The sequence below is a fragment of the Streptomyces sp. A1136 genome (assembly GCF_004795055.1).
Lineage (GTDB): Bacteria > Actinomycetota > Actinomycetes > Streptomycetales > Streptomycetaceae > Streptomyces.
On sequence record NZ_SSBJ01000013.1, the window covers coordinates 1 to 56861 of the forward strand.

Sequence of the window (56861 nt, forward strand, 5' to 3'; positions counted from 1 at the left end):
GGATGCCACCCACAACGCCGTCGCCTCCCTCACGGCCGGCCTCGACATGGAGATGCCCGGCGGCACCCACTTCGGCCCGCCCCTGCGCGAGGCCGTACGCGCCGGCGCCGTCCCCCGCAGCGCCGTCCAGGGCGCCCACGGACGCCCCGTCGGCGGCCGGACGGCCGCCCCCGCCCCCGCCCCGGGGCCGGGGCAGTTCGGCGGACCGGCCGGGCGCGCGGGCGCCGTCCGGATCACCTGCCGCGTTCTGCGCATGCGTGCGCACGGCCTCGGCGGCCACGATCGGGGCCTTGCCGTGGCCGGCGTCATCCGTACCTCCGCCGGAGGCGACGGGCTGCGGGCCCTCCTGGGAGGTGGGGTACTCCGTCACGCGTGGATTTCCGTCCGTTTGCGCTCGATGTGCGCTGCACTCAACTCGGTTCAGTCGCGGTATACCCGCTCAGCGGCAGGGGCACCACCACCCCGTGGTTCCGCGTCCCGCTCGTTACCTCACCTCGCGTCGGTCTGCACCCAAGTCCCCTGTGCGGCACGTCGATTAAGGATGGCTGGCCCGGCGGGGGACGATCCTACGGTCGCACCCCGGGGGCGCATCAAGGGTCTCATGAGGTCATATGCGCAGGGGTGCGGTCCCAGTCCTCGGGCAGAACCGGAACCGGCCATCCTGGATCGGGGCGCCAGTCCTCCCAGCCGTCACGGAACGGCGGACCCCACTCCTTGACCACCTCCACGGCCGCACGGCCCGCCTCCCGCACCCGGCGTGCCAACGGGGGATCCACCCATCCGACCCGACGCGCCTGCGCGAACTCGTCCTCGTCGAGCCATACCCAACTGCGGTCGGGGTGGACGGCGATGTCGAGGAAGTGGTCCACGGAGTCCACGCCGCCGGACCACCGGGTCCGGGGTTCCTCGAGGTTCACGTACCAGTTCTTGAACCGCCAGCCCGGCTCCCAGAACAGCCACACCGACCACGGTTCCCCGGGCCGGGCCAGCTTCAGCACCCCCGTGCCGAACCAGCGCGAGCGTACGGTGGTCCGGGGCGCGGTGTAGCGGGTGGCGAGGGGTTCGGCGTGCACCGGGGTGCCGTCGGCGAGCACCGGCTTGACGCACTCGGTGCCGGGCGCCATCCACACCGCGAGCAACTCGTCCGTGTCGCGCACCACCGTCACCGGTCGGCAGATGTGGACCGGGCCGCCGCGGTCCGGTGCGCAGTCGCGGTATCGCCAGAGGATCTGCTCCCCGGGCGCCCAGCGCGTGAGCGGCTCCCCGTCCGCGGCGCCGAGCGCCACGTCGCGTGCGACGCCGTCCCCGCGGCCTCCGGTACCTGTCATGCGCAGATCTTAGGGCGGAGGCCCCTCCTTGTGCTGCGGTGCAGGTCACGGACCTGTCCGGGGACGGGAAACGACCGAAACCGGACCCCGCCCCCGGTCCTGTCAGGGCCGGGTCATCCGGAGCACGTCCAGCGCCTCGTCCAACTGCGCGAGGGTGAGTGCGCCTTGGTCGACGTAGCCGGATTCGAGCACGACTTCCCTGATCGTCTTGCGTTCCGCGAGGGCCCGCTTGGCCACCTTGGCGGCCTCTTCGTAGCCGATGTAGCGGTTCAGCGGGGTCACCACGGACGGCGAGGACTCCGCGTACTCCCTGGCCCGCTCGGAGTTCGCGGTGATCCCGTCCACGGTCCGGTCGGCCAGCAACCGGCTCGCGTTGCCCAGCAGCCGGATCGATTCGAGCAGGTTCCGGGCCATCAGCGGGATCATCACGTTGAGCTCGAAGTTGCCGGACGCGCCCGCCACGGCGACGGCCGTGTCGTTGCCCGTCACCTGCGCGGCCACCATCAGGACGGCCTCCGGGATGACCGGATTGACCTTCCCGGGCATGATCGAGGACCCGGGCTGGAGATCCGGGAGATTGATTTCGGCCAATCCGGTGCGCGGACCCGAGGCCATCCAGCGCAGGTCGTTGCAGATCTTCGTGAGCGAGACGGCGATCGTACGGAGCATCCCCGAGGTCTCCACGAGCGCGTCCCGGGCGCCCTGGGCCTCGAAGTGGTCCCGCGCCTCGGTCAGCGGCAGTCCCGTCGCCGCGGCCACCTCGGCGATCACGGCGGCGGAGAACCCGGGCGGGGTGTTGATCCCGGTGCCCACGGCCGTTCCGCCCAGGGGCAGTTCGGCGAGCCGGGGAAGGGCCGCGCGCAACCGCTCGACGCCGTAGCGCACCTGGGCCGCGTACCCGCCGAACTCCTGGCCGAGGGTGACGGGGGTGGCGTCCATGAGGTGCGTGCGCCCGGCCTTGACCACCTTCGCGAACTCGGCGGACTTGCGCTCCAGCGCGGCGGCGAGGTGTTCCAGCGCCGGGATCAGCTCACCGGTGACGGCGGCGGTCGCCGCGATGTGCACGGAGGAGGGGAAGACGTCGTTGGAGCTCTGCGAGGCGTTGACGTGGTCGTTGGGGTGCACCGGGCGGCCGAGCCGTTCGCTCGCCAGCGTGGCGATCACCTCGTTGGTGTTCATGTTCGACGAGGTCCCGGACCCGGTCTGGAACACGTCCACGGGGAAGTGCTCGTCCCAGCGGCCGTCGGCCACCTCCTCGGCGGCGGAGCGGATCGCCTCGGCGACGTCGTCGTCCAACACCCCGAGCCGGGCGTTCACCACCGCGGCCGCGGCCTTCACGCGGCCCAGGGCGGCGATGTGGGCCCGTTCCAACCGGTGGCCGGAGACGGGGAAGTTCTCCACGGCGCGCTGGGTCTGGGCCCGCCACTTGGCGTGCGCGGGGACCCGCACCTCGCCCATGGAGTCGTGCTCGATGCGGAACTCTTCGGGGCCGCTCGTGGCCCGCCGGTCGTCTGTCATGTCGATGGCCTCCTCAAAAAGTTGAGCAATTGTCTTGTTCGAAGTGTTCCCAACTCCCCTACCGGCCAGTAAATACCGGGGGTAACACCGATACCGGGGAGGCGTTCATGGCACGTGCGCGTACGAAACCCAGGCTCAGATCTACCTTCGCGGCCGTCGCGGCGATCGCGGCGGCCCTCGGGGGCGTCACCGCCATCACCCCCATGGCCCAGGCGGCACCCGTCACCGGACCGACGGTCACCCCCCTGTCGCCCGAACTGGAAGCCATCCGGGCGGCGGAGGCCACCAAGATCTACGGGGACCCGGCCGTGCGCCCGCTCGCCGACCGCAAAACCGGCTTGATCTCGCTCGGTGACAGCGAGATTTCGGGCGAGGGAGTCGGCAACTACGACCCCGCCACCAACACGTCCGCCAACCAGTGCCACCGCTCGCCCGACTCGGCGATCCACCGCACCGGCATCCCGGCCGACCTCACCTTCAACGTGGCCTGCTCCGGCGGGTACACCGGCAACATCCGCATCGGCGGCAGCAAGCAGTACCCCGACGAGCTGGTGCAGAGCGACAACCTGGCCATCAAGGCCCGCAACACCCGGATCAAGATGGTGCTGCTGGTCGCCGGAGCCAACGACGACCTCCAGTTCGGCCCCGTCATGACGGACTGCGTCACCCGCTGGGTCCTCAGCCAGGGCACCTGCGAACCCAAGTACGGCCCCGGCTGGCAGGCCCGCGTGGACGGCCTCAAGCCCAAGGTGGAGGCGACCGTCGCGGACCTCAAGACCGTCATGCGCGACGCCGGCTACGCCGACTCCGACTACAAACTGGTCGTGATGGGCTACCCGAGCCCCATCGGCCCCGACTTCAACGACAACCCCGATTTCCCCGGCAAGCTCCCCGGAGGCTGTGCCGGCTACGACTCCGACGCAGCGTGGGGCCGCAACTACGCGGTGCCCACTTTCGAGAAGGGCATGCGCGAGGCGGCCCTCGCCTCCGGCGCCACCTACCTGGACAACTCCCGGCTGTTCCACGGCCACGAGGTGTGCATGGAGGACGCCTGGGCCCGCGGCCTCTACCTCGACCTCGGGGACCACTTCCCGTGGGACGAGAACACCGCCCGGCAGTCCTTCCACCCCAACTACCGGGGCCACGGCGCCTTCGCCTCCTGCCTGACCCAGCTCTACGACTCCGGTCTGCGCGAGGCCTCCTGCGCCGACCCGGCGAGCACCGGCACCCCCGTCCTGACCGCCGGCGCCTGGGACTCCCTCTACCGGCCCCTGAAGAACGAGGCGACCGGCAACTGCCTCGACACCTTCGGCGGCTCCAGCGCCGACGAGACCAAGGTGGTCGCCTGGGACTGCCACGGTGGACGCAACCAGGGCTGGTGGTACGACGCCACCCGCAAGGCCCTGCACACCGAACTGACCCAGGACCGCTGCCTGGACGTCCCGGGAGCCGTCTACGGCAGCGGCACCGCCCTGATCATCTACAACTGCCACGGCGGTGCCAACCAGCAGTTCGTCCGCGACGGCGCCACCCTGCGTCCCGCGGCCGCCTCCGGCATGTGCCTGACCGTCGCCGCCCCGCACGAGCCGCTGCGCCTGCAGACCTGCAACGGCTCGCCCGGCCAGCGCTTCGTCTGACCGTCCCGGTACACCCCCACACCCGGCCCGGTCCCCGGCCGGGTGTGGGCCCGGCGCCCGCGGCCTCAACGCCCCAGGCGCGCCTCCACCTGCTCCCGCACCTGCCGGGGCCGGTTGGTGATCAGTGTGTCCACGCCCAGGCGCAGACACAGCTCCACGTCCTCGGGCTCGTCCACGGTCCACACCCTCACCCCGAGCCCCTTGGCCTTCAACCGGCCCACCAGACCCGGGTCCTCGCGTACGAGGTCGATACCGGGTCCGGCGTGCCCCGCGAACGGCGGGCGCGCGGGGCGCAGCCGGCGCTCGATCAGGTACACGGCGGGCAGCCCGGGCGCGAGCCGGTGCAACCGGGTCAGGGCGCTCCGAGAGAAGCTCATCACCTCGACGAGGCCGTCGGCGCCGCCGGCGAGTCCGTGCTCCCGCAGCACCCGCACCAGCTCGGCCTCCAGCCGGCCGCCCGCGCGGGTGGGGTGCTTGGTCTCCACGGCCAGCCCGACGGGCCGGCCGGCGGCCAGCGTCTCCTTGAGCAGGTCCTCGAAGAGCAGTACCCGGGCCCCGCGGTGCTCTTGGCCCTTCCACCGGCCGAAGTCGAGCGCGGCCAGTTCCTCGTAGGTCATGGCGGAGACCACCCCGCGGCCGTCCGAGGTCCGCTCCACCCGCCGGTCGTGTACGCACACCAGCCGCCCGTCGGCACTGAGCCGCACGTCGCACTCCAACGCGTCGGCCCCGTCCTCGACGGCCTGCCGGTACGCGGCCAAGGTGTGCTCGGGGTGCTCGTACGACGCCCCACGGTGGGCGATGACACGTACGTCGCGGGCGGTGGGAGGCAGCTCAGTCATGCCGCAGACGTTATCGGGACGACGGGGGACGTCCGATTACCGCGTGCCGCACGGACGGCCGAACAACGGATGACGGCGGCCTCGCACCGCGGCCCGTGCGAGGAGTGCGCGTCGGGCGTCGCCGAGGTCGTCGCCGCGCGGGCGGACGGGTGGCGGGCCGCACCCGTCGGGGCCCGCCGGCCGGCGGTGCGCCGGTAGCGGGCCCCGACGCCGGGGCCTAGGCCAGGCCGGGGCCGCGGACCGGGATGTGGGTGAAAGTGGGTTCCGGGGCGGGGTTCTGGAAGAAGTCGTTGCCCTTGTCGTCGACGACGATGAAGGCGGGGAAGTCCTCGACCTCGATCTTCCAGACGGCCTCCATGCCGAGCTCCTCGTACTCCAGGACCTCGACCTTCTTGATGCAGTCCTGCGCCAGGCGGGCCGCCGGGCCGCCGATCGAGCCCAGGTAGAAGCCGCCGTGCGTACCGCAGGCGTCGGTCACCTGCTGGGAGCGGTTGCCCTTGGCCAGCATGACCTTCGAGCCGCCCGCCGCCTGGAACTGCTCGACGTAGGAGTCCATGCGGCCGGCCGTGGTGGGGCCGAAGGAGCCGGAGGCGTAGCCCTGGGGGGTCTTGGCGGGGCCGGCGTAGTACACCGGGTGGTCCTTGAGGTACTGCGGCATGTCCTCGCCCGCGTCCAGCCGCTCCTTGATCTTGGCGTGCGCGATGTCGCGCGCCACGACGAGGGGGCCGGTCAGGGACAGGCGGGTCTTCACCGGGTGCTTGGTCAGCGTCGCGAGGATCGTCTCCATCGGCTGGTTCAGGTCGATGGAGACGACGTCCGAGGACTCCGACAGGTGCTCGTCCGTGGTCTCCGGCAGGAAGCGGGCCGGGTCGCGCTCCAGCTGCTCCAGGAAGACGCCCTCGGCGGTGATCTTCGCGACCGCCTGGCGGTCGGCCGAGCAGGAGACGGCGATGGCCACCGGCAGCGACGCGCCGTGGCGAGGCAGGCGGACCACGCGCACGTCGTGGCAGAAGTACTTGCCGCCGAACTGCGCGCCGATGCCGATCTTCTGCGTCAGCTCGAAGACCTGCTGTTCGAGGTCGAGGTCACGGAAGCCGTGTCCCAGCGCGGAGCCCTCGGTCGGCAGTTCGTCCAGGTAGTGGGCGGAGGCGTACTTGGCGGTCTTGAGGGCGTGCTCCGCCGAGGTGCCGCCGACCACGATCGCCAGGTGGTAGGGCGGGCAGGCCGCCGTGCCGAGCGAGCGGATCTTCTCTTCCAGGAACTTCATCATGGAGCCCTCGTTGAGGACCGCCTTGGTCTCCTGGTAGAGGAAGGACTTGTTGGCGCTGCCGCCGCCCTTGGCCATGAAGAGGAACTTGTACGCGCCGCCGTCGGTGGCGTACAGCTCGATCTGCGCGGGCAGGTTCGAGCCGGTGTTCTTCTCCTCCCACATGGTGAGCGGGGCCATCTGCGAGTAGCGCAGGTTCAGCCGCGTGTACGCGTCGTAGATGCCGCGCGAGAGGGCCGCCTCGTCGGCGCCCTCCGTCAGCACGTTCTGGCCGCGCTTGCCCATCACGATCGCGGTGCCCGTGTCCTGGCACATGGGGAGCACGCCGGCGGCCGCGATGTTGGCGTTCTTCAGCAGGTCGAGGGCGACGAACTTGTCGTTCGAGGAGGCCTCGGGGTCGTCGATGATCCGCCGCAACTGCGCGAGGTGGGCGGGGCGCAGGAAGTGCTGGATGTCGTGGATGGCCTCCTCGGCGAGCTTGCGCAGCGCCTCGGGCTCGACCTTGAGGAACGTACGGCCGTCGGCCTCGAAGGTGGAGACGCCTTCGGAGGTCACCAGCCGGTAGGGGGTGGTGTCCTCGCCCAGGGGCAGCAGGTCGGTGTACGCGAACTCCGGCATCGTGGCCATTCCTCACTCGGCAGACAGCGCTGACGACCAATTGGCAGCGCAGTCCTCAAGCGTAGGACCTCGCCGGACGGCTGTGTCTGTGAGGTAAGGCTCACTGCCGGGAACCGGGGCCGCGCAGCACCCGACCTCCGGGGAGTATCGCGATCTATCGTGTTTGGCTATGCTGGCGGTGTGGACCTGGAAAAGCACCCCGCCGCCCCTGCCGCACCCGCCGTCCCGCCGGTCGCCGAGCTGCGCGCCTCCGACGCCGACCGGGACCGGATAGCGCAACTCCTCGCCGACGCCCTGGCCGAAGGCCGGCTGACCGCCGAGGAGCACTCCGAACGCCTGGACACCCTCTACGCGGTGAAGACGGTCGGGGAGTTGGGCGTGCTCGTACGCGACCTCCCCGCGGCCCACGCCGCCGCCTGGCCCCCCGGGGCGGGCGCCCCACCGCCCGTCCCCGCAGTCGGGCCCGCGGGCGGCGAGGTCGAGACGGTCCTGGCGGTCTGCAGCTCCGCCTCGCGCAAGGGCCGCTGGCGCCCGGGCGCCCTCATCCGCGTCGTCTCCGTCCTCGGGGACGTCTCCCTGGACCTCACCCAGGCCGTGTTCGAACAGCGGGTCACGGAGATCAACGTGAACTGCGTCCTCGGCAACGTCGACATCGTCGTCCCGGAGAACGTGACCCTCCGCGGCTACGGCGGCGGCGTGCTCGGAAACTTCGAAGTGACCGACGAAGGTGTCGCGGCGGCCGACCCGCAGGCACCGGTGGTGATCGTGCGCGGTTTCGCGCTGCTGGGCAACGTCGAGGGCCGACCCAAGCGCGGCGCACGGGTGACCGACCTCGCGAGCCGGCGGCACGACCGGCCCGGCGGCTGAACGGCGCCCCGGCCGCGACACGGGTGGGAGCGGAGGGACGCGTTTCGGTCGAAGTTGGCCGGAGCGGCCGACGCGCGGCACGCGGTGCTTAGGGGCACGTACAGCGGGTAAGGACAGACGCATCGTCTCTCGCTCGCGTATACGTCGTCAGGAGTAGACCGTGCCGCATCCGCCGCATCAGTCCCTGCAGGTAGCCGCCGTCAAGACTCTTCAGGCGCGTCCGGCCGCCGTGCCGAAGCCGCGGGTGCCGGCGAGGGAAGAGGACGGCCCATGGCATGCGGAGGCGGTGTGCCGCAGGGACGAGGCGGGGCTGTTCTTCGCCCCCTCCAAGGAGCCCACCGCGGCGCGGCTCGCCCGCGAGGAGGCCGCCAAGCGGGTCTGCGCGCGATGCCCCGTGATGGTCGCCTGTCGCGAACACGCGCTGCTCCAGCCCGAGCCCTACGGGGTCTGGGGCGGCCTGACCGCCGCCGAGCGGCGCGTCGTACTGGCTCGGCGCCGCCGCCGGGCCGCGGAGCTGCGCCAGGGCAGCGGGGCGGGCCCGGTCGCGGCCGCGGGGTGAGCCGGGCCCACCGAGGCGGTGGGGCCCGTCGTCACGAGGGAACGTGAGCGGACAGCACGCGAGAGGGGCGGTCCTCCACCGGGAGGACCGCCCCTCTCGCGTTGCCCGCCGGCCGCACGCTCCTATCGGGCGTGGTGGAAGTCGATCGCGCTGTACGCGCGCAGCTTGGACAGGCGGTGGGTGGAGTCGATCTGTCGGATCGTGCCCGACTTCGAGCGCATGACCAGCGAGGACGTGGTCGCGGTCTCGGAGCGGTAGTGGACGCCGCGCAGCAGCTCGCCGTCGGTGATGCCGGTGGCGACGAAGAACACGTTCTCGCCGGACACCAGGTCGTTGGTGTGCAGGACGCGGTCGAGGTCGTGGCCGGCGTCGATCGCCTTCTGGCGCTCGGCGTCGTCCTTCGGCCACAGCTTGCCTTGGATGGTTCCGCCCAGGCACTTGATGGCGCAGGCCGAGATGATGCCCTCGGGCGTGCCGCCGATGCCGAGGAGCAGGTCGACGCCGGTGCCCTCGCGCACCGCCATGACCGAGCCCGCGACGTCGCCGTCCGAGATGAACTTGATGCGGGCGCCGGTCTCGCGGATCTCCTTGACGATGCCCTCGTGGCGGGGGCGGTCCAGGATGACCACGGTGACGTCCTCGACGGCCATGTTCTTGGCCTTGGCGACGCGACGGATGTTGACCGAGACGGGCGCGTTGATGTCGACGAAGTCGGCGGCCTCGGGACCGGTGACCAACTTCTCCATGTAGAAGACCGCCGACGGGTCGAACATGGTGCCGCGGTCGGCGGCGGCCAGGACGGCGATGGCGTTCGGCATGCCCTTGGCGTTCAGGGTGGTGCCGTCGATCGGGTCCACGGCGATGTCGACCTCGGCGCCCGTGCCGTCGCCGACCCGTTCGCCGTTGAAGAGCATCGGCGCTTCGTCCTTCTCGCCCTCGCCGATGACGACGACGCCGTTCATCGAGACGGTGGAGATCAGGGTGCGCATGGCGTTGACCGCCGCGCCGTCCGCGCCGAGCTTGTCGCCGCGGCCCACCCAGCGGCCGGCGGCCATGGCGGCGGCTTCGGTGACCCGGACGAGTTCCAGGGCGAGGTTGCGGTCGGGGGCCTCCGGGGAGACTTCGAGCTGGGGCGGCAGGTTGTGCTCGGTCATCGGAGCGCACCTTTCTGTACGACGACGGCCGGGATGTGAGGGTGCTGAAACTCTATCGGTACGTCGACATATTGAGCAGAGCGGGTCACGTATGAGCGGAATATCGGTCAGGGTGTTGGCCTGAGCGGACATCTTGCGCCCCGGCCAGTGGCTTCGTCCGCTCGCCGCGCCCTACCCCGGCGGTGATCGCTCCCGCGCGTACGGGACTATGGAGCCGTGGCAGGTATGAAGGGCAAGCAGACGGTCTGGGACATGGTCCGGTCGCTGGCGGTGATCGGCGTCGTCGTGGCGGGCATTTACATTTTCGTCCCGCATGACGAGAACGCCGACCCGACGCGCGTGGTCGACTACCGGGTGGAGACGGCGACGGCCCGGCGCGCGGCGCCGTATCCGGTCGCCGCGCCCGTGGGCCTGCCGGCCGAGTGGCGGGCGACCTCCGTGTCCTACGAGCGCAAGAACGCCGACGCGTGGCACCTGGGCTTCCTCGACCCGGACAAGCAGTACGTGGCGGTGGAGCAGTCCAGCGACGCCTCGGCCAAGAACATCGGCAAGGTGACGCAGCAGGCCAAGCCCACCGGTCGGTCGCAGCGGATCGGCGACGGGGAATGGGAGCGCTGGGACGGCGACAAGTACGACGCGCTGGTGCGCCAGGAGCAGGGCCACGTCACGGTGGTGACGGGGACGGCCCCCTTCGAGCGGTTGAGCGCGATGGCGGCGGCGCTGGAGTTCAAGCAGGGTCGATAGCGCCCCACCGCGGACGCGCACCCCGGAGGCCCCACCGCGGACGCCCACCATGGACGGCCGCCGCGGACGGGACCCTGTCCCGGATACACGAAGAGGCCGCCCTCCCCGGATCGGGGAGGGCGGCCTCTTCGTGTATCCGCGGAGCGGGACCGGGCGCCGGCTCGGGCGCCGGCCCGGACGCTCGGGTGCCGACTCAGACGGTGGTGACGACCTCGTCGAACGACAGGCGCGGGGAGCGCGGGAACCAGGCGTCCTCGCCCGGCTTGCCGATGTTGACGACCATCAGCGGGGTGTGGTCGTCGTCCAGGAACTCCTTCTGGACACCGACGAAGTCCAGACCGGTCATCGGGCCGGCGGCCAGACCGGCGGCGCGGACGCCGATGATGAAGTAGGCGGCCTGCAGCGCGGCGTTCAGCAGGGCGGCCTGCTCGCGGACCGGGCGCTCGGAGAAGAAGGCGTCCTTGGCCTGCGGGAAGTGCGGCAGCAGCTGCGGCAGCTCCTCGTGGAACTCGTTGTCCGCGGAGAGGATCGCGACCAGCGGGGCGGCGGCGGTCTTGGCCTGGTTGCCCTCGGCCAGGTGCTTCACGAGGCGCTCGCGGGCCTCGGGGGAGCGGACGAGGGTGATGCGCAGCGGCGACTGGTTGTAGGCGGTGGGGCCGAACTTCACCAGCTCGTAGATCGCCTGGACCTGCTCGTCGGTCACAGGCTCGTCGGAGAAGGAGTTGGCGGTACGGGCCTCGCGGAACAGCAGGTCCTGAGCGGCGGCGTCGAGAACGAGAGACATCGGAAAGCCTTCTTCTGTACGGGTGTGAAGACGGGTGTGGAGCGCTATGGCCAGGACTCTACGACAGGAATAGATGAATTTTCAACTAAATTCTGTTCCGTGTGACGCGGATCACGACCATCGGGCTTCGGTTCGAGCCGCCCGCCTCCGCCGCCGGGGTCATTCCCCCCGGTCGCCGGAGCCGCCGCCCTCGTCGCCGCCGTCCCGCTCGGCCAAAGCCGAGTCGAGCCGCGCCCGTGCGCCCTCCAGCCAGTGCCGGCAGACCTTCGCCAGCTCCTCGCCGCGCTCCCAGAGCGCGAGGGAGTCCTCCAGCGAGGTCCCGCCCGCCTCCAGTTTGCGGACGACCTCGATGAGCTCGTCCCGGGCCTGTTCGTACCCCAGCGCCGTATCGGCCTCGGTCATTCCCATCTCACTCTCATGCACTCGATTCGCGGTTGATCCGCGGTCGGACGAATGGCGCGGCGAGCCGACGCGCCGTCAGTCGGCGGCGCGGGCCGCCTCCTGCCCTGCCTGGCCGGCCCCCTTGGTGTCTCCGGCCGGTCCTGCCCCCTCCGCGGCCCGCCGGGTCTCCTCGGGCCCGCCCGTCTCTTCGGTCCTGTCCGTCTCCTCGGGTCCGCCCGTCTCTTCGGGCCCGTGCGCCTCCTCGGGCCGGCCCCGCTCCGGGGGGCGTCCGGCTCCGTCCACGCGCACCGCGAACTCCCCGGCCGCCACCCTCGCGCGCAGCACGTCCCCCGCGCCGACCTCGGCCGGCGAGCGCACCACGTGGCCGTCGGCCCGCTGGAGCACCGCGTACCCGCGCTCCAAGGTGGCCGCCGGGGACAAGGCCAGAACCCGCGCCCGGGTGTGCGTCAACTCCGAGTCCGCCCGGTCCAGCAGGTGACCGAGCGTCCGCCGGCTGCGCGCCAACAGGGCGTCCACCTCCGCCTCGCGGGTCTCCACCATCCGCCGCGGGTGGACGAACACCGGCCGCCCGAGGGCGTGGGCCAGCCCGCGCTCCTCCCGGTCGAGCAGCCCGCGCACCGCGCGCAGCCCCCGGCCTTGGAGCTGGCGTACCCGCTCCAGCTCCTCGCCGACGTCCGGGACCACCTTCTTCGCCGCGTCCGTGGGCGTGGAGGCCCGCAGGTCCGCGACCAGGTCGAGCAGCGGGGAGTCCGGCTCGTGGCCGATCGCCGATACGACGGGGGTCCGGGCTGCCGCGACCGCCCGTACGACCTCCTCGTCCGAGAAGGGCAGCAGGTCCTCGACGCTGCCGCCGCCGCGCGCCACGATGATCACGTCGACCTCGTCCAGCGCGTCGAGCTCCCGCACGGCCCGGATCACCTGCGGCACCGCGTTCACGCCCTGCACGGCGACGTTGCGCACCTCGAAGCGGACCGCGGGCCACCGGCGCCGGGCGTTCTCCAGCACGTCCCGCTCGGCCGCCGACGCACGCCCCACCACCAGCCCGATCAGCTGCGGCAGGAACGGCAGCGGCCGCTTGCGGTCCAGGGCGAACAGGCCCTCGGAGGCGAGCGAGCGCTTGAGCCTCTCCAGGCGCGCCAGCAGCTCGCCGATGCCGACGGGCCGTATCTCCGTGGCCCGCAGCGACAGCTGCCCGCGCGGGGCGTACCACTCCGGCTTGGCCCGGACAACGACGCGCGCGCCCTCCGACACCGCGTCCGCGACATCGTCGTAGACCTGGCGGAAGCAGGTGACGCTGAGCGAGATGTCGTGCGACGGGTCGCGCAGCGTCAGGAAGACCACCCCCGCGCCCGGTCGCCGGGACAACTGGGTGATCTGCCCCTCCACCCACACCTGCCCGAGCTTGTCGATCCAGCCCCCGATGAGCCGGGACACCTGACCGACCGGCAGCGGCGCCTCGGCCGATGTATTCAGACCCATGCAGGCAGGCTAGCCGCCCGGACCGACACCGGTGCGGGGCCCGGCCCCCCGATCCGGCTCGCGTCGGCCCCGCTGCGCCACCAACACCCCCAGCCCCACCGCCAGCCACACCGCCCCCACGACCTGCGCCGTCCGGGCCGCCTCGACGATCACCGCGACCGTCACCGCCGCCCCCAGCACGGGAACCACCAGGTGCAGCCACCAGTTCGGGGCCCCGGCCCCGCGCCGTACGACGAACCAGCCCACCACCGAGGCGTGCAGCAGCGTGAAGGCCACCAGCGCCCCGACGTCCACCACCGACACCAGGTGGTCCAGGCCGTCGTCCCGCCGGGCCGCCCACACCGCCGCGACCAGCGTCAGCGTCGCAGCCACCAACAGGGCGGGTCGGGGAGTGCCGTCCGAGGTCCCCGCCAGGACCCGCGGCAGCCGCCGCTCCCGGGCCATCGCGAAGACCAGCCGACCGGCCGCGGCCTGCCCCGCCAGCGCCGCGAAGGCCGCCCCGATCGCCTTGCTCGCCGCGACCAGGTCGTGCAGCCAGGTACCGGCCGCCGACTCCACCGCCGTGTAGAAGGCCGGCCCCTGTAGCGCCGGGTCGGCCGCCAGCTCCGCGGAAGACGCCGGCATCAGCAGCGCCGCCAGGTAGCCCTGCGCGACGAACAGCACCCCGGCCAGCGCCAGACAGGACAACACCGCCCGCGCCACCCGCTCGGAACCCCCGGTCACCTCCTCCGCGAAGGAGGCGATTGCGTCGAAGCCCAGGTACGACAGGACCGCGACCGACACCGCGCCCAGCACGGCGGCCGTCGAGAAGCCCAGCGAGCCGTCCCCGGTCAGCGGGGAAAGCCAGCCGCGCCGCGCACCGCCCCGGGCCAGCACGGTCACCGCCGTCACCACGAACACCAGCAGCACCAGGATCTCCATGGCGAGCACGGCGAGGCCCACGCGCGCGGCCACCCGCACGCCCCACAGGTTCAGCAGGGTCGTGACCACCACCGCCAGCGCCGTCCACACCCAACGGGAGACCTCGGGGACCAGGGCGTTCATCGCGATGCCCGAGAAGAGGTAGGCGACCGCCGGGATCAGCAGGTAGTCGAGCATCGCCATCCACCCCGCGATCAGCCCCGGCCCCTCGCCCAGGCCTTGGCGGGCGTAGGTGAACACCGACCCGGCGCGCGGGGCCACCCGCACCATCTGGGCGTAGGAGGAGGCGGTGAAGGCCATCGCGACGGTCGCGGCGAGGTAGACCAGGGCGACCGCGCCGTGCGATTTCGCGTCGAGCGTGCCGAAGACCCCGACCGGGGCCATGGGGGCGATGAAGAGCAACCCGTAGACGACCAGGTCCCGGAAGCCGAGCGTGCGCCGCAGCGTGGTGGGCGCCGTGGGGGTGTCCGTCGCGGACGCCATCGATCCTCCGGGGGGATAGCCGGTACGTACGTGCGACCCAGTCTGTGCCGAACGGGCGATCTCCGGCCTGCCGGAGACCCCCGTACGATGGAGACCATGACTGCTCCCGCCCCTGCTCCCGCTTCCCGCCGCGTCCTGCTCGCCGCCCCGCGCGGTTATTGCGCGGGTGTCGACCGAGCCGTGATCGCCGTCGAGAAAGCCCTAGAGCAGTACGGCGCGCCGGTCTACGTACGCCACGAGATCGTGCACAACAAGTACGTGGTGCAGACGCTGGAGAAGAAGGGCGCGATCTTCGTCGAGCGGACGGAGGAGGTCCCCGAGGGCTCCATCGTCATGTTCTCCGCCCACGGCGTGGCCCCCGTGGTCCACGAGGAGGCGGCGCGCGGCAGGCTGGCGACGATCGACGCGACCTGCCCGCTGGTCACGAAGGTGCACAAGGAAGCCATCCGCTACGCGAACGAGGACTTCGACATCCTCCTCATCGGCCACGAGGGCCACGAGGAGGTCATCGGCACCTCCGGCGAGGCCCCCGACCACATCACCATCGTGGACGGCCCGCACGACGTGGAGAAGGTGACCGTCCGCGACGAGTCGAAGGTCGTCTGGCTGTCGCAGACCACGCTCTCCGTGGACGAGACGATGGAGACCGTCGACGCGCTCAAGACCAAGTTCCCGCTGCTGGTCTCGCCGCCGAGCGACGACATCTGCTACGCCACCTCCAACCGGCAGGCCGCCGTCAAGCAGATGGGCGCGGACTCCGACCTGGTCATCGTCGTCGGCTCGAAGAACTCCTCGAACTCCATCCGCCTGGTCGAGGTCGCCCTGGACGCGGGCGCGGGCGCGGCCCACCTCGTGGACTTCGCGAGCGAGATCGACGAGGCCTGGCTGGACGGGGTCACCACGGTCGGCCTGACCTCGGGCGCCTCGGTTCCGGAGGTGCTGGTCGAAGAGGTACTGGAGTGGCTGGCGCAGCGCGGCTACGGGGACGTGGAGATCGTCAAGACGGCCGAGGAGTCGATCGTCTTCTCGCTGCCGAAGGAGCTGCGCCGCGACCTGCGCGCCGAGGCCGCCGAACTGCTCGCCGGGCGCGGCGGGGCCGCCGGGAACACGGACACCGCCGACGAGTAGGCCGCGGGCCGCGCCGTTCTCTACGGTGGTCCCATGGAGATCTTCGGTGTGGACATCGGCGGAACCGGCATCAAGGGCGCTCCCGTGGACCTGGACCGCGGCGAGCCGACGCACGAACGCCTGAAACTGGCGACACCGCATCCGGCCACCCCCGAGGGGGTGGCCGACGTCGTCGTCGAGGTGGTCCGCCACTTCGACTGGGAGGGTCCGGTCGGCGTCACCTTCCCCGGCGTCGTCACGGACGGCGTCACCCGCACCGCGGCCAACATGGACCCCGCCTGGGTCGGCGTGGACACGCAATCGCTGCTCACGAGCCGGCTGGGCGGGCGCCCCGTCACGGTCCTGAACGACGCGGACGCGGCCGGGGTCGCGGAGATGACGTACGGGGCCGGCCGCGGCCGCGCCGGCACGGTCATCCTGCTGACGCTGGGCACGGGCATCGGGAGCGCCCTGTTCACCGACGGCCGGCTGGTGGCCAACACCGAGCTCGGGCACCTGGAGCTGCACGGTCACGACGCGGAGAAGCGGGCCTCGGTGAAGGCCAAGGAGGACGCGGAGATGACGTGGGAGCGCTGGGCGCGGCGCGTACAGAAGTACCTGGAGCACGTGGAGATGCTGTTCTCTCCTCAGCTCTTCATCATCGGCGGCGGCGTCAGCCGCAAGCCCGAGAAGTTCCTCCCGCTGATCGAGGGCATCCGGGCCGAGATCGTCCCGGCGCAGCTCCGGAACAACGCGGGCATCGTCGGCGCGGCGATGGCGGCCCGACCGGCGACGACGGCGTAGCGGCGCCCGCGAGGCGCCCCGCCCCCGGGCCGTCTCGCGGACGGCGGCCGCCCGGCGCGTGCCCCGAACACGCCCTGCCGGTCGATACGCCCGGTCGATACGCCCGGTCGATACGCCCGGTCGATACGCCCGGTCGGTCAGTGCACCTAGGCCACGCGCCTGGGCAGCCGCCGCTTCCCGATCAGCACGGCCTTGCGCACCAGCACGATCAACGCGGCGATCACGGTCCCCGCGTACAGCCAGCCGGCGTGCAGGGACAGGGCCGACACGATCCCCATCAGCTCGCCGCCGAATCCGCCGGAGCCCCCGGAGACCGGCCAGACCCCGACCGCGAACGCGATCGGCACGGACACCGGTGCGGTGATCAGGTCCGCCGGGCGGACCCAGAGCGCGGTGGCGGCGGCGACGGGGAGGAAGAGCAGCCCGTACGCGAACAGCGAGGAGCCGAACAGCAGCCAGTCGACCCCGGCGACCAGCACCATCGCGGCGCACGCGAACAGCCCTCCGCCGAGCCCGGTCAGCCGGGGTCTGGGCAGCCGGCGGACGGACGCCGGCCGCGCCGGCCGCGGCGCCCGGGCCGGCGGGACCGTCGGGGGCCGACGTACGGGGCGCTTCGTCCCGTATCGCTCCACGCTGCTGTACTCCTCCACCCGGTGCTCCACCCTGTATGGCTCCACCGAACCAAACTAGGCGGGAGGGGCCCTGTGGGGCGGCCCGGACACGCATACATCGAGCGCCGCTCAGCGGAAAGTAAACTGACAGTCGGCCCACCCCCGGGCCGCCGCCCCTCCAGCTACGGGAAGTCGCCAACGTGTCGCTCACGATCGGAATCGTCGGCCTGCCGAATGTCGGCAAGTCGACCCTTTTCAACGCCCTGACCAAGAACGACGTGCTGGCGGCCAACTACCCGTTCGCCACCATCGAGCCGAACGTCGGCGTCGTCGGTGTCCCGGACCGGCGTCTGGCCGTCCTCGCCGGCATCTTCGGCTCGCAGAAGGTCCTCCCGGCGACGGTCGACTTCGTCGACATCGCCGGCATCGTGCGCGGCGCGTCGGAGGGCGAGGGCCTCGGCAACAAGTTCCTCGCGAACATCCGCGAGTCCGACGCGATCTGCCAGGTCATCCGCGCCTTCAAGGACGAGAACGTCGTCCACGTCGACGGCAAGGTCTCGCCCAAGGACGACATCGAGACGATCAACACCGAGCTGATCCTCGCCGACCTCCAGTCGATCGAGAAGGCGGTGCCGCGCCTGACGAAGGAGTCCCGTCTCCAGAAGGAGAAGGTCGCCGTCCTGGGCGCCGTCACCGAGGCGCAGAAGATCCTCGAAGCCGGCGACACGCTCTTCTCGAAGGGCATCACCAAGGGCACGGAGAAGGGCGACCTCCTCCACGAGCTGCACCTGCTGACCACGAAGCCGTTCCTGTACGTCTTCAACGTCGACGAGGACGAGCTGACGGACGAGGCCTTCAAGGACGAGCAGCGTGCCCTGGTCGCCCCGGCCGAGGCGATCTTCCTCAACGCCAAGCTGGAGCAGGAGCTCATCGAGCTCGACGACGACGAGGCCCTCGAACTCCTCCAGTCGGTCGGCCAGGAGGAGCCGGGCATGGCCACCCTGGGCCGCGTCGGCTTCGCCACCCTGGGCCTCCAGACCTACCTGACGGCCGGCCCGAAGGAAACCCGCGCCTGGACGATCAAGAAGGGCGCCACCGCCCCGGAGGCGGCCGGCGTCATCCACACCGACTTCCAGCGCGGCTTCATCAAGGCGGAGATCATCTCCTTCGCCGACCTGGTCGAGTGCGGCTCGGTCGCGGAGGCCCGCGCGAAGGGCAAGGCCCGCATGGAGGGCAAGGACTACGTCATGCAGGACGGCGACGTGGTGGAGTTCCGCTTCAACGTGTAGTCGCGTCGTTACTGCATGCTAGGTAATTCGTCAAGCATGCAGGTCAGGAGGGGTCGGGCTTCGGTGAGCCCGACCCCTTCGTCGTCCCCGTGCTGGATAGGTGCTGGATATTCTGACGTCGCGTCAGTGGTGATCAGGCCCGGCCCTCGCCCCCGGCGTAGCGCGACGGGGCGCTGACTCAGTCGGGTGGGGTCGGCCCTACTCGGCAGACAGTTCGAGCATCGGCTGGAAGCCGGAGGACTCCTCGTCTGGAACGTGCGGGAGGTATCCGTCGGGGACGGTGCGGGCGGCGGTGGTGAGTAGGCGGTCCAGGACTTCCCGGTCGCTGGCCGGGGGGAGCCGAAGTGCGGCGAGGAGGCGGTCGCAGACGGTGGGGTGGTCCGGGTGATCGTCGAGGTAGTCGGAGTTGAGGGCAGGAGGACGGGAGCCGGCCAGGGCGTCGTGCCAGGACGGGAGGACGATGGCGAGCGTCAAGGCCTCGGCGAGAGACTCGGCGATGAGGGAGGCCCGGCCCTCGGAGTCGGTGTAGAGGACGGGGCGGGGGCCATCGGGCACGGCCGGGCCGCAGGAGTAGTGGGTGCCGCCCGCGTTGCAGCCGGCGATGGGCTCCACCGGGAGGCCGTTGGGCAGGGCGATCGACTCGATCGGGTCCGTGCGCGCAAGGTCGAACTCGCCGTCGCAGGCCAGATAGGAGGCGACCTCGGGATGCGCGGCGATCCTGCGGATCAGTGCGTCGTCCGAGAGGACGGCCGGGTTGAGGGCTGCGGTGATCGCAGGGGTGAGGGGGTGCCCGGCGAGGACGTGGCGCACGGCGTCGAGAGGGACGGGGCGCTCGTAGTAGTCCTCGAAGTGGGCCTGGACGGCCTCGGGGGATCGGTCGATGAGGAGCGGGAAGAGGAAGCCGGACCCGTCCGGGTCCTTGCTGCCGGCGGGGAAGCGATGGACGAGCCGGTGCGCCAGGCCGTGTCGTTAGTCTTCCGCCACAGGCAGGCGGTGACGCGAGGGGCGTCGATGCCCTCGTCGCGGAAGGCGGGTGCGTCCAGGAGTGGGCGCAGCGCTGCGGGCACTTCGTCGATGACACCGGGCCAGACCTGCTCGTCGTCCGTTCCGTACGGACTCATCTCCGACTCGTGGTCGAAACCGCGTATGAGCACGCCGTCCGGGGTGAAGAGGACGGAGAAGTCGTCCCCAGAGCCATTCTCCATCAGGGCAGCCTCTGTGCCGGGGCCCCAGGCGGCGTCGAAGGTGTAGCAGCAGAACCGCGGATCGTCCCCGATCGTGGCGTCCAGGACGGCCAGTGCACGCAGATGGGCGCGGAGTTGAGCGGGGTCGGGGAGGAGGGCGGCGGTCTCGTGCACAGTGCTCATGGCGCCATGGAAGCAGCCGGCACTGACAGTCTGGCGCGGCCCCCCGGACAATGGTGACGCTCCCTCCAGCGGATTCTGACCGATCGCAGCTGTTCCTGGCGCGGGATCAGGTGCCATAAACGGTGGAGCGATGCCCGACGTGCACGACCCACACCACCAGCTCACCATTGTCGATCGTGTAGACGACGCGATAGTCACCCACACGTAGGCGGCGGCGTTCGGGCTGGGACACGAGCGCGGTGGTGTTGAAGCCGAGAGGGTCGGTCTCCAGCTCGGTCAGCTTGGCCAGGATGCGCAGCGCCATGTCGCGGGGGATCTTGCGCAGCTCTGCCTGAGCTTCGGGTCGGAAGACGGTCCGGTACTCACTCACTGCGCGCCAGCGTCTCCCTCATGATGTCCTCGATCGGGATGCCGGGTACCGGGTTGGTCATGCGCTCGTCGATGATCCGGTTGATCTCGCGCTCTTCCCATTCCTGGTACTTGCGCAGTATCTCGATGGACACCACAGCAGCGACTTCCTTGCCTCGACGTGTGATCACAGTGGGCACGTCGTCGCGGTCTGCGCGCTCCACGACTTCTGCCAGGTGAGCGCGCACGTCGCGGATGGACTCTATGGGCAGTGGCTGCGTCATGCGCCCAAGGGTACCGAGTGTCCTATGTGTACACAACGCGCGCGACGGGTTGGTGGCGCTCCATCGCTCGTGCTGGATGTGCTGGATGTGCTGGATGTACTCGCACGGTGCTGGATTGGTGCTGGATAAGATCGCCAGAAACCGTGTTTCCGCAGGTGAGAGCTCCGTGCTGAACATTCCGCTTCAACGTCTGAGCGTGTGAATTAGCACCACGTCGCTCACTGGGCAAACTTGCAGGTCAGAAGGGCCCGCCTCCTCGGAGACGGGCCCTTGGCTTTTTCCCGTGCTGGGATGGCGCTGAGAGTGGTACGTTATTAAGTACCACTTGAGGGAAGAGGTAAGGGCATGTCCATAACTGCGAGCGAAGCCCGCAAGGAACTCTTTCCGCTGATCAAGAAGGTCAACGAGAACCACGAGGCCATCGAGATCGTCTCGAAGCACGGTAACGCCGTGCTCGTCTCGGCCGAGGACTACGCGGCGCTGCGCGAGGGCTCGTACCTGCTGCGCTCGCCGGCGAACGCGCGCCGGTTGCTCAAGGCGTACGAGAACGCCCTGGCCCACGTCAATGTGTCGGAGCGGGAGCTGATCGATCCGGATTCGGCGGACGCGGGTGCGGGTGCCGCGTGAGGCTTGTCTTTGAGGATCAGGGCTGGGAGGACTACACGTCCTGGCTCAAGAACGACCGCAAGATGCTCGCCCGGATCAACAAGCTCCTCGAGGACGTCAGGCGCGACCCGTTCACGGGTATCGGCAAGCCTGAGCCGTTGAACTACCACTTGCCCGGGGTGTGGTCGCGGCGGATCGACGACGAGCACCGCCTCGTGTACCTGGTGACAGACAAGGAAATCGTCGTCCTCGCGGCTCGGTACCACTACTGACCGCCCGTGCTGGGGCTATCGAGTCGGCCCCCTGCGTCTTCACCGGGCCGGACGGGAGCGTGAAGCGGATCGTCGCCCGTCGTGGTGTCCGGCACGGCCGGCGCGCGCAGAGGGGAGCACGGCGGCGGTGTCGTGCACGGTGGTCACGGCGGCATGGAAGCAGTCGTCACCGACAGGCCGGCGGCGTCTCGGGCGTGCGGGTTCGCGCAATGCGGGTTTACCACCCCCGGGGGATCTTGATCCCGAGGTAGGTGTTGCTTGAACATAAATGGGCGCTACCTCCTCGGCGCAGCAGTCGGTACGACCTGACACCCCATGAGAGAGAACCCATGCACCGCTTCGCCACCACCCTTCTCCTCTCCGCCACGGCCCTGATCGCCCTGCCCGGCATGTCCGCCCACGCGGCGACCCCCGGCGACGTGTCGGTGGCCGCCGTGGCGGGTGTGGCCCGTGACATCGGCTGGGACTCCGCCAAGCCGGCCCCCTCGCCGCTACCGGGCGCCTGAGGCGCGGCCCGCGGTGCGGCCCGCGGCGCCCGGGGGCCGTCTGATCACACGCGGGCGCCCGGGGTCGCCTCCTCGGAAGCGTTGTCGAGCAGACCCGACTTGGCGATGAGATAGCCCAACTGGGCCCGGCTGCGGCTGCCCAGGCGCGAGGACAGCTTCGCGACGTACTCCTGGCACCGCCGCACGCTGATGCCGAGCTGCCCGGCCGTCACCGAGTCGGTGTCGCCGGCGACGATGTGCCGCATGATCGCCAGCTCCAGGTCGTCGGTGATGCGGGTCGCGGCCCGGCCGCCGCCGGGCGGGGTGAAGGCGACCGCCCTGAGCCACGAGCGTTCGAAGAGGGCGACGAGGAACGAGACCACGGCCGGAGCGCGGATCTCCGCCGCGGCCCGGCGGTCGTCGTCGGCGGGGATGAACGCCACCGTCCGGTCGAAGATGATCAGACGGTCGAAGCTCTCGTCCAGCGTCGCCACCTGGGCGCCGCGCTCCTGGATCGCCCGGACGAAGTCGCGGGTCGCCGAACCGGACCGCGCGCTGTGCTGGTAGATCGTCTTCATCGTCACCCCGCGCTCCAGCATCTCCAGCGTGGGCGCCAGCGACTCCTTCAGGACGGCCGCGGACCTGGCGCCACCGGGCTGCGAGGTCAGCACTTCGTCACGGCATTCGCGGGCCGCGAGCCGGATGGCGGCATTGATGTTCGCGAAGCCGGTGTGCGTCACGTATCCGCGGGCATCGCGAACGTGATTGTTCCGGTACTCGGCCACGACCTGGCCCAATTCCTCCTGCACCCGCAACAGGTTGATCGCCGAGCGTGCGGAGCTTTCCAGGATCTCCGCCACCACGTAACTGCCGACCGTTTCGGGATTCACAGGAGTGAAGCCTGTTTCGCTCTGCTCGTCCGGAACCGCGAGGCCGGACGAGAGCAATCGACCCAGCGAATCCTCCCGGATGTCGACCCCCTGCCCGCCGGGGACGGAGTCAGGGTCCTCCGACAGGCCCGGCGCCGAATCCCGGGCGAGTAACTCCCGGTAGAGCTGTATGTCTTGCGATTGTAGAGATTCGAGACGTGTACCGAAGTCAGGCCTCACGCTGCATTCCCCCATGCCGGCAACCCGTACTTCGGGACAGGCTAGTTGACGGCGCTCCTACCAGCATGTTCGCAGTTGGGAGACTTTGGTCACGTCACGCGCCCCGCTGTCCGAGGGCGCCTCGGGGGAAAACTCGCCCGACCGTCGACCCGGTTATCCGACGCGTTCCCGCCATTGACGGCTGTTTTCGGACCCTTTTCGGGCCCGTCGCACACTCGGGGAATATTCGGAACAGACCTGCTCGGCGACGGTGCGACAGCAGTCCGGCCGTCCAGCCTCAGTTCCCTCGCGTGTTCCTGCGGCGCAGGTTCCCGCAGCCGTTCCGGCCTTGTCCGGTGCACTGCTTCAGGCCAGGATCGGTGATGCCTCATTCGCTGAGGCAACGTCGTGAACAATCCATGAATGGAGTGTGTAGTGACGACCGAGGCAATACGGTCACAGGGCACGACCGGTAATGTGAGCGCTCCGTACCGGTACTTCTCGGAGGGGGATCTGAAGCGGGCGCTGGAATCCCACTCAGAGGGCCAGATCAAGCTGTTCCTGGAATCCTGGGAGGATCTGCCGGTCGATGCGTACATGAAGGACGGCGCGGACTACCGCCGCCGCCGGCACGGTTCCTTCCGCTTCTCCGGCGGGGACCTGGACGGGGACCTCGTAGCGGAACCCCCGCGGGCCTTCCACCAGAGCGCCGAGGTGAATTCCCTCCATGGCGGTGTCGACCGGCACTTCCCGCCGCTGGCCGACGAGGTGGCCGCCGAAGGGGTGCTCCACACCCTCATCCGGTTCTTCGCCGGGCGGGTGCCCGGTGACTTCGACCCGGCCACCAGCGGTGTCGGCGTCCACCAGATCCGCATCACCGCGACCCGCGACGCGAAGGGCCTTCCGGCCCCCGAAGGCGTCCACGAGGACGGGCACCACTACGTGGCGCAGGTCCTGATGCGCCGGACCGACGTCCGGGGAGGCGAGTCGCAGCTGTACGACCGCGACCACCGGCCGATCTACAGCACCACGCTGCTCCGGCCGTTCGAGTCGATCGTGATCGACGACCGCCGCGTCTTCCACGGCGTCTCCGCCATCGAGCCGGCGGACGGAGTCCGCCAGGGCGTGCGCGACATGCTGCTGATCGACTACTTCCCGCTCGCCCCCGGTGGCGCGCGCGGCTGACCGGACCGCCCCAGACCGCCGCCGCCCCACCCGCCCACCCGGGAAAGACGCCATGAACGACGACTTCACCAGGCACCTGCAGTCACGCCTGCCCGCCGCCCGCACGGACGTGCGGACCCGAACCGCCTACACGTCCGACGCCTCGATCTACCGCGTCATGCCGACCGCGGTGTTCGAGCCGCGCGACGCGGAAGAGGCGGCCATCGCCGTGGGCACCGCCATCGAGCACGGCGTCCCCGTCACCTGCCGGGGCGGCGGCACCTCCATCGCCGGCAACTCCATCGGCACCGGACTGATCCTCGACTTCTCCCGGTACATGAACCGCATCGAGGAACTCGACCCCGAGGCCGGCACCGCCACCGTCCAGCCCGGTGTGGTCCTCGGCACCCTGCGGGACCGGGCCGCCGAGCACGGCCTCACCGTCGGCCCCGACCCCTCCACGTACTCCCGCTGCACCATCGGCGGGATGATCGGCAACCACGCCTGCGGCGCCCACTCGGTGGCCTGGGGCACGACCGCCGACATCACCGAACAGGTGGACCTGCTGCTCGCCGACGGCCGCCGAATCCGCGCCGACCAGGGCTCCAGCGGTGACGCGGACATCGACCGCCGGCTGAAGCGGCTGAGGGACGGGCACCTCGCGCCGCTGCGCACCGAACTCGGCCGGTTCGGCCGACAGGTGTCGGGCTACGGACTGAACGCCCTGCTGCCCGAGAAGGGCTTCCACGTCGCCCGTTCGCTGGTGGGCACCGAGGGCACCTGTGGCGTCCTGCTCGGTGCCAGGATCAGGCTCACCCCGATCCCCGCCGCCAGGGTGCTCCTCGTGCTCGGCCTCCCCGACGTCTATGCCGCCGCCGACTGCGCGCCCTCGCTGGCGAAGGCCGGCGCGCTGACCGTGGAGGGGCTGGACGCCCCGCTGGTCGAGGCGCTGCGCTCGCGGGGCGGTCGCGCCCCGGGCATCGACCTGCTGCCGCGCGGCGAGGCCTGGCTGTACTGCGAGATCGAGGGCGTCGACGAGGCCGACGCCCTCGCCAACGCCGAGCGCCTGGCCCGTGCGACCGACGCCACCAGCTTCATCACCGCCGACGCCGAGCAGACGGCGGCGATCTGGTCGATCCGCCGCAACGGCGCCGGCATCGCCACCCGAATGGCCGACGGACGGCAGGCGTGGCCCGGCTGGGAGGACTCCGCCGTCCCGCCGGAGCGCCTGTCGGGCTACCTGCGGGACCTGCACGCCCTCATGGCCGAACACCGGCGGACCGGGACCATCACGGGCCACTTCGGCGAGGGCTGCCTGCACGTCCGCGTCGACTGGGAGTTGGGCACCGAACAGGGCATCGCCGGCTACCGGGAGTTCATCACGGCCGCCGGCGACCTCGTGGTCGAGCACGGCGGCTGCGCCTCCGGCGAGCACGGGGACGGCCGCGCCCGCTCCGAGCTCCTGGCCCGTACCTACTCGCCGGAACTCATCGGCGCCTTCGCCGCGTTCAAGGACATCTGGGACCCGGGCAACATGCTCAACCCCGGCATCATCGTGGACCCCGTCCCCTTCGACGAGCAGGTCCGCCCCGGCCCGGGCCGCGACCGCAGGCAGTTGCCGACGATCCAGCGCTTCGGCGAAGACCAGGGCTCGCTCACCAACGCCGTGCACCGCTGCACGGGCGTCGGCACCTGCCGCAACGACACCGGACACATGTGTCCCTCGTACCAGGTCACCCGCGACGAGGTGCACTCCACGCGGGGGCGCGCCCGGGTGCTGAGCGAGATGCTGCGCGGCGAGACGATCACCGACGGCTACCGTTCCACCGAGGTCCGGGACGCACTCGACCTGTGCTTCTCCTGCAAGGCGTGCAAGAGCGACTGTTCGGTCAACGTCGACATCGCCGCGTACAAGTCGGAGTTCCTGCACCGGCACTACGAGGGCCGGCTCAGACCGCGGGCCCACTACACCCTGGGATGGCTGCCGGCGCTGGCCCGGCTGGCGTCGGTGGCCCCGCTCACGCTCAACCGGCTGACCCGCCGCTCGCCGCTCGCGACCCGGCTGAGTTCCCTGGCCGGGCTGGAGACGCGCAGGCCGCTGGTGGAACTGCCCGCGCAGACGTTCCGGCAGTGGTTCCGCTACCGCAAGCCGGTCCCCGCGGGCGCGGCGGCCGGTACGGGGGCGGGCGTCCCGGCGGGCTCCGCCGGCACCGTCGTGCTGTGGCCGGACACCTTCAGCAACCTCCTCGACCCCCGCGGTGCCCAGGCCGCCACCCGCGTCCTGGAAGCCCTCGGGTACGAGGTGGTCCTGCCCGACGGACCGGTCTGCTGCGGCCTGACCTGGCACTCGACCGGCCAACTGGGGACGGCGCGGGCGGTGCTGGGCCGTTCGGTGGGCGCCCTGCGGGGGCACCTGGAGGCCGGCCGCGTCATCGTCGGCCTGGAACCCTCCTGCACCCAGACCCTGCGTGAGGAGGCCGCCGAACAACTGCCCGACTCGCCGGTCGTGCGCCGGTTGTCCCGGCAGGTGCGCACGCTCGCCGAAGTGGTCGCCGACCACCGCGGTCCCTGGCCGTTCGGAAAGCTCGACCAGGACGCCGTGTTCCAGCCGCACTGCCATCAGGAGGCCGGCCACGGCCACGGCCCCGAGGCCGAGGTGTTGCGCCGGCTCGGCGTCACCGCGGACGTGGTCTCCGCCGGCTGCTGCGGCATGGCGGGCAACTTCGGCTACGAGCCCGGTCACTGGGACGTCTCCCAGGGCGCGGCCGAACGGGAGCTCTACCCGAAGCTGCGGGCCGCCGGGCCGGACACCGCCGTGGTGGCCGACGGCTTCTCCTGCCGGACGCAGATCTCCCAGGAGGGCTCCCACCGTCCCCGGCACCTGGCGGAGCTGCTGCTGCGCGCCCTGCCGCGACACACCACCCCCGCCGAGAACGAGTACGAGATCGAGAACGGAAGCGGCACATGCGCATCGTGAGGTTCGAGAAGGCGGGCACGATCCGCCACGGCATCCTGGCCGACGACGAGGTGGTCCCGCTCATCGGCGGCCCCTTCGGCCCCCTGGACGCGCCCCCGGACGCCCCCCGGTTCCCCCTGCGCGAGGTGCGGCTGCTCGCCCCGGTCACCCCGGGGAAGGTCCTGGCCATCGGCCGGAACTACGCCGAGCACGCCGCGGAACTCGGCAACGAGGTGCCCGAGGAGCCACTCGTGTTCCTCATGCCGGGCAGCGCGGTCATCGGGCCGGGCGAGGCCATCGTCAAACCGTCCTACACCGACGAGCTCCACCACGAGGCCGAGCTCGCCGCGGTGATCGGCCGGACCTGCCGCGATCTGACACCGGAGCAGGTGCCGGCGCACGTCCTCGGCTACACCTGCGCCAACGACGTCACCGCCCGCGACCTCCAGGGACCGGACCGACAGTGGTGGCGCGCCAAGGGGTCGGACACCTTCTGCCCGATCGGCCCCTGGGTGGAGACCGAACTCGACGTCAGCGCGGTCGGGGTACGGGCCCGCGTGAACGGCGAGACCCGACAGGACGGCAACAGCTCCCACATGGTGCACACCGTCGACCGCCTGATCAGTCACATCAGTTCGGCCATGACACTGCACCCTGGTGACGTGATACTCACCGGTACCCCCGCGGGTGTCGGACCGCTGCGGCGCGGCGACCGGGTGACGGTCTCCGTCGAGGGGATCGGCGAACTCACCAACCACGTCGTCTGAACCACGCCGCCCAACCTGGAGACCCGTTCCCCATGATGATCCTCCTCGGCGCCTTCCTGGTGCTGGCCGTCGCCTCCGTCGTACGCACCACGGCGGGATTCGGCTTCTCCCTGGTGGCCGTCCCACCCCTGGCGCTGCTCATCGACCCGGCGAGCGCGGTGGTCGTGGCCGGCATCATGGCCGCCCCGCTCAGCCTGTGGATAGCCGTCCGCGACCGGCGCCACGTGGACCGCCGGCTGATGACGGCCACCTTGCTGTCGGGGCTCGCCGGAGTGCCGATCGGGGTGTGGCTGTTGACCACCCTCTCCTCGCGGGTGCTGTTGTTCGTCATCGCGGCGGTGGTCCTGCTGGGCACGTTCATCGTGTGGCGGAAGATCACGCTGGGCGGTGGTCTGGGCGCGGTGATGGCGGTGGGGATGTTCTCCGGGGCCTCCTTCGCGGCCACGGGCATCGACGGTCCGCCCATGGTCGCCGCGTTCCAGAGCATGAAGCTGGAGCCCAGGGTCCAGCGGGCCACGCTCGGCGTCGTGTTCTCCGGCACCAGCCTGGCCGCGCTGGTCGGCTTCGGGATCAGCGGCCAGCTCACCGCGACCGTCGGACGGATGCTCCTCGTCGGGATACCCGCGCTGCTCATCGGGATCTTCGTCGGCGAGAAGGCCTTCAGCCGCCTGAACGCCGCGCGCTTCCGCCGGGTGATCCTCGGCCTGTTGGTCGTCAGCTCGCTGTCGGTGGTCCTGCGCGTGGCCACCGCCTGACACCCCGCCGGGCCGCCCCCGCCGGCGGTACCGGCGGAGGGCGGGGACCGAGGCGGCGGCAGGGGCCGACCCCGGTGGGGGTCGGCCCCTTTTCGTGGTTCCGGGTCAGAGACCGCGGACCGAGGCGACCGTGAAGGTGGTCGGGGTGCCGGTGGAGGGGGTCATGGGACCGCCCTTGTCGAACTGGGAGCGGACCACCAGGGTGCGGCCGGGCGTGTGGGTCAGGGTCGTGGGGATCTGGAGATCCGGGTCCGTGAGGGTCCGGGTCAGACGGGCGCGCGTGCCATCCGGGGTGAGCTGCCAGCGGGTCAGGGTGTCCGTGGCGTTGTGGGCCACGCGCAGGACGCCGCCGGGGGAGAGCTGGAGGCCGTCGCCGTGCTTGAGGTCCCCGCCGCTCAGGGTCACGCGGGACAGGGCGCCCGTGCGCAGGTCGATCCGGTGGAGGTCGCCCGCGGTCATGTCGACGGTCAGCAGGAAGCGGCCGGCCGGGTCGGCGACGATGCCGTTCAACGTGACGCTGCCCGGCGGGCCGGGGGCGACCCGGCCGCTCAGGTCGTAGGCCGGCTCCAGGGGGCCGGAGCCGGCGGCGAGCCGGGCCGGGGTGACGCGGTAGACCACCGCGCGGAGGCTGTCGGTGAGGTAGGCGGTGCCGTCCGGGGTGAGGGCCAGGTCGTTGACGAAGGACGGGGCGTCGCCCGGGGTGTCGAAGTGGGCGAGGCGCGCGCCGCTGTGGGTGTCGTACACGGCGACGCCCTTGGTCGAGTCGGTGACCCACAGTCGGCCGTGGGCGTCGACGGACAGGCCGTTCGCGGTGTGGCGGCCGTCGGTCCCGGCCGGGAGGAAGACCTCGGCCGCGCCCTGGCCCGGGCGGGCGCGGTAGACGGAGCCGTCGGCGTACGAGCCGACGTAGACCGTGCCGGTACGGGCGTCCTCGGCGATGCCCTCCGGATAGACCTTCCCGCCGGGCAGCGTGAAGGCGGTGGAGACCCGCGGGGCGGACGCCGCGGGTGCCGCGGCCAGGGCCGGCGTGGCGGCCGACGTCAGGATCGTGGCCAGGGCGGCGGCCAAGGGCAGGGCCTTCGAGCTGAGGCGCATGTGAGGGCGTCCCGTTCTGTGTGATCTTCTGGTCGGGTGAGCACGAATGTGCGTTAGGGCTCTAATGCTTGCAAGGGTCGTAGGATGCCCGCATGACTTCCCTGCCCGCCGAGGAGCGCATCGGCTCGCACATCAAGCGCGCCGAGCAGGCGCTGCTCGCGGCGAAGAACACGGCCCTCAAGCCGGCCGCCGTAACTGTCCCGCAGTACGCCGCCCTGCTCTGGCTCTCCGAGAAGCCGGGCATCTCCGCCGCGGCGCTCTCCCGCCTGTGCGGGGTGACCCCGCCGACCATGAACACCGTGCTGAAGAACCTCCAGGAGCGCGGGCTCATCGAGCGGACGCCGCACGAATGGCACCGCAACGTGCTGGAGACCCGGCTCACCGAGCAGGGGCACGCGGTGATGGAGCTGGCGGACACGGCGGCGGTGCGCGTGGAGCGACAGCTGGCGGCCGAGTTCGGCGCGGAGGAGCGGGAGCGGCTCATCGAGCTGCTGGGGCGGTGCGCGCGGGTGCTCGACGACCTGAGGTGAGACGCGCCGGATGCTCGTTCCGCCGGTGGGATTTTTGTCCCGTCCCGGAACTCCCGGCAGGATTCGCACATCAGACCAGCAGATGCCCCACCCGGTTCAGCGTTCGGAGCGACGTCCGTGCCCCAGTCCCCGCAGAGCCCGCGGCCCCGCGAAACGACCGCCGGCCCCACCCCCGGGCGGTCCCGTCACGCGATATGGATCAGCGCCGGCCTCGTGGTCGCGCTGCTCGTCGGGGGCGGCGGTTTCGCCGCCTGGAAGCACGAGTGGTTCTCCGGCGACGGCCGGGCCGTCACCTCCGGCAGGACGCCCTCGCCCGCCGCGCACGGTGACGACAAGGCCGCGCGGACCCCGTCCCCCTCGGCCGCGCCCACGCCGAGCGGTGACCCGGACGTGCTGATGGAGACCGGCCCGCGGTCCGACTTCACCCAGACCGCCAAGCTGGAGGACGGCACGGTCATCGCCAGGACGCGGCTCGCGGGCGCCAAGTCCGGCTTCGAGGGCGACGTCTGGGTCTGGACGCCCAAGGAGTACGGCGACCCGAAGTACGCCAAGAGCGCCTTCCCGGTCCTGATCTCGCTGCCAGGCGGCAACGGCTTCCCGGCCAACTACTGGTCCGACCGCAGCCTCGGCCTCCAGAAGGCCGTCGAGGAGGGCGTCGAAGCCGGCACCAGCCTGCCCTTCATCCTGATCATGCCGGTGCTCAACCCGGACAACAAGTACTACTACGACGGCTCCGACATCCCCGGCCGCCCCAAGATGGGCACCTGGCTCGCCGAGGACGTCCCGGACTTCACCCGCGCCAACTTCCGCACGTACAAGTCCCGCGACGGGTGGGCCTTCATGGGCTCCTCCTCGGGCGGCTTCGTCGGCATGAAGCAGGTCCTCCAGCACCCGGACCGGTTCAAGGCGGTGATCACCAGTGGTGGGGAGATCGTGCCCGACTCGCCGCTCTGGAAGGGCCACCAGACGGAGATGGACGAGAACAACCCGGAGAAGCTCGCCCGGAAGCTGATCGACGGCAACGGACCGGACGTCTACATCAACTTCCAGGTCGGCACGAGGGAGACCGGCAAGGACCGGATGCTCGCGTTCCAGCGCGACTACGGCAAGGGCCCCGTCAAGACGACCATCCACGACATCCAGAACGGCGAACACAACGGCTGGCATTACGTCCGAGGGATGAAGGAAAGCTCCCTGGAATGGATCAGCAAGGTGATGAAGGGCCCGCGGCCGGCAGCCGGCTGACGAACGCCCCGGATTCCGCAGCACCGGGCGTGACCTGCGCAAACGTCGGCCGCGCCGTTTCCCGGACCGGTCCCGAGCCCGTGCACCGCTCCCCCGGGCCGAGTCGCCGGCCCGCCGGGGGAGTCCGTCCCCCGCGTGGCTCCCGCCACGTCGCACCCGTCCCAGGCAACCCATAGCGTCGTTCACACCTCTGTCAGGGGTGTAAGGGGGACCAATCGGTCCGACCCGTGCTCGCCATGAGCGCCGGAGAAGGAACGGGAACAATCCGTGCAGCAAGACCAGCAAGGCGACGGCGGCCCGACGACCGGCCCGACCACCGGTCCCACGACCGGCCCGACCACCGGCACGATGACCGGCATCACGGCGGCCGCGACGCCCCGCGTTGCGGCGGGCACGGCGACCGGCCCGAAGAGCAGGACGACCACGGGCGCCGGCACGACCGGCGCGACCGCGGAGGGCGCGACCAGGGCCACCCCGGACGGCGCGACCGGGGCGAAGGGCAAGGCCCGCGGCCGCCGGCGTCTGCTCCTCCTCGGCGGCGGCCTCGCCCTCGCCCTCGTCGCCGGGGGCGGTGTGGCGGCGTACAGGACCGGCTTCTTCTCGGGCGTGGGCGAGCCGGTCGCCTTCGGCAAGACCCAGGAGACCGCCGCGGCCGCCGTGGACATGCCCAAGGGGGTCCGCATGCCCACCGGCCCGAGGGCCGCGTTCGTGCGGGCCGCCCGGCTGCCCGACGGCACCCAGATCGCGAAGACCACCCTGAGCGGGCCGAAGTCCGGCTTCACCGGCGACGTGTGGGTGTGGGTCCCCAAGGAGTACGACGAGCCGAGGTACGCCAAGAGCGCCTTCCCGGTCCTGATCTCGTTGCCCGGCGGCCGCGGCTACCCCACCAACTACTGGGGGACCGGCCCCGGCCTCGGGCTCCAGCAGGCCGTCGCCGACGGCGTCAAGGCCGGCACCAGCCTGCCGTTCATCCTCGTCATGCCGGTGATCAACGCCGACACCAAGCACCACTTCGACGGCTCGGACATCCCCGGGCAGCCCAAGATGGGCACCTGGATGGCCGATGACGTCCCCGACTTCACCAGGGCCAATTTCCGTACCTTCACCTCCCGCGACGGGTGGGCCTTCATGGGCTCCTCCTCGGGCGGCTTCGGCGCCTTCAAGCACGTTCTCAAGTACCCCGACCGCTTCAAGGCCGTCATCGCGAGCGGCGTGGACATCGTCCCCGACTCCCCTCTGTGGAAGGGGAACCGGAAGGCCATGGACGAGAACAATCCCGAGAAGCTCGCCGCCGAACTGGTCAGGGCGGGCGGCCCGGACGTCTACGTCAACTTCCAGATCGGCACCAAGGAGAGCGGCCGCGAGCAGGTCGAGAAGTTCATGCGGGAGTACGGGAAGGGTCCCGTGCACACCCGGCTCCAGGTGATCCAGGATGGCGAGCACAATGGGAAGTCCTACGTGCGGGGCATGAGGGAGGGTTCCTTGGAGTGGATCAGCAAGGTGATGCTCGCGCCGACCCCCGACCCAGACGTGCCGTGAGCCCGGTGGTGAGGGGACGCGCCGTCATCGCCGCGTTGGCCGCCGCCGGGATCGCGGCGGTCTTCGGCGTCGCGTTCGTCGAGGGGACGGGCGACCGGACGGTGCACCCGTTCCCCACCGTGGGAGTCCTGATGGCGGGCGGCGAGCACTGGTGCACGGCCAGCGTCGTCGACAGCCCGAAGGGCAACGTGGTCGCGACCGCCGCGCACTGCGTGGCGCCCGCGGGTGAGGACGGGCAACCGGCCGAGCCCCCGCACGACGGTCCCGCACTCGGCGGCCTCGCCTTCGCGCCCGGCTTCTCCGGGGCGGGCTCGGGCACCCGGCCCTTCGGGCTGTGGAAGGTCCGCTCCGTCCACGTGGACGACCGCTGGACGAAGTGGGGCGACGAGACCGCCGACTTCGCCTTCCTCACCGTCGAGCCCGACGAGGAGGGCCGGAGCCTCCAGGACCGCGTCGGCCGCGACGAGGCGCCGAAGCCCGACTGGACCTCCGGGTACGAGCGGGAGGTCACCGTCGTCGGCTACCCGGAGTCGGACCGCAACCCGCAGAACAAGCCGGTGTCCTGCACCACGCAGACGCGGCACGACGAGGACGACCCCGCCATGCTGTACATCAGCTGCTCGGGCTTCTGGACGGGCACCAGCGGAAGTCCGTGGATCGCCGACCGGGGCGGCCCGGGCCGGCCGGGCCGGCTCATCGGGGTACTCAGCGGCGGCGACACGGACGTGGACTCCACCGCCGCGTTGTACGACGAACGGGCGAAGGCCCTGTACGAACGGGCCGCACGCGGCTGACCCGGGAACTCAGCCGCGTTCGGTGCTCACGATCAGCCCCACCCCCGCCACGACGATCGCCCCACCGGCCACGATCGGCCAGGTCAGCGGCTCGTCCAGGATCAGCGAGCCCAGCGCGACGGCGACGACCGGGTTGACGTAGGCGTACGTGGACACCAGCGACAGTGGCGCGGAACGCAGCAGCCACACGTACGAGGTGAAGGCGACGAGCGAACCGAAGAGCACGAGGTAGCCGAGCGCCAGCCAGGAGGCGGTGGAGAACTCCGCCGGGCGCAAAGCGTGCTGCTCGCCCCGGGCCAGACCGGTGAGGATGCCGCCGATCCCGCCCGCGAGCATCTGGTACGCGCTGCCCGCGAACGGGTTGGCGGGCAGCGGCAGCTTCGAGGCCGAGAACGAACCGAGCGCCCACAGCACCGAGGCGGCCAGTACCAGCAACACCCCGGACAGGCGCACCTCGCCCCCGATCCCCGGACTTGTCAGCACCGCCAGACCGATCAGGCCCAGGAGAACCCCGGCGACGGTGCGCGGCGGCGGCCGGTCGCCGGTGGCCGCCCGCAGCATCACGAGCCACATCGGCACGGCGGCGATGAGCAGGGCGGCGAGGCCGGAGGGGACGGAGGTCTCGCCGAGCACCACCAGGCCGTTGCCGCCCAGGATCAGCAGGAGGCCCACCAGTACCGCCGAGCCGAACCGGGCTCGGGTGACGCGGAGCGCGGACGGGCCGAAGCGCCAGGCGACGATCCCGGCCAGCAGGAGCCCGGCCGTGATGAACCGGGCCCCGGCGGAGAGGAACGGCGGCATCGTCCGCACGACGACGCGGATGCCGAGATAGGTCGAACCCCACAGGACGTACACGAGGGCGAGGGCGACCCAGACGGAACCGGAGATCTTGGATGTGCGCACCTCGGGAGCCTACGGGCAGGGACGCCCGGACCGAGCCGGGTCGAAGCCCGGCCGAAGGCGTGCGCGAGGGACCGCCCGGAGCGGCCGTCGCCGAGCGGACCGGGCGGTCGGGGCCCGCCGGATCAGCCCTTGAGCAGGCTGTTCAACTCCCCGTACGGGAGGCCGTCCCGGAGGGCGCCGTACGTGCCGGTGGTGAGCAGCTCCTCGGTGGCGCGGCGCACGACGGCGTACGCGGCCCCGGCCACCGCCGACCCGAGGCTGACGCGGGACGCGCCGAGGGCGCCGAGCTCGGCGACGGTCGGGGCGCCGGGGCCGACGAGGACGTTGAGCGGGGCGTCGATTCCCTTGGCGAGTTCCGCGACGGTGGCGGGGTCGGTGACGCCGGGCACGAAGACGCCGGAGGCCCCGGCCCGCAGGTAGGTCGCGGCGCGGGCGAGGGTGGCGTCGAGGCGGGTGTCGGGGTCGCCGAGGCCGAAGAGGTACGTGTCCACGCGGGCGTTGATGTACAGGGGGACACCGGCGGCGTCGGCGGCGGCGCGGGCGGCGGCGATGCGGTCGGCGTGGTCGGCGGGGACGCGGTTGCCGTCCTCGATGTTGATGCCGACCGCGCCGGCTGCCAGGACACCGGCGACGGTCTCGCCGACACCGGCGGGGTCGGCGGCGAAACCGCCCTCGATGTCGGCGGTGACGGGTACCGAGACGGCGGCGGCGACGCGGGCGACGAGGTCGAGCGCGCGTTCACGGGCGAGGGCGTCGCCGTCGGGCGAGCCGAGCGACCAGGCGACACCGGCGCTGGTGGTGGCGACGGCCGCGGCGCCGGCCGCCTCGACGATGCGGGCCCCGGCGACGTCCCAGGCGTTGGCGAGGGCGAGCGGGGAGGCGGGGGTGTGGAGCGCGGCGAAGGCGCGGGCGCGGTCGGCGGTGGTCTCGGTGGCTGTCATACGGTCAGTCCACCAGAGGTGGGGGCGGGGAGCCGGCCGTTTTCGGACGGGGACGCGGGTGGGCGCCGCGCCCCCGCGCCTCCCGGCGTCAGACGGCGGCCGGATCGGACGGGGCGGCGCCGCAGAGCGGGATGACCGCCGTGCGGTTCCCCAACGGGGAGTCGGGGGAGTCGGGGTGGACGGCGGCCCAGCAGGCGGCGGCCGTCGGTTCGACCGACAGGCCGCGTCGGGCCAGGTCCGCGCGGGCCGCGCGGAGGCGGTCGTCGGGCACCGACACGATGGCGCCGCCCGACTTGCGGACCGCCGCCAGGATCTGCCGGGCCCGCGGCGGGGCCGCGATGGCGATGCCCTCCGCCAGGGTCGGGCGCTGCGCCACCGGCTCCGCGTCGTCCGCGCCCGCCGCGAACGCCTCCGCCAGCGGGGCCACCGCCCGTGCCTGCACCCCGATCAGCGCGGGCGGTCGGACACCGCGCAGGGCCAGCTCCTCCACCGCCAGAGCCGCGCCCAGCAGCAGCGTGCCGTTGCCCACCGGGACCACCAGCGCCTCGGGGAGCCGTCCCCTGAGGCGCTCCCAGATCTCGTACACGTACGTCTTCGTCCCGTGCAGGAAGTACGGGTTGAAGACATGACTGGCGTAGAAGACCCCCGGCGCGTCGGCGGCGGCCCGCGCCGCCTCCGCCGCCGCCTCTCGACCGCCGGGGACCACCCGGACCGCCGCCCCGTGCGCGCGCATCCGCCCGGTCTTCTTCTCCGAGGTGCCCTCCGGCACGAAGACCTCGCAGTCCAGCCCCGCCCGCGCGCAGTACGCCGCGAAAGCCGTCCCCGCGTTGCCGCTGCTGTCCGCGACCACCCGTTCCGGTCCCAGCCGCCGGGCCAGCTCCGCCAACATCACCGCGCCCCGGTCCTTGAAGGACAGCGTCGGCATCAGGAAGTCGAGCTTGGCGTCGATCCGCTGCGTCAGCGGCACCAGCGGGGTGTGCCCCTCGCCGAGCGAGACCGGGACCTCCCCGGGCATCGGCAGTACGGGCGCGTACCGCCAGAGCGACCAGGGGCCGGCCGCCGGTTCCAGAGGTGCGGACGGGTCCGGCGTGAAGTCGAGGTCCCATGGGCCGCCGCACGCCGGGCAGCACCACCGTGCGGTCACCACGTCCGCCCGCGTGTCGTCTCGGGAGCAGACGTAACCGGGGAGTGCGTACGTCATGAGGATCGCCTTCGCTCGTCCACGAGGTCGTACGGCGCGGATGTTACCCGTCCGTCCGCCTCCCGCGGCGTGCCGAAGGGCCAACCTGCCGGGAACCGCGGCAGGTTGGGGTCACGCCCCGGCGGCCGAACGGCCTCCGCGCGGCCACCGCGTCACCCCGCCCGCGCGGCCGGGCAGTGAGGGCGGGGGCGACCGGCGGACCGGCCGCCCCCGCCTCGTACTATGCGCGCAATCGTCCGCGCCCCGCGCCCCCGCGCCCCGGCGCGCCCTTGTGATGGAGCACCTCCGCCTCGTGACCACTTCGCCCCCACCGCCTCCCTCCGCCGGACCGGGCCACTCCTGGCCCCCGCCGCCTCCCGCCGGACCGGGTCACTCGTGGCCGCGGCCCGTGCCGTCGGTGTGGGGCTCGCCCGTGACCCCGCTGCCGCCCGCCCTCAACGGCTTCGCCGTCGCCTCGCTGCCGGTCGGGCTGCTGTGCCTGCCGCCCCTCGGCCTGGTCTTCGCCGTCGTCGCGCTGGTGCGGATCTCACGCAGGGGCGACCGCGGAAGGGCGTTGGCCGTGGTGGGCCTGGTGGTGTCCCTGGCGATGAGCGCGGCCCTGGTGTACGCCACGGGCCGGTACGCGGACCCCTTCCTCCAGCGCCTCGGCTCCGCGCCCGCCGGCCGGCACGTCGAGGGCCAGCTGACCGACCTGGACCAACTGCAGTCCGGCGACTGCTTCAACGTCCCCGGCGGTGACCTCCTGGCCGAGCGCACCCACGTCTACGCGACGAAGTGCGCGGACGCGCACCACGCGGAGGTGACGTTCGTGGAAATCATGGACGACGGCGTGTTCCCGGGAGCCGAGCGCCTCAACAGGGAGGCGACGGACACGTGCTGGAAGTGGCAGGACGAGTTCGCCATGGACAGCTGGGCCCTGCCCGACCACGCGGACATGTACTACTTCGCGCCGTCGCCGGACGCGTGGCACGTCGGGGACCGGCGGCTGGTGTGCGTCATAGGCACCCCCGGCGAGGGGCACCGGGGCACCCTGCGCAACGACGAGGGGAACCTGAGGCCGGATCAGGTGACGTTCCTGCGGGCGATGAACGGGGCCGACCGGGCGGTGGGGCGGGAGCCCGAGGCGGACGTCGACGGCGCGCCGGCGGAGCACCGGACGTGGGCGCGGGAGGTCGAGGTGGCACTCGGCGCCGAGGCGCGGATGCTGGAGGCCGCCTCCACGGCGTCCGCGCAGACGGCCGCTCCGGCGGCGGCGCGGCTCAAGGAGGTCGAGGCGGCGCGCGAGGAATGGCGGCGGGCCGGGCAGGCGTCGACGCCGGACCGGTTCGAGCAGGCGCGGGAGCGGGCGCTGGGAGCGGTCTCGGTCGCCACGCAGAAGGCGCTGCGCGGGGCGTACGGGCTGTCGACGGACGTCCCCGACTGGCTGCGGACGGGCCCGGGGGACGCGGGCGGCGGTTCCGGGAACGGTCCGTCGTCCGAGCGGGTGTGAAGGCGGGCCACGAGGGGCTGTCCGCGGCAGGGCGGTAGGTAACGCGCGGTAACGGGTTTGAGTGACCAGGCTTCATCACATCGGGTGAAACTCTGGCCTCTGCTTGCGGCGCACAACCATGGGTTGCCAGGGTGTAGCTGTCTGTCAACCTGATGGGAGTGGCCAGTGACTTTCGGTGAGCAGCCGGCCTATCTGCGCGTCGCCGGGGATCTGCGACAGAAGATCGTCGATGGGTCCCTGCCCCCGCACGCCCGGCTCCCCTCGCAGGCCCGCATCCGCGAGGAGTACGGGGTGTCCGACACCGTGGCGCTGGAGGCGCGCAAGGTCCTCATGGCGGAGGGCCTCGTGGAGGGCCGTTCCGGCTCGGGTACGTACGTGCGCGAACAACCCGTGCCCCGGAGGGTGGCCCGCTCCGGGTACCGGACCGGGGGGCCGTCCACACCGTTCCGCCAGGAACAGGCGGACGCGGCAGCGCGCGGCACCTGGGAGTCGAACAGCGAACAGGCGGACGCGTCACCGGAGATCGCCGAGCGACTGGGCGTCGCGCCGGGGGACAGGGTCATGCGGACGCGGTACGTCTTCCGCGACGCGGGCGAGGCCATGATGCTCTCGACGTCCTGGGAGCCGCTGGCCGTGACCGGCCGGACCCCGGTGATGCTGCCGGAGGAAGGCCCGCTGGGCGGCTCCGGCGTGGTGGAACGGATGGCCGCGATCGACGTCGTGGTGGACAACGTCGTGGAGGAGGTCGGCGCGCGGCCGGGGCTCGCGGAGGAGATCGCGCTGCTGGGCGGCGTCCCGGGACATGTGGTCCTGGTGGTGAGCCGTACCTACTACGCCTCCGGAATGGCCGTGGAGACCGCCGATGTGGTCGTGCCGGCGGACCGCTACCGATTGGCGTACCACCTGCCGGTGCGGTGACCCGCGGCGAGCGGAGCCCCGCTCGCCCGCCCGGGCGCCCCTTCCCCGGTACCCCGCTTCCCCGGCCCGCGGCCCCCGGCGCGTGATCCCCGCCGGGTCGTGCGCCGTGTGACCGCGCGGTACTGGATGTGCGCCGGTGTACGCGCGGTGTGTTCGTACGCGTGGCCGGATGCGTACGCCTGCCAGGTGCCTCTTCGTGAAAAACCGTATCCGCTCAGTAAAGGTCGGGCGTAAGCTCCGGCATATGCGCAATGCGGTTTCCCGGGCAGGCACATCGGCGGAGGGTGAAACGCGATGAACGACAGCGGTGCCCTGCTCTCATGGCTGGTCATACGTCAGGACGACAACGGCAACCGCTACCGGGTGGGCCGGTACGCCACCCGGGCCGAGGCCCAGAAGGTCGTCGACAGCCTCGACGACCGAGGACACAAGCAGCTCTACTGGGTCGAGCGGGTCGGTCAGGGCTCCCAGACCGCCACCACGAATTGATCGACGGTCCGAGTGACGAACCGGGCGCCGGGGCTGTCGGCGCGCTGACATAGGCTCCGCCCATGACTGTACGCGTGGTCGTGGGCGGAGCCCTTTGTCATGACGGGCGCCTGCTGGCCGCCCGGCGCAGCGCGCCGCCCGAGCTGGCCGGCCGGTGGGAACTCCCGGGCGGCAAGGCCGAAGCGGGCGAGACCGTCCCCGAGGCGCTGGTGCGCGAACTGCGCGAGGAACTGGGCGTGGAGACCGAGGCGCTGGAGCGGATCCCGGGCGAGTGGCCGCTCAGGCCCGGCCTGGTCCTGCACGTATGGACGGCCCGGCTGGTGTCCGGGGTCCCGGCGCCGCTGGAGGACCACGACGAACTGCGCTGGCTCGGCCCGGACGAGTTGGACTCGGTGGACTGGCTCGACCAGGACCGCCCGGCGGTCGCGGAAGCCGGCCGCCGGCTGTCCCTCCGGGGGTGAGCGCCCTGCCCCTCCGCGACCCGCGCCCCTCGGTCCGCGGGAAGTCGGGCCCCGCGGGCGAGCGCGCGGACCAGGGGGCGCATCGCGGCTCACGCCGTAGCCCGTCTGCGCCACAGTGCGCCGGTGGGTGGGGGAAGGGGTGGTACGAGGCCTCGAATATCGGGTATGTCGCCATTGTCCCCATCTCGTCTCCGAAACGTCCCTGCTGAACCCCGACTGGGGCCGTCGTGGCCCGGGAAGTGATCGGCGTGATCGACACAGACGGTGAGTGCGCCGAGTGGGCCTTCCCGGCCGAGCCCGGCGCCGTCCGCACCGCTCGCCACGCCGTGCGCGGAAAGCTCCACGCCTGGGGACTGGAATCCGTGGGCGATGTGACCGTCCTGCTGGTCAGCGAGCTGGTGACCAACTCCTTGCGCTACGCCTCCGGCCCCATCGGGGTCCGTCTGGAGCGGCGCGATCCCGCCGCCGGCGACGCCGCCTCGGGGCCGGCGCTTCTCGTGGAAGTCTCCGATCCGCTTCCGGATCCGCCCCGCGAGCGGGTCGCCGAAGCGGACGACGAGGGCGGTCGGGGCCTGCATCTGGTGGCCGCCTCGGCGCGGCGCTGGGGGACCCGGCACGAGAAGTCGGGCAAGACTGTGTGGTTCGAGTTGGCACTTCCTGGTGAGTAACAAGGGGAAGGGTGGCCGACCACCATCCAGAATGGCTCAAAACAACGGGACCTTTTTGTGATCGTGAACGCCGTGCCGTCCCGGGCCGTGGTGCTGAATACTTCGGTCATGGCCGGTCCGGTTGCGGTGAGCTGGAGGGGACGGTCGCGTGAGCGAGATACCTGCACAGGCACATCAGGCCCGCGTGAGCGGGGAGGCGTGGCACGACTCCCTGTGGCACAGCAGCCTGCCTGGCTCGATATATGACCACATAAAGGTCGCCTCCTTCTCGATCGGGCCGAACGGCCTCATCGACCAGTGGAGCCTGCGCGCCGAGGAACTCTTCGGCCTGGCCGCCTCCCGGGCGGTGGGACGCGACCCGGTCGACGCCTTCATGCCGCCGGAGCTGCGCGCCGGCGGTCACCGAAAGGTCGCCGAGATCCTCGACGGGCAGGAGTGGACCGGTCACATCCCCTTCCGGATACCCGACGGGAACGGTGCGCACGGGGTGGCGGAGATCTACGTGATGCCCACCCGGACGGAGACGGGACGGCGGGCCGCCCTCTGCGTCGTCGTCGACGTACGCGCGCTGCGCCGGATCGAATCCGACCTCGCCGCCTCGCAGGCCATATTCGGTCAATCTCCCTTCGGCTTCCTGCTGTTCGGTACGGACCTCACGGTCCAGCGGGCCAACCGCCGTTTCGCGACCGTCTTCGGCGGCGCGGCGGAGGAGCACCGGGGCCGCACGGTCCACGACTACCTGCCGCCGCACGAGGCGGACCGGATGGCCGAGGCCCTGCGACGGGTGCTGGAGACCGGCGAGTCCGTCAACGACCTGAGGATCACCGGCGCCACCCCGCGCAGCCGGGAGGACCGCCACTGGTCGATCAACCTCTACCGGGTGCACGACGGCACCGGGAGCCCCATCGGTATCGCGGGGATAGGCATCGACGTGACCCGCCGCCACCTCGCGGCCCGCGAGGCCGCCGGGGTGAGGCGCAACCTCGCCCTCCTCAACGAGGCCGGGCACCGGATCGGCAACTCCCTCGACCTGGAGACCACCGCCCGGGAACTCCTGGACGTCACCGTCCCCGGCTTCTGCGACCTGGCAGCCGTCGACCTCTATCAGGGACTGCTGCTCGGCGACGACGACCGGCCCGCCCGGCCACAGGGCCGCCGCCGGGAGCTGCCGGCCGTACCCGGGCAGGGCACGGGGCGCGCGCCGTCCGCGCCGGTGCGGCGGGTCGCCTTCGCCTCCGCCGTGTCCGACACCCCGCTGTCGGGGCCGGGGACGCCGGTCTCCGTGGGCGAGACACACCGCTACCCGGCCGGGTCGCCGGGCGCGCTGGCCCTGCGGACCGCCCGCCCCCGACTCGTCGAGGGCGGCGGCTCCGACGAGCTCGTGCAGTCGACACTGGTCGTGCCGATGGTCGCCCACGACACGGTGGTCGGACTCGCGCAGTTCTCCCGGGCGAAGGGCAGCGAACCGTTCGGGGAACGCGACCGGGCGGTCGCGGTGGAGCTGGCCGCACGGGCCGCCGTCTGCATCGACAACGCCCGCCTCTACCGGCGCGAGCACGAGCGGGCCCTGATCCTCCAGCGGAGCCTGCTGCCGCCCGGGGACCCCGAGGCGGCGGGCCTGGACATCGCCTGTCGCTACCTCCCCGGGAACGCGGCGACCGAGGTCGGCGGCGACTGGTTCGACGTCATCGAACTGCCCGGGCACCGCACGGCGCTGGTCGTCGGGGACGTGATGGGGCGCGGGCTGCGCGCCGCGGTGGCGATGGGCGAACTGCGGACGGCCGTGCGGACCCTGGCCCTGCTGGACCTCGAACCCGCCGAGGTGCTCTCCGCGCTGGACGAGGTCGCGCGCGGCCTCGGCGCGCCGGGAGGTTCGCAGCAGGCCTCGCGGGCGGCGTTGCACTCGCGCGACGCGGACCGTTCGGAGGTCTACCTCGCGACCTGCGTCTACGCCGTCTACGACCCGGTGACCCGCCGCTGCACCATCGCCAACGCCGGCCACATGCCACCCGTTCTGGTCGAGCCCGCGGAGGAGGGCGCCCCGCCGCGCCCCGGGCTGCTGCTGGAGGTGCCGCCCGGGATGCCGCTGGGCGTGGGCGGCGAGCCGTTCGAGGAGGTGGAGGTCGACCTCCCCGAGGGGGCGCTGCTCGCCCTGTACACCGACGGGCTCGTCGAATCGCGCGACCACCCGCTGGAGGAGGGGCTGAGCGGGCTGCGCGAGGCGCTGGCCGACCCGGCCCGACCGCTGGAGGAGGTCTGCGACCACGTGTTGAACAGCCTGGAGACCCGGCACGGCGAGGACGACATCGCCCTGTTGATGGCACGGGTGCAGGGGCTTCCGGTCGACGCGGTCGGGGACTGGCAGTTGCCGCGCGAGGCCCGGTCGGTGGGGCGCGCGCGGGAGCTGGCGCGGGCGAAGCTGCCGGCGTGGGGCCTGGAGGGGCTGTTGGACACCACCGAGCTGCTGGTGAGCGAGCTGGTGACCAACGCCCTGCGGTACGGCGAGGGGGAGATCCGACTCCGCTTGCTGCTGGACCGCACCCTGGTGTGCGAGGTGTGGGACGCGAACCTCGCCCAGCCGAGGCGGCGCCGGGCGCGCGACACCGACGAGGGCGGTCGCGGTCTCCAGCTCGTCGGGCTGCTGTCCGCCGGGTGGGGCACGCGGCGGACCCATCGGGGCAAGACCGTGTGGTTCGAACTCCCGCTGCCGGGCGCCGCCGGCGAACCGGTGACGGAACTGTCGGCGGAGCAACTGCTCGGCATGTACGGCTGAGCGTCCGGCGGGCCCCCGCACCGCACGAGCCCCCGGCTCCGCGTCGATGACGCTTCCCCGGGGGCTCGGCGTCGCGCGTGACCCTAGGGCTCCGAGCGCCTGCGGATCTTGCTGCCCAGCCACACCAGGGGGTCGTACTTGCGGTCCACCGCGCGCTCCTTCAACGGGATCAGCGCGTTGTCGGTGATCTTGATGCCCTCGGGGCAGACCTCCGTACAGCACTTGGTGATGTTGCAGTAGCCGAGCCCGTGTTCCTCCTGGGCGGCGCGCTTGCGGTCCAGGCCCTCCTCGGCTGCCGCGTCCAGCGGATGCATGTCCAACTCCGCCACCCGCATCAGGAACCGCGGACCGGCGAAGGCGCTCTTGTTCTCCTCGTGGTCACGCACCACATGGCAGGTGTCCTGGCACAGGAAGCACTCGATGCACTTGCGGAACTCCTGTGAGCGCTCCACGTCCACCTGCCGCATCCGGTAGTCGCCCGCGGCGACCCCGGACGGGGGCACGAAGGCGGGCACCTCCCGCGCCTTCGCGTAGTTGAAGGACACGTCCGTCACCAGGTCGCGGACCACCGGGAAGGCCCGCAGCGGCGTCACGGTGATCGTCTCCTCCCGCGAGAAGGTGGACATGCGGGTCATGCACATCAGCCGCGGCCGGCCGTTGACCTCCGCGCTGCACGAGCCGCACTTGCCCGCCTTGCAGTTCCAGCGGACGGCGAGGTCCGGGGCCTGCGTGGCCTGGAGGCGGTGGACGATGTCCAGGACCACCTCGCCGTCGTTCACCTCGACGGTGAAGTCCCGCAGTCCCCCGCCCTCCGCGTCGCCCCGCCAGATCCGGAAGCGGGCGTCGTAGGTAGTCACTCGTAGAGCTCCTCTTCGGCGAGGTACTTGGCCAGCTCGTCCTTCTCGAAGAGGGCGAGCAGATCGGGGCGGACGGGTTCGGTACGGGTCCGCTCCAGGCGGATGCGGTCCGCGGCCGGGCCGTCCCCGGGCCCCGGTTCCACGAGCCGGCACAGCAGGTTCACCGGCCGCCACTCCCGCTCCATCGACGGGTAGTCCTCGCGGGTGTGGCCGCCCCGGCTCTCCGTGCGCTCCAGCGCGGCACGCGCCACGCACTCGCTGACCAGCAGCATGTTCCGCAGGTCCAGCGCCAGGTGCCAGCCCGGATTGAACTGGCGGTGGCCCTCCACCCCGGCCCGCGCGGCCCGCGCCCGCAGCCCGCCGAGCCGCTCCAGCGCCTCGGTCATCTCACCCTCGCGACGGATGATGCCGACCAGGTCGTTCATCGTCGTCTGGAGCTCTTGGTGGAGCGTGTACGGGTTCTCCGCGCCCTCGTCGGCGTGGAAGGGGGCCAGCGCCTCGGCGGCCGCCGCGTCGATCTCCGTCCGGGACACGGCCGGGGGCGCGGCGGACGAATCCGCCGCGTACCGCGCCGCGTGCAGCCCGGCCCGCCGCCCGAACACGAGCAGGTCGGAGAGGGAGTTCCCGCCGAGCCGGTTGGAGCCGTGCATCCCGCCCGCGACCTCACCCGCGGCGAACAGCCCTGGTACCCCGAGGGTGGCTGCGGTGTCCGAGTCGACCGCGATCCCGCCCATCACGTAGTGACAGGTCGGGCCGACCTCCATCACCTCGGCGGTGATGTCCACATCCGCCAGTTCCTTGAACTGGTGGTACATCGAGGGCAGCCGCCGCTTGATCGTCTCGGCGGGCATCCGCGTGGACACGTCCAGGAACACCCCGCCGTGCGGTGACCCGCGCCCGGCCTTGACCTCGGAGTTGATGGCCCGCGCCACCTCGTCGCGCGGCAGCAGCTCGGGCGGACGCCGGTTGTGGTCCGGGTCCTCGTACCAGCGGTCGCCCTCCTCCTCGGACTGCGCGTACTTCTCCTTGAAGACGTCCGGGATGTAGTCGAACATGAACCGCTTGCCGTCGCTGTTGCGCAGCACCCCGCCGTCGCCGCGCACCGACTCGGTGACGAGGATGCCCTTCACCGAGGGCGGCCAGACCATGCCGGTCGGGTGGAACTGCACGAACTCCATGTTCAGCAGCGGGGCCCCGGCGAGCAGCGCCAGGGCGTGGCCGTCGCCGGTGTACTCCCAGGAGTTGGAGGTCGTCTTGAAGGACTTGCCGATCCCGCCGGTGGCCAGTACCACCGCCGGGGCCTCCAGGACGAAGAACCGGCCCGTCTCGCGCTCGTAGCAGAAGGCCCCCGAGACCCTTTCCCCCTCCGGTTCCCCCTCCGTCGGGCCGCGGTCCTTCAACACCCTGGTGACCGTGCACTCCTGGAAGACCTTGAGCCGGGCCTCGTGGTCCCCGTACTCCTTGAAGTCCTCCTGCTGGAGCGCCACGATCTTCTGCTGCAGGGTGCGGATCAGCTCCAGGCCGGTCCGGTCCCCGACGTGGGCGAGGCGCGGGTACTCGTGACCGCCGAAGTTGCGCTGCGAGATCCTCCCGTCCGGTGTCCGGTCGAACAGCGCGCCCCAGGTCTCCAACTCCCAGACCCGGTCGGGCGCCTCCTTCGCGTGCAGCTCCGCCATGCGCCACTGGTTGAGGAACTTGCCCCCGCGCATGGTGTCGCGGAAGTGCACCTGCCAGTTGTCGCCCTCGTTGACGTTGCCCATGGAGGCGGCGATCCCGCCCTCCGCCATCACCGTGTGGGCCTTGCCGAAGAGTGACTTGCAGATCACGGCCGTACGGGCGCCGCGCTCCCGGGCCTCGATCGCGGCCCGCAGCCCGGCGCCGCCCGCGCCGACCACGACCACGTCCCACTGCTGCCGGTCGACTTGAGCCATGTCAGAAGATCCTCGGGTCGGTGAAGGCGCCGCCGGCGACCAGGTAGACGTACAGATCGCACAGGGCGACGCTGATCAGCGAGGCCCAGGCCAGCTGCATGTGGCGGGCGTTGAGCCGGCTCACCCAGCCCCACAGGCGGTAGCGGACGGGGTGCTTGGAGAAGTGCTTGAGCCGGCCGCCGATGATGTGCCGGCAGGAGTGGCAGGAGAGCGTGTAGGCCCAGATCAGCGCGATGTTCACGACGAACAACAGCGTGCCGAGGCCCATGTGGCCCCACTCGTAGCGGTCGTTGCGGAAGGTCAGCACGGTGTCGTAGGTGAGGATGCCCGCGACCGGGAGCGCCGCGTAGAAGAAGTACCGGTGCAGGTTCTGCAGGATCAGCGGGAAACGGGTCTCACCCGTGTACGCGGTGTGCGGCTCGGCGACCGCGCAGGCGGGCGGCGAGGCCCAGAAGCCCCGGTAGTAGGCCTTCCGGTAGTAGTAGCAGGTCAGCCGGAAGCCGAGCGGGAAGATCAGGATCAGCAGGGCGGGGGACAGGCCCCACCAGCTGCCGAACAGGTCCAGGTTGGGGCCGCCGCGCATGGTCCGGCAGTTCTCCGCCAGACAGGGCGAGTAGAACGGCGATACGTAGGGGGCCGCGTAGTAGTCGGCGTTCGCGAAGGCCCGCCAGGTCGAGTACGCGATGAAGGCGAGCAGTCCGGCCGCGGTGCCGGCGGGCGAGAGCCACCACCGGTCGGTCCGCAGGTGACGGGCCGCGATGGCGGCCCGGGAGGGGTCGTGGACGCCGCCGGCCCCGGGGGGCCGGTGGGATGGGGGCAGGTCCGTGCCTGTGGCCAAGGGGGACTCCGGGTGGAGTGATGAAGGGGTGGCCCAGGGGACCCGGCCGCGAACCGCCGCGGCCGGGTCGGATGGGTGTGGGTGTGCGGGGGAGCGCGCCGGGTCAGGGGGCCCGGCGGTCGCGGGCTCCGAGGCCTTCGTCGTCGGAGTCGGTCCACAGCGTGCTGTCGTACGGCGTGTCCGGGACGGTGACCATGCCCTCCGGGCCGGCCGGCCCGGAGGGGGTCGGGGCCTGGCGGGCGACATCCCGCTCCAGCCGCTCGACGGAGCGGACCAGCTCGTTCAGGTTCCTTCGTACGGCGGTCAAATCGTCTTGCAGGGACATGAGGTGCCCTCACTTCCGCGCGTGCGGTGGCAATGCTCCTGGGCGCCTGCGAGTGTCGCTCGCCGCCTCCCCCGTTGTGAAGGGACGTGCAGCGATTGCGGGCGCGCAGGCTCGATCCGTGCGCCCCTGCCCGCCCCCTTTCCCATCCCTCGAACGGGGGAACGCCCCGCCGGCCGACGCTCCCGGGAGCCCCCGTGCGCCAAGGGATTGGTCCGCACGGGTGGGCTTCGCGGCGTGGCGCGGGTCCCCTCCGGGGCACCCGGCGGGCCGTCGATTTCAGTGGGTTTCGCACGCAGTGTGATCAGCTCCATATACGGCCGAATTGATCAAGCCGCACGCTCACGCTCCCCCCACGCCCCGCCCCGGAGGTACCACCCATGACCCAGAGAAGGCGCAGGTCCTTGGCGCTCCTGACCTCGGGAGTCCTCGCACTGCCGCTGCTCGCGGGCTGCGGCGCGGGTGAAGACGAGGGCGGTCCGGTCGCCGCCGGCCAGGACATCGCCGCCACGGCCCGCGACCGGGTCGCCGACGGCGGCGTACTGCGCTGGGCCGTGGACACCCTGCCGGAGACCCTGAACACCTTCCAGGCCGACGCCGACGGCACCACCGCGCGGATCGCCGGGGCGGTGCTGCCGCAACTGTTCACGCTCGACGACAAGGGACGGCCGGTGGCCGATCCCGACTACCTGGAGAAGGCGGAGATCGTCACTCGGGAGCCCAAGCAGGTCGTCCTGTACAAGCTGAACCAGCAGGCCGTGTGGAGCGACGGCCGGGAGATCGGCGCCGCCGACTTCGTCGCCCAGTGGCGGGCCCTGAACGGCAAGGACTCGGCGTACTGGACCGCGCGCAACGCGGGCTACGACCGGATCGAGAAGATCGAGCGCGGCAAGACCGACCTGGAGGTGAAGGTCACCTTCGCCAAGCCCTACACCGACTGGCGGTCGCTGTTCAGCCCGCTCTACCCGAAGCAGGTCACCGGCACCCCCGAGGCCTTCAACGAAGGCGCGCGCGGCGCCCTCAAGGTCACCGCCGGACCCTTCAACCTCGGCACCATCGACAAGAAGACCGGCACCGCGGCGCTGACCCGCAACGCCCGCTGGTGGGGCCGGCCCGCCAAGCTGGACAGTCTCGTGCTGACCGCCGTGCCCCGCTCCGAGCGCCCCGCCGCCCTCGCCGCGGGCCGGCTCGACATGGCGGAGGTCGACCGCGCCGGCGCCGACCGGATCGCCCTCGCCCAGCGGGAGGCCGGCCACGGGGGCGGCGCGCACGGCCCCGGCGCCTCGATGACGGCCGCGGAGGCCACGATGTCCTGGGCGCTGGCCTACGGCGCCGACGAGAACAAGGCCCGGGAGGAGCAGGAGACCCGGGCCAGGAACGCCGACGCGGCCAAGAAGTACGCCGACGAGCAGATCGCCCTGCGCGCCTTCACCGTCCGCAAGTCCCTGGAGCCGGCCTACACGCAACTGGCCATGAACGGGGCCTCGGGGCCCCTCTCCGACGAGCGGGTCCGGCGCGCGGTGGCCCGGGCCATCGACCGCAAGGCCCTCGCCGAGACCGTGCTCAAGCCGCTCGGCCTGCCCGCGAAGCCGGTCGGCAGCCACCTGGCACTGGCCGGGCAGCGCGCGTACGCCGACAACAGCGACGCCCTCGGCGGCCAGGACACCCAGGCGGCCCAGGCGCTGCTCGCCGACGCCGGCTGGCACCGGGGCGGCAAGATCAAGGAGCCGTCGGGCGCCAAGGCGGGCCCGGAGGGCGAGGACGGGGTCGCGAAGGACGACGGCAAGACCCCCTCGGGCCCGGGCACCGGCAACGACGGCCTCTACATCGTCGGCCAGGACGACCGGGGCGGCGACGACAAGCCCGCGGGCGCCGGCCGGCCGGGCGACCACCGCGCCCACGGCGGCCTGCGGGGCGCGGGCATGCTGCCCGCCGAGGTGAGCCTCCCCGAGGGGCTGTACGCGCCGGACGGGGAGATCGTCGACGCGGACCGCTTCGCACCGGGCGCCGCCGCGGACCGGCCCTCGCCGGTGCTGGCCCCGGCCCCGCTCGCGGCCCAGCAGGAGCGGGCGCTGCTGGCCCAGGCCACGAAGGTCATCGACGACGCCAAGCGTGCGGCGGCCCGGGACGGCGAGGAGGGCGCGGACGCCAAGGATCCGGCCGACGTCAGGGGCCCCGCCGATGCCAAGGACCCGGCCCAGCCCCCCGCGAAGGTCAGCCCGGCTCCCGCGGCCCCGGTCAAGCAGAACCCGGCCGGCGCCCCGCTCGCCAAGGACGGCAAGCCGCTGACCCTGCGGTTCGTGCTTCCGGCGGGCCCCGGCTCGGAGGCCCTGCGAACGGTGGGCGAGCGGATCTCGCAGATGCTCCGGAAGGTCGGCATCCAGACCGAGCTCACCAAGGTCGCCGACGAGAGCTTCTTCAAGGACCACATCGCCTCGGGTCAGTACGACCTGGCCCTTTACTCCTGGCCCGCGACCGCCTACCCCGCCACCGACGCGCGGCCCATCTTCGCCAAGCCGGCGCCGGCCGCCGACGGATCGCTGCTCGTGGAGCAGAACTACACCCGGGTGGGCACCGACCACATCGACCAGCTCTTCGACCAGGCGCTCGGTGAGCTCGACGAGGAGCAGTCGCGCGAGCTGATCCGCAAGGCGGACGCCCGGATCTGGGCCGCCGCCGGGTCCATCCCGCTCTACCAGCGCCCCGAGCTGGTGGCCGTGAAGCCGAACCTGGTCAACGCCGGCGCCTTCGGCCTCGGCACCCCCCGCTTCCAGGACATCGGCTGGAAGAAGCCGGGCGCGGCCCCGGAGAAGAACGGCAAGAAGTAGGGAAGGGCGGGAGAAGGGGAAACGGGGAAGGGGAAGAAGTGGTGACATACGGGTATCGGGCGGGTTGACCCACGGGTCACAAGCTCAGATGTGACTCAATTGCCTTGCCCGCCGCAGACCCGGCGGGCAAGGTCGTGAATACCCGTTGACCCGCGTTGATCCCAGGTGAATGCGGGCGACCCGCACGGCCGCGGCACCCCACTCCACACCCGGCCCCGCTCAGTCGTCCGGCCTCTTGACAGCCCCCACGGCATGCGGTTCCCGCCATTCGACGTACGATGGGGTAAGGCCGTGGCAGGTTTCCGCCCGGCTCAAGGCTCGCGTGCCGGACCGTACGCGCCGCCATCCACGATCCCGGGAGAAGCGCCGAAGTGCCCACGCGCCACGACATCCGTAACGTCGCCATCGTCGCCCACGTCGACCATGGCAAGACGACCATCGTCGATGCCATGCTCAAGCAGGCCGGTGCCTTCGCCGCCCACCAGCACCTCGACGACCGCATGATGGACTCGAACGACCTGGAGCGTGAGAAGGGCATCACGATCCTCGCCAAGAACACGGCGGTGAAGTACCACCCCAAGGACGGCGGGGCGCCCATCACGATCAACATCATCGACACCCCCGGCCACGCCGACTTCGGTGGCGAGGTCGAGCGCGGTCTGTCGATGGTGGACGCGGTCGTCCTCCTGGTGGACGCCTCCGAGGGCCCGCTGCCCCAGACCCGCTTCGTGCTCCGCAAGGCGCTCCAGGCGAAGATGCCGGTCATCCTCTGCATCAACAAGACGGACCGCCCGGACTCCCGGATCGACGACGTCGTCAACGAGACGTACGACCTCTTCCTGGACCTGGACGCGACCGAGGAGCAGATCGAGTTCCCGATCGTCTACGCCTGCGGCCGTGACGGCATCGCCTCGCTGACCAAGCCGGAGGACGGCACCGTCCCCGCCGACAGCGACAGCCTGGAGCCGTTCTTCTCCACCATCCTGGAGCACGTCCCCGCCCCGGTGTACGACGAGGAGGCCCCCCTCCAGGCCCACGTCACCAACCTGGACGCCGACAACTTCCTCGGCCGCATCGCGCTCCTGCGCGTCGAGCAGGGCGAACTGCGCAAGGGCCAGACCGTCGCGTGGATCAAGCGCGACGGCACCATGTCCAACGTCCGCATCACCGAGCTGATGATGACCGAGGCCCTCACCCGCAAGCCGGCGGAGGTCGCCGGCCCCGGTGACATCTGCGCCGTCGCCGGTATCCCCGACATCATGATCGGCGAGACCCTGGCCGACCCGGAGAACCCGATCGCGCTTCCGCTGATCTCGGTGGACGAGCCGGCCATCTCCATGACCATCGGAACCAACACCTCGCCGCTCGTCGGCCGCGGCGGCACGGGCAAGGGCGCGGACGCCAAGGCCGCCGTCAAGGACCGCAAGGTCACCGCCCGTCAGGTGAAGGACCGCCTGGACCGCGAGCTCATCGGCAACGTCTCGCTCCGCGTGCTCGACACCGAGCGCCCGGACGCCTGGGAGGTCCAGGGTCGTGGTGAGCTCGCGCTCGCCATCCTGGTCGAGCAGATGCGCCGCGAGGGCTTCGAGTTGACCATCGGCAAGCCGCAGGTCGTCACCCAGGTCATCGACGGCAAGGTGCACGAGCCGGTCGAGCGCATGACGATCGACGTGCCCGAGGAGCACATGGGCGCCGTCACGCAGCTCATGGGCGTCCGCAAGGGCCGCATGGACAACATGTCGAACCACGGCTCCGGCTGGGTCCGCATGGAGTTCGTCGTCCCGTCCCGCGGTCTCATCGGCTTCCGCACGGAGTTCCTGACGAACACCCGCGGTACCGGTATCGCCCACTCGATCCACGAGGGCCACGAGCCGTGGTTCGGCCCGCTGGTGACCCGCAACAACGGTTCGCTGGTCGCCGACCGCGCCGGCGCGGTCACGCCCTTCGCGATGATCAACCTCCAGGAGCGCGGTGTGCTGTTCACCGAGCCCGGCACCGAGGTGTACGAGGGCATGATCGTCGGTGAGAACTCGCGCTCCGACGACATGGACGTGAACATCACCAAGGAGAAGAAGCTCACCAACATGCGTGCGGCTTCCGCGGACAACACCGAGAACGTGGTGCCGCCCCGCAAGCTCTCCCTGGAGCAGTCCCTGGAGTTCTGCCGCGACGACGAGTGCGTCGAGGTGACCCCGGAGGCCGTCCGCATCCGCAAGGTCGTCCTGGACCAGAAGGAGCGCTCGCGTACCGCGTCGCGCGCCAAGTCCGGTAAGTAACGGGCGTATTGCCCGAGGCCGCTTCGGCGACGGCCGAAAGTGATCTGTTCGTACGGCCCCTCCCCTCACGATGTCCGTGAGGGGAGGGGCCGTCCGCTTTTGTCAAGCAGATTTTTGTCTTCCGGTGTCCGCATACCGACCGTGACACTCCGGAAGGTGAGCTAACCGTCCGTTTCGCACGTGTCTGTCTCCTATCCGTTTGTCCGGATTTCGGGTTTTCGCCATGCGGTGATGTTGTGAAAACGAGACCCCGTAAGTGTGGTTTACGGTCTGGGTGTCATTGAGGATGGCTCCATTGAGCTCGGGTCAATGGGTCACACGCTGTGGGGAGCGTCGACTCACGAGCACACGACGGGACCGGATTTCGCTGTCAGGGGTGTCAGCGGGGGACGGCCCCTCACTATCGACAGTGACTCCTGAGGAGGCAATTACCCATGCGCGGAGCAACGAGCGCCAAGTGGGTCGTGGGTGCCGTCATCGTGGCAATGGCTGCCACGGCGTGTGGCGGTGGCGACGACAAGAAGTCTGACGGCGCGTCGGGCGGTACCTTCCGCTTCGGCATCACCGAGCCGACCGCCATCGACCCGGTGAACGCGCAGGAGTCCGAGGGCATCGTCATCGCCCGCGCCCTGTTCACCGGCCTGTACGACACGTCCAACGACGGCAAGCTGATCCCGAAGCTGGCCGAGTCCGGCACGCCGAGCGACGACGGCAAGACCTGGACGTTCAAGATCAAGGCCGGCACCAAGTTCACCAACGGTGAGCCGGTCGACGCCGAGGCCTTCGTCCGCGGCTGGACCCGTGTCTCCGCCAAGGCGTCCGCCTCCGACGTCTCGTACCACATGGCCGACATCGCCGGCTACGAGGACCTCCACTCCGGCAAGAGCGACAAGTTCGCCGGCCTGACGGCCGTGGACGCCACCACCCTCAAGGTGGAGCTGTCCATCCCGGACTTCGAGTTCGTCAAGAAGACCGCGCACTCCGTCTTCAGCCCCGTCCCGAAGGTCGCGGGCGCCGGTGACAACAAGGCGTTCAACGACCAGCCCATCGGCAACGGCGCGTTCAAGATGACGGGTCCGTGGCAGCACAACACGTCGATCACGCTCGTCCGCAACGACGACTACGGCCTGGAGAAGGCGCACCTCGACAAGGTCGAGGCGAAGATCCTGAACCCGGCCAACGGCTCCACGCTGGAGTACCAGGGCTTCCAGTCGGGCCAGTTCGACTACGCCCGTATGCCCACCCCGCAGCTGACCTCGGCCAAGGCCAAGTACGACCCGCAGGGCGAGTGGATCTCCGGTGACTTCTCCGGCATCAACTACCTGAACATCTTCAACCAGAACGCGCCGTTCAACAATCCGGACGCGCGCAAGGCGATCTCCTACGCGATCGACCGCGAGGCCATCGCCAAGGGTGTCTTCCAGGGTCTGCAGAAGCCGGCCACCGCGTTCCTGCCGCCGTCGTTCTCCGACGTCTACCAGGCCGGTGTCTGCACCAGCTGCGTCAAGCAGGACGTCGCCAAGGCCAAGGAGTACGCCGAGAAGGGCGGCCTCAAGCCGGGCACCGTCGTCAACTTCGGCTACAACACCGGCGCCGGCCACGAAGAGTGGGTCCAGGCCGTCGCGCAGCAGCTGAAGGACGTCCTCGGTCTCGAGGTCAAGCTGGACGGCAAGCCGTTCAAGGAGGCGCTGGCCACCCAGCAGGACAAGGCCACCTCCGGTCTGTGGCGTCAGGCGTGGACCGCCGACTACCCGACCGCGGACAACTTCATGACCCCGCTGCTGAGCACCACCGGCATCGGCGAGGACCCGGCGACCGGCAAGGCGCAGGGCGACAACCGCGGCCGTTACTCCAACCCGGAGTTCGACAAGCTGCTCGTCACGGCCAAGGCCACGAAGGACGACGCCCAGCGCGCCGCCCTGTACAAGCAGGCCGAGAAGCTGGCCGTCGACACCGACCAGGGCGTCATCCCGCTGTGGCAGCGCACCCAGTACCGCCTGGTCAACAGCAAGAAGTTCAAGAACATCAAGATGGACTTCTACGAGGACCCGACCCTCGCGGAGATCTCGCTCAAGTAGCGGCCCCTCCACACACAAGCAGGTAAGCGAAGGCCGTGGGGACGGAGCTACTTCCTCTCTCTCCACGGCCTTCGTTCAGTCACGGGCGCACCCCTCTACCGGCGCCCGGCGGCGGCCCCTCTCCCGATCGGATGATGCCGCCCATTCCCACGCTCAGTATGTGAAGGAGGCATCGTGGGCAGATATGTGATCCGCCGGCTCGGGCAGATGGTGGTCGTCCTCTTCGGTGCGACGGTTGTGCTCTTCTGCTGTCTGTTCATCCTCCCCGGCGACCCGGTGGGTTCGCTCGGCGGTGACAAGGCCCGCGACCCGGCTGTCGTCGAACAGCTCAGGGAGCGTTACGGACTCAACGATCCGCTCCCCGTCCAGTACGGGAACTTCGTGAAGAACCTGGCCCAGGGTGACCTCGGCGAGGACTTCACCCAGCGCCGACCGGTGACGGAGATCCTGCAGCCCAAGCTCGTCAACACCGCCGAGCTGGCCATCACCGCCATCGTCATCGACATCGTGATCGGCCTCCTGGCGGGCCTGGTCGCGGCGCTGTTCAGATACTCGTTCTGGGACGTGCTGATCACGCTGCTCACGACGATGGCGGTCGGTTTCCCGTCCTTCGTCATCGGCATGGTCCTGCAGAAGGCGTTCGTCATCGAGCTGCCGTGGTTCCCCCTCATCTCGGACGGAACCGCCAACTCCCTGATCCTGCCCGCCTTCACCCTCGCGATCCTCGACGCGGCACTGGTCGCCCGCCTCATGCGCGGCACCATGCTGGAGGTGCTGCGCGCCGACTACGTCAAGACGGCCATCGCCAAGGGTCTGCCCCGGCGGACGGTGCTCTTCAAGCATGTGATGCGCAACTCGATCATCCCGGTCGTCACGTACCTGGGCATCTCGTTCGGAACGCTGCTCGGCGGTGCGCTCATCACCGAGGCGATCTTCAACTGGGACGGCATCGGACTGGCGCTCGTGCAAGCGGTCCAGCAGCAGAACAACCCGATCATCATCGGCGTGGTGAGCTTCGGCGTCGCCGTGTTCGTTCTGCTCAACCTGATCGTCGACCTCTTGTACGCGGTCCTCGACCCGCGCATCCGTCTCGCCTGATTCCAGGCAGCCTGTTCTAGGAGTCACACCCATGTCCGAGCTCACCAAGAGCACAGCTGGGGCGGGGCCCGCTCAAACGGCGCCGGCAGCCCCCGCCGAGCCGGCGATCGCCCGCGTCACGCAGTGGGGCGAGATCCGCCACCGCTTCCTGGCCAACAAGCTCGCGGTCGTCGGCCTCGTGCTGGTCACCCTGCTGTTCGTGGTCGCGATATTCGCGCCCCTGCTGTCCCCGCACGACCCGTACGCCCAAGACCTGAACAACACGCTCGCGAGCCCGGGCGGAGCGCACCTGCTCGGAACGGACGCGCTCGGCCGCGACCAGCTCTCGCGCATCCTCTACGGCAGCCGCATCGCCGTCGTCGTCGGTCTCGCGTCGATCTTCCTGGCCTGTGTCATCGGCATCGTCGTCGGCGCGCTGGCCGGTTACTTCGGCCGCGGCACCGACTCGGTGCTGATGCGCATCGCCGACGTCTTCTTCGCCTTCCCGCTGCTCATCGGCGCCATCGTGATCATCATCGTGATGGGCCGCGGCGTGACCCCGGTGATCATCTCGCTGGCCGTGTTCTCCTGGCCGACGGTCTCCCGACTGCTCCGCAGCTCGATCCTGTCGGTCCGCGAGGCGGACTACGTGTTGGCGGCGCGCGCCTTGGGCGCCAACACCAGCCGGATCATCACGCGTCACATCCTCCCCAACTCCATCGCCGCCGTGATGGCCTACGCCGCGTTCAACGTCGGCGGTGCCATCGTGGCCGAGGCCTCGCTGTCCTTCCTGGGCGTCGGCGTGAGCCCGGAGGTCCCGGAGTGGGGCAACATGCTCGCCGCCGCCAAGGACTTCATGGGCGTCAAGGACTACCTCTGGACGTACCCCAGCATCGCGATCGTGCTGACGGTCCTCGGCTTCGTTTTCGTCGGTGACGGGCTGCGCGACGCCCTTGACCCGAAGCTGCGCTAGAAGGGCGGCCATCACATGACTACTTCAGGCATCACCGCAGAAGTGCCCCGCCAGAGGGGCGAGGGCGCCGAGGGGCCCGTACTCGAAGTGCGCGACCTGCACGTCGAGTTCAAGACCCGCGAAGGCATCGTC

Annotated in this window: 52 protein-coding genes and 1 pseudogene (1 of these 53 running past the window's edge); 30 read left to right on the plus strand and 23 right to left on the minus strand. The window is 71.2% G+C overall.

Annotated features, from left to right (window positions below; all coding sequences use genetic code 11):
• The 3 genes and pseudogenes from E6R62_RS14630 to E6R62_RS14640 form a co-directional block, all read right to left on the minus strand.
• A pseudogene (locus E6R62_RS14630) lies at positions 1-370 on the minus strand (serine/threonine protein phosphatase); the annotation flags it as partial.
• A gap of 229 nt (positions 371-599) precedes the next feature.
• Positions 600-1328, minus strand: a complete 729-nt coding sequence (locus E6R62_RS14635; protein ID WP_136213850.1) for a DUF402 domain-containing protein — start codon at positions 1326-1328, stop codon at positions 600-602.
• Positions 1329-1430: 102 nt separating this feature from the next.
• A complete protein-coding gene (locus E6R62_RS14640) occupies positions 1431-2846 on the minus strand; it encodes an aspartate ammonia-lyase (RefSeq protein WP_136213851.1) in 1416 nt (471 codons plus the stop codon).
• A 107-nt stretch (positions 2847-2953) separates the two neighbouring features.
• Here E6R62_RS14640 and E6R62_RS14645 point away from each other — a divergent pair, with 107 nt between their 5' ends.
• Positions 2954-4483, plus strand: a complete 1530-nt coding sequence (locus E6R62_RS14645) for a ricin-type beta-trefoil lectin domain protein (RefSeq protein ID WP_136213852.1) — start codon at positions 2954-2956, stop codon at positions 4481-4483.
• A gap of 65 nt (positions 4484-4548) precedes the next feature.
• On the opposite strand, the gene E6R62_RS14650 is transcribed toward E6R62_RS14645, so the two are convergent.
• Both E6R62_RS14650 and E6R62_RS14655 read right to left on the minus strand, forming a co-directional pair.
• The gene (locus tag E6R62_RS14650; protein WP_136213853.1) at positions 4549-5322 is read right to left on the minus strand and encodes a glycerophosphodiester phosphodiesterase family protein; all 774 of its coding nucleotides are present in this window, start codon (positions 5320-5322) and stop codon (positions 4549-4551) included.
• A gap of 217 nt (positions 5323-5539) precedes the next feature.
• Positions 5540-7207 carry a fumarate hydratase gene (locus E6R62_RS14655; protein ID WP_168714054.1) on the minus strand — a complete coding sequence of 556 codons (1668 nt, stop codon included), beginning with the start codon at positions 7205-7207 and terminating at the stop codon, positions 5540-5542.
• A 180-nt stretch (positions 7208-7387) separates the two neighbouring features.
• On the opposite strand from E6R62_RS14655, the gene E6R62_RS14660 reads away from it, so the two are divergent.
• Together E6R62_RS14660 and E6R62_RS14665 are read left to right on the plus strand one after the other, a co-directional pair.
• Positions 7388-8074 carry a DUF1707 domain-containing protein gene (locus E6R62_RS14660; protein WP_136213855.1) on the plus strand — a complete coding sequence of 229 codons (687 nt, stop codon included), beginning with the start codon at positions 7388-7390 and terminating at the stop codon, positions 8072-8074.
• Between the two features lie 184 nt (positions 8075-8258).
• Complete coding sequence (locus E6R62_RS14665; protein ID WP_136213988.1) at positions 8259-8633, plus strand: WhiB family transcriptional regulator; 375 nt, start codon at positions 8259-8261, stop codon at positions 8631-8633.
• Positions 8634-8755: 122 nt separating this feature from the next.
• Here the strand turns inward: E6R62_RS14665 and glpX are convergent, their stop codons facing one another.
• Complete coding sequence (glpX, locus tag E6R62_RS14670) at positions 8756-9787, minus strand: class II fructose-bisphosphatase (RefSeq protein WP_136213856.1); 1032 nt, start codon at positions 9785-9787, stop codon at positions 8756-8758.
• Between the two features lie 225 nt (positions 9788-10012).
• Here glpX and E6R62_RS14675 point away from each other — a divergent pair, with 225 nt between their 5' ends.
• Positions 10013-10531 carry a DUF4245 domain-containing protein gene (locus tag E6R62_RS14675; protein ID WP_206308729.1) on the plus strand — a complete coding sequence of 173 codons (519 nt, stop codon included), beginning with the start codon at positions 10013-10015 and terminating at the stop codon, positions 10529-10531.
• Between the two features lie 193 nt (positions 10532-10724).
• On the opposite strand, the gene E6R62_RS14680 is transcribed toward E6R62_RS14675, so the two are convergent.
• The 4 genes from E6R62_RS14680 to E6R62_RS14695 form a co-directional block, all read right to left on the minus strand.
• Positions 10725-11315 carry a malonic semialdehyde reductase gene (locus E6R62_RS14680; RefSeq protein WP_136213858.1) on the minus strand — a complete coding sequence of 197 codons (591 nt, stop codon included), beginning with the start codon at positions 11313-11315 and terminating at the stop codon, positions 10725-10727.
• Between the two features lie 159 nt (positions 11316-11474).
• Positions 11475-11717 carry an exodeoxyribonuclease VII small subunit gene (locus tag E6R62_RS14685; RefSeq protein WP_136213859.1) on the minus strand — a complete coding sequence of 81 codons (243 nt, stop codon included), beginning with the start codon at positions 11715-11717 and terminating at the stop codon, positions 11475-11477.
• A gap of 75 nt (positions 11718-11792) precedes the next feature.
• A complete protein-coding gene (xseA, locus tag E6R62_RS14690) occupies positions 11793-13196 on the minus strand; it encodes an exodeoxyribonuclease VII large subunit (protein WP_240801674.1) in 1404 nt (467 codons plus the stop codon).
• A 9-nt stretch (positions 13197-13205) separates the two neighbouring features.
• Positions 13206-14600, minus strand: coding sequence for an APC family permease (locus E6R62_RS14695; protein ID WP_136213860.1), 1395 nt, complete (start codon positions 14598-14600; stop codon positions 13206-13208).
• A gap of 87 nt (positions 14601-14687) precedes the next feature.
• Here E6R62_RS14695 and E6R62_RS14700 point away from each other — a divergent pair, with 87 nt between their 5' ends.
• Both E6R62_RS14700 and ppgK read left to right on the plus strand, forming a co-directional pair.
• Positions 14688-15728, plus strand: a complete 1041-nt coding sequence (locus E6R62_RS14700; RefSeq protein ID WP_136213861.1) for a 4-hydroxy-3-methylbut-2-enyl diphosphate reductase — start codon at positions 14688-14690, stop codon at positions 15726-15728.
• A 33-nt stretch (positions 15729-15761) separates the two neighbouring features.
• Complete coding sequence (gene ppgK, locus E6R62_RS14705) at positions 15762-16511, plus strand: polyphosphate--glucose phosphotransferase (protein WP_136213862.1); 750 nt, start codon at positions 15762-15764, stop codon at positions 16509-16511.
• A gap of 146 nt (positions 16512-16657) precedes the next feature.
• On the opposite strand, the gene E6R62_RS14710 is transcribed toward ppgK, so the two are convergent.
• The gene (locus E6R62_RS14710) at positions 16658-17143 is read right to left on the minus strand and encodes a DUF6542 domain-containing protein (protein ID WP_136213989.1); all 486 of its coding nucleotides are present in this window, start codon (positions 17141-17143) and stop codon (positions 16658-16660) included.
• Positions 17144-17322: 179 nt separating this feature from the next.
• Between E6R62_RS14710 and ychF the strand changes: the two genes are divergently transcribed.
• Positions 17323-18411, plus strand: a complete 1089-nt coding sequence (ychF, locus tag E6R62_RS14715) for a redox-regulated ATPase YchF (protein ID WP_136213863.1) — start codon at positions 17323-17325, stop codon at positions 18409-18411.
• 198 nt (positions 18412-18609) lie between these two features.
• Here ychF and E6R62_RS40835 read toward each other — a convergent pair whose 3' ends face one another.
• From E6R62_RS40835 to E6R62_RS14730, 3 genes are all read right to left on the minus strand, one after another.
• A complete protein-coding gene (locus E6R62_RS40835) occupies positions 18610-19221 on the minus strand; it encodes a hypothetical protein (RefSeq protein ID WP_240801675.1) in 612 nt (203 codons plus the stop codon).
• Between the two features lie 663 nt (positions 19222-19884).
• Complete coding sequence (locus tag E6R62_RS14725; RefSeq protein WP_136213864.1) at positions 19885-20148, minus strand: type II toxin-antitoxin system RelE/ParE family toxin; 264 nt, start codon at positions 20146-20148, stop codon at positions 19885-19887.
• Positions 20141-20410 (minus strand): type II toxin-antitoxin system Phd/YefM family antitoxin, encoded by a 270-nt coding sequence (locus E6R62_RS14730; protein ID WP_136213865.1) that lies wholly within the window; start codon positions 20408-20410, stop codon positions 20141-20143. The genes E6R62_RS14725 and E6R62_RS14730 overlap by 8 nt, the downstream gene beginning before the upstream one ends.
• 345 nt (positions 20411-20755) lie before the next feature.
• Between E6R62_RS14730 and E6R62_RS14735 the strand changes: the two genes are divergently transcribed.
• From E6R62_RS14735 to E6R62_RS39515, 3 genes are all read left to right on the plus strand, one after another.
• A complete protein-coding gene (locus E6R62_RS14735) occupies positions 20756-21037 on the plus strand; it encodes a type II toxin-antitoxin system Phd/YefM family antitoxin (protein ID WP_099889684.1) in 282 nt (93 codons plus the stop codon).
• Complete coding sequence (locus E6R62_RS14740; RefSeq protein WP_136213866.1) at positions 21034-21288, plus strand: Txe/YoeB family addiction module toxin; 255 nt, start codon at positions 21034-21036, stop codon at positions 21286-21288. Before E6R62_RS14735 ends, E6R62_RS14740 begins: the two co-directional genes overlap by 4 nt.
• A gap of 329 nt (positions 21289-21617) precedes the next feature.
• Positions 21618-21794 (plus strand): hypothetical protein, encoded by a 177-nt coding sequence (locus tag E6R62_RS39515; RefSeq protein ID WP_168714055.1) that lies wholly within the window; start codon positions 21618-21620, stop codon positions 21792-21794.
• A gap of 44 nt (positions 21795-21838) precedes the next feature.
• On the opposite strand, the gene E6R62_RS14745 is transcribed toward E6R62_RS39515, so the two are convergent.
• Positions 21839-22882 (minus strand): hypothetical protein, encoded by a 1044-nt coding sequence (locus E6R62_RS14745; protein WP_136213867.1) that lies wholly within the window; start codon positions 22880-22882, stop codon positions 21839-21841.
• A gap of 456 nt (positions 22883-23338) precedes the next feature.
• On the opposite strand from E6R62_RS14745, the gene E6R62_RS14750 reads away from it, so the two are divergent.
• From E6R62_RS14750 to E6R62_RS14765, 4 genes are read left to right on the plus strand one after another with little or no spacing between them, the layout of a single operon-like run.
• Positions 23339-24046 carry a 2OG-Fe dioxygenase family protein gene (locus tag E6R62_RS14750; RefSeq protein ID WP_240801676.1) on the plus strand — a complete coding sequence of 236 codons (708 nt, stop codon included), beginning with the start codon at positions 23339-23341 and terminating at the stop codon, positions 24044-24046.
• Between the two features lie 52 nt (positions 24047-24098).
• Complete coding sequence (locus tag E6R62_RS14755) at positions 24099-27002, plus strand: FAD-binding and (Fe-S)-binding domain-containing protein (protein WP_136213869.1); 2904 nt, start codon at positions 24099-24101, stop codon at positions 27000-27002.
• Complete coding sequence (locus tag E6R62_RS14760; protein ID WP_136213870.1) at positions 26990-27748, plus strand: fumarylacetoacetate hydrolase family protein; 759 nt, start codon at positions 26990-26992, stop codon at positions 27746-27748. The genes E6R62_RS14755 and E6R62_RS14760 overlap by 13 nt, the downstream gene beginning before the upstream one ends.
• A 32-nt stretch (positions 27749-27780) precedes the next feature.
• The gene (locus E6R62_RS14765; RefSeq protein ID WP_136213871.1) at positions 27781-28503 is read left to right on the plus strand and encodes a sulfite exporter TauE/SafE family protein; all 723 of its coding nucleotides are present in this window, start codon (positions 27781-27783) and stop codon (positions 28501-28503) included.
• A 105-nt stretch (positions 28504-28608) separates the two neighbouring features.
• Here E6R62_RS14765 and E6R62_RS14770 read toward each other — a convergent pair whose 3' ends face one another.
• Positions 28609-29598: an SMP-30/gluconolactonase/LRE family protein gene (locus tag E6R62_RS14770; protein ID WP_136213872.1), complete on the minus strand. Its 990-nt coding sequence runs from the start codon at positions 29596-29598 to the stop codon at positions 28609-28611.
• A 92-nt stretch (positions 29599-29690) separates the two neighbouring features.
• Between E6R62_RS14770 and E6R62_RS14775 the strand changes: the two genes are divergently transcribed.
• The 4 genes from E6R62_RS14775 (at position 29691) to E6R62_RS14790 (ending at position 33706) form a co-directional block, all read left to right on the plus strand.
• The gene (locus E6R62_RS14775; RefSeq protein ID WP_136213873.1) at positions 29691-30128 is read left to right on the plus strand and encodes a MarR family winged helix-turn-helix transcriptional regulator; all 438 of its coding nucleotides are present in this window, start codon (positions 29691-29693) and stop codon (positions 30126-30128) included.
• Between the two features lie 117 nt (positions 30129-30245).
• Complete coding sequence (locus E6R62_RS14780) at positions 30246-31373, plus strand: esterase family protein (protein ID WP_136213874.1); 1128 nt, start codon at positions 30246-30248, stop codon at positions 31371-31373.
• A gap of 267 nt (positions 31374-31640) precedes the next feature.
• A complete protein-coding gene (locus E6R62_RS14785) occupies positions 31641-32912 on the plus strand; it encodes an esterase family protein (protein ID WP_240801677.1) in 1272 nt (423 codons plus the stop codon).
• A 5-nt stretch (positions 32913-32917) separates the two neighbouring features.
• Positions 32918-33706, plus strand: a complete 789-nt coding sequence (locus tag E6R62_RS14790; RefSeq protein ID WP_240801678.1) for a serine protease — start codon at positions 32918-32920, stop codon at positions 33704-33706.
• Positions 33707-33715: 9 nt separating this feature from the next.
• On the opposite strand, the gene E6R62_RS14795 is transcribed toward E6R62_RS14790, so the two are convergent.
• The 3 genes from E6R62_RS14795 to E6R62_RS14805 form a co-directional block, all read right to left on the minus strand.
• Positions 33716-34609: an EamA family transporter gene (locus E6R62_RS14795; protein ID WP_136213876.1), complete on the minus strand. Its 894-nt coding sequence runs from the start codon at positions 34607-34609 to the stop codon at positions 33716-33718.
• A gap of 122 nt (positions 34610-34731) precedes the next feature.
• Positions 34732-35550, minus strand: coding sequence for an isocitrate lyase/phosphoenolpyruvate mutase family protein (locus tag E6R62_RS14800; RefSeq protein WP_136213877.1), 819 nt, complete (start codon positions 35548-35550; stop codon positions 34732-34734).
• Positions 35551-35638: 88 nt separating this feature from the next.
• On the minus strand, positions 35639-36751 hold the full coding sequence (locus tag E6R62_RS14805; protein WP_136213878.1) for a pyridoxal-phosphate dependent enzyme: 1113 nt from the start codon (positions 36749-36751) through the stop codon (positions 35639-35641).
• 412 nt (positions 36752-37163) lie between these two features.
• Between E6R62_RS14805 and E6R62_RS14810 the strand changes: the two genes are divergently transcribed.
• The 6 genes from E6R62_RS14810 (at position 37164) to E6R62_RS14835 (ending at position 43549) form a co-directional block, all read left to right on the plus strand.
• Positions 37164-38240: a DUF4190 domain-containing protein gene (locus E6R62_RS14810; RefSeq protein ID WP_168714056.1), complete on the plus strand. Its 1077-nt coding sequence runs from the start codon at positions 37164-37166 to the stop codon at positions 38238-38240.
• A 165-nt stretch (positions 38241-38405) separates the two neighbouring features.
• Positions 38406-39158 carry a GntR family transcriptional regulator gene (locus E6R62_RS14815; RefSeq protein WP_136213880.1) on the plus strand — a complete coding sequence of 251 codons (753 nt, stop codon included), beginning with the start codon at positions 38406-38408 and terminating at the stop codon, positions 39156-39158.
• A gap of 294 nt (positions 39159-39452) precedes the next feature.
• Complete coding sequence (locus E6R62_RS14820) at positions 39453-39647, plus strand: SPOR domain-containing protein (RefSeq protein ID WP_136213881.1); 195 nt, start codon at positions 39453-39455, stop codon at positions 39645-39647.
• A 62-nt stretch (positions 39648-39709) separates the two neighbouring features.
• Positions 39710-40108, plus strand: a complete 399-nt coding sequence (locus tag E6R62_RS14825) for a (deoxy)nucleoside triphosphate pyrophosphohydrolase (protein ID WP_136213882.1) — start codon at positions 39710-39712, stop codon at positions 40106-40108.
• Positions 40109-40347: 239 nt separating this feature from the next.
• Positions 40348-40776, plus strand: a complete 429-nt coding sequence (locus E6R62_RS14830) for an ATP-binding protein (protein ID WP_136213991.1) — start codon at positions 40348-40350, stop codon at positions 40774-40776.
• A 157-nt stretch (positions 40777-40933) separates the two neighbouring features.
• Entirely contained in the window at positions 40934-43549 is a 2616-nt protein-coding gene (locus tag E6R62_RS14835) for a SpoIIE family protein phosphatase (RefSeq protein WP_206308730.1), read from the plus strand.
• Between the two features lie 83 nt (positions 43550-43632).
• On the opposite strand, the gene E6R62_RS14840 is transcribed toward E6R62_RS14835, so the two are convergent.
• From E6R62_RS14840 to E6R62_RS14855, 4 genes are all read right to left on the minus strand, one after another.
• On the minus strand, positions 43633-44406 hold the full coding sequence (locus tag E6R62_RS14840) for a succinate dehydrogenase/fumarate reductase iron-sulfur subunit (RefSeq protein WP_136213883.1): 774 nt from the start codon (positions 44404-44406) through the stop codon (positions 43633-43635).
• On the minus strand, positions 44403-46337 hold the full coding sequence (locus E6R62_RS14845) for a fumarate reductase/succinate dehydrogenase flavoprotein subunit (RefSeq protein ID WP_136213884.1): 1935 nt from the start codon (positions 46335-46337) through the stop codon (positions 44403-44405). The genes E6R62_RS14840 and E6R62_RS14845 overlap by 4 nt, the downstream gene beginning before the upstream one ends.
• Position 46338: 1 nt before the next feature.
• Positions 46339-47175, minus strand: coding sequence for a hypothetical protein (locus E6R62_RS14850; protein ID WP_136213885.1), 837 nt, complete (start codon positions 47173-47175; stop codon positions 46339-46341).
• Between the two features lie 103 nt (positions 47176-47278).
• Complete coding sequence (locus E6R62_RS14855; protein WP_136213886.1) at positions 47279-47500, minus strand: hypothetical protein; 222 nt, start codon at positions 47498-47500, stop codon at positions 47279-47281.
• A gap of 377 nt (positions 47501-47877) precedes the next feature.
• Between E6R62_RS14855 and E6R62_RS14860 the strand changes: the two genes are divergently transcribed.
• The 6 genes from E6R62_RS14860 to E6R62_RS14885 form a co-directional block, all read left to right on the plus strand.
• Positions 47878-50325, plus strand: a complete 2448-nt coding sequence (locus E6R62_RS14860) for an ABC transporter family substrate-binding protein (protein ID WP_136213887.1) — start codon at positions 47878-47880, stop codon at positions 50323-50325.
• Between the two features lie 371 nt (positions 50326-50696).
• Positions 50697-52601 carry a translational GTPase TypA gene (typA, locus tag E6R62_RS14865; protein WP_136213888.1) on the plus strand — a complete coding sequence of 635 codons (1905 nt, stop codon included), beginning with the start codon at positions 50697-50699 and terminating at the stop codon, positions 52599-52601.
• A 434-nt stretch (positions 52602-53035) separates the two neighbouring features.
• Positions 53036-54679: an ABC transporter substrate-binding protein gene (locus E6R62_RS14870; protein ID WP_136213889.1), complete on the plus strand. Its 1644-nt coding sequence runs from the start codon at positions 53036-53038 to the stop codon at positions 54677-54679.
• Positions 54680-54853: 174 nt separating this feature from the next.
• Positions 54854-55777 (plus strand): ABC transporter permease, encoded by a 924-nt coding sequence (locus E6R62_RS14875; protein ID WP_240801679.1) that lies wholly within the window; start codon positions 54854-54856, stop codon positions 55775-55777.
• Positions 55778-55808: 31 nt separating this feature from the next.
• Positions 55809-56729 (plus strand): ABC transporter permease, encoded by a 921-nt coding sequence (locus E6R62_RS14880; protein ID WP_136213890.1) that lies wholly within the window; start codon positions 55809-55811, stop codon positions 56727-56729.
• Between the two features lie 15 nt (positions 56730-56744).
• Positions 56745-56861: the start of an ABC transporter ATP-binding protein gene (locus E6R62_RS14885; RefSeq protein WP_136213891.1), read on the plus strand. It continues 939 nt past the right edge of the window; only the first 117 of its 1056 coding nucleotides appear in the window; its start codon is at positions 56745-56747; the stop codon falls past the right edge of the window.

What these genes read in the sequence shown, in the direction of transcription:
- E6R62_RS14825 (WP_136213882.1), top strand. Translation starts at nt 39,710, where the DNA reads ATGACTGTACGCGTGGTCGTGGGCGGAGCCCTTTGTCATGACGGGCGC.
- E6R62_RS14760 (WP_136213870.1), top strand. Translation starts at nt 26,990, where the DNA reads ATGCGCATCGTGAGGTTCGAGAAGGCGGGCACGATCCGCCACGGCATC.
- E6R62_RS14755 (WP_136213869.1), top strand. Translation starts at nt 24,099, where the DNA reads ATGAACGACGACTTCACCAGGCACCTGCAGTCACGCCTGCCCGCCGCC.
- E6R62_RS14680 (WP_136213858.1), bottom strand. Translation starts at nt 11,315, where the DNA reads ATGTCTCTCGTTCTCGACGCCGCCGCTCAGGACCTGCTGTTCCGCGAG.
- E6R62_RS14655 (WP_168714054.1), bottom strand. Translation starts at nt 7,207, where the DNA reads ATGCCGGAGTTCGCGTACACCGACCTGCTGCCCCTGGGCGAGGACACC.
- E6R62_RS14700 (WP_136213861.1), top strand. Translation starts at nt 14,688, where the DNA reads ATGGAGACCATGACTGCTCCCGCCCCTGCTCCCGCTTCCCGCCGCGTC.
- E6R62_RS14800 (WP_136213877.1), bottom strand. Translation starts at nt 35,550, where the DNA reads ATGACAGCCACCGAGACCACCGCCGACCGCGCCCGCGCCTTCGCCGCG.
- E6R62_RS14845 (WP_136213884.1), bottom strand. Translation starts at nt 46,337, where the DNA reads ATGGCTCAAGTCGACCGGCAGCAGTGGGACGTGGTCGTGGTCGGCGCG.
- E6R62_RS14685 (WP_136213859.1), bottom strand. Translation starts at nt 11,717, where the DNA reads ATGACCGAGGCCGATACGGCGCTGGGGTACGAACAGGCCCGGGACGAG.
- E6R62_RS14650 (WP_136213853.1), bottom strand. Translation starts at nt 5,322, where the DNA reads ATGACTGAGCTGCCTCCCACCGCCCGCGACGTACGTGTCATCGCCCAC.
- E6R62_RS14695 (WP_136213860.1), bottom strand. Translation starts at nt 14,600, where the DNA reads ATGGCGTCCGCGACGGACACCCCCACGGCGCCCACCACGCTGCGGCGC.
- E6R62_RS39515 (WP_168714055.1), top strand. Translation starts at nt 21,618, where the DNA reads ATGCACCGCTTCGCCACCACCCTTCTCCTCTCCGCCACGGCCCTGATC.
- E6R62_RS14675 (WP_206308729.1), top strand. Translation starts at nt 10,013, where the DNA reads ATGAAGGGCAAGCAGACGGTCTGGGACATGGTCCGGTCGCTGGCGGTG.
- glpX (WP_136213856.1), bottom strand. Translation starts at nt 9,787, where the DNA reads ATGACCGAGCACAACCTGCCGCCCCAGCTCGAAGTCTCCCCGGAGGCC.
- E6R62_RS14765 (WP_136213871.1), top strand. Translation starts at nt 27,781, where the DNA reads ATGATGATCCTCCTCGGCGCCTTCCTGGTGCTGGCCGTCGCCTCCGTC.
- E6R62_RS14805 (WP_136213878.1), bottom strand. Translation starts at nt 36,751, where the DNA reads ATGACGTACGCACTCCCCGGTTACGTCTGCTCCCGAGACGACACGCGG.
- E6R62_RS14775 (WP_136213873.1), top strand. Translation starts at nt 29,691, where the DNA reads ATGACTTCCCTGCCCGCCGAGGAGCGCATCGGCTCGCACATCAAGCGC.
- E6R62_RS14730 (WP_136213865.1), bottom strand. Translation starts at nt 20,410, where the DNA reads ATGACGCAGCCACTGCCCATAGAGTCCATCCGCGACGTGCGCGCTCAC.
- E6R62_RS14820 (WP_136213881.1), top strand. Translation starts at nt 39,453, where the DNA reads ATGAACGACAGCGGTGCCCTGCTCTCATGGCTGGTCATACGTCAGGAC.
- E6R62_RS14880 (WP_136213890.1), top strand. Translation starts at nt 55,809, where the DNA reads ATGTCCGAGCTCACCAAGAGCACAGCTGGGGCGGGGCCCGCTCAAACG.
- E6R62_RS14640 (WP_136213851.1), bottom strand. Translation starts at nt 2,846, where the DNA reads ATGACAGACGACCGGCGGGCCACGAGCGGCCCCGAAGAGTTCCGCATC.
- E6R62_RS14645 (WP_136213852.1), top strand. Translation starts at nt 2,954, where the DNA reads ATGGCACGTGCGCGTACGAAACCCAGGCTCAGATCTACCTTCGCGGCC.
- E6R62_RS14735 (WP_099889684.1), top strand. Translation starts at nt 20,756, where the DNA reads ATGTCCATAACTGCGAGCGAAGCCCGCAAGGAACTCTTTCCGCTGATC.
- E6R62_RS14860 (WP_136213887.1), top strand. Translation starts at nt 47,878, where the DNA reads ATGACCCAGAGAAGGCGCAGGTCCTTGGCGCTCCTGACCTCGGGAGTC.
- E6R62_RS14870 (WP_136213889.1), top strand. Translation starts at nt 53,036, where the DNA reads ATGCGCGGAGCAACGAGCGCCAAGTGGGTCGTGGGTGCCGTCATCGTG.
- E6R62_RS14770 (WP_136213872.1), bottom strand. Translation starts at nt 29,598, where the DNA reads ATGCGCCTCAGCTCGAAGGCCCTGCCCTTGGCCGCCGCCCTGGCCACG.
- E6R62_RS14855 (WP_136213886.1), bottom strand. Translation starts at nt 47,500, where the DNA reads ATGTCCCTGCAAGACGATTTGACCGCCGTACGAAGGAACCTGAACGAG.
- xseA (WP_240801674.1), bottom strand. Translation starts at nt 13,196, where the DNA reads ATGGGTCTGAATACATCGGCCGAGGCGCCGCTGCCGGTCGGTCAGGTG.
- ppgK (WP_136213862.1), top strand. Translation starts at nt 15,762, where the DNA reads ATGGAGATCTTCGGTGTGGACATCGGCGGAACCGGCATCAAGGGCGCT.
- E6R62_RS14635 (WP_136213850.1), bottom strand. Translation starts at nt 1,328, where the DNA reads ATGACAGGTACCGGAGGCCGCGGGGACGGCGTCGCACGCGACGTGGCG.